This window comes from uncultured Slackia sp., assembly GCF_934630525.1.
Classification (GTDB): Bacteria; Actinomycetota; Coriobacteriia; order Coriobacteriales; family Eggerthellaceae; genus Slackia.
The window spans coordinates 398,306-442,737 of the sequence record NZ_CAKTVX010000001.1 but is presented as its reverse complement, the minus strand read 5'-3'; the positions used below and the strand labels follow the sequence as shown (position 1 = coordinate 442,737).

At 60.7% G+C, this 44,432-nt stretch carries 40 protein-coding genes and 1 tRNA gene (1 of these 41 cut by a window edge); 38 read left to right on the top strand and 3 right to left on the bottom strand.

Going from position 1 to position 44,432, the window contains the following annotated elements:
• Positions 1 to 122 precede the first annotated feature (122 nt).
• From Q0D41_RS02020 to Q0D41_RS01900, 25 genes are all read left to right on the top strand, one after another.
• Positions 123 to 464, top strand: a complete 342-nt coding sequence (locus Q0D41_RS02020; protein WP_294374420.1) for a hypothetical protein — start codon at positions 123 to 125, stop codon at positions 462 to 464.
• Positions 457 to 942 (top strand): P27 family phage terminase small subunit, encoded by a 486-nt coding sequence (locus tag Q0D41_RS02015; protein WP_294374415.1) that lies wholly within the window; start codon positions 457 to 459, stop codon positions 940 to 942. The genes Q0D41_RS02020 and Q0D41_RS02015 overlap by 8 nt, the downstream gene beginning before the upstream one ends.
• Positions 929 to 2,404 carry a terminase large subunit domain-containing protein gene (locus tag Q0D41_RS02010; RefSeq protein ID WP_294374410.1) on the top strand — a complete coding sequence of 492 codons (1,476 nt, stop codon included), beginning with the start codon at positions 929 to 931 and terminating at the stop codon, positions 2,402 to 2,404. Before Q0D41_RS02015 ends, Q0D41_RS02010 begins: the two co-directional genes overlap by 14 nt.
• Before the next feature lie 43 nt (positions 2,405 to 2,447).
• Positions 2,448 to 3,830 (top strand): phage portal protein, encoded by a 1,383-nt coding sequence (locus tag Q0D41_RS02005; RefSeq protein WP_294374407.1) that lies wholly within the window; start codon positions 2,448 to 2,450, stop codon positions 3,828 to 3,830.
• Complete coding sequence (locus tag Q0D41_RS02000; protein WP_294374404.1) at positions 3,823 to 4,467, top strand: HK97 family phage prohead protease; 645 nt, start codon at positions 3,823 to 3,825, stop codon at positions 4,465 to 4,467. The genes Q0D41_RS02005 and Q0D41_RS02000 overlap by 8 nt, the downstream gene beginning before the upstream one ends.
• Positions 4,467 to 5,618, top strand: a complete 1,152-nt coding sequence (locus Q0D41_RS01995; RefSeq protein WP_294374402.1) for a phage major capsid protein — start codon at positions 4,467 to 4,469, stop codon at positions 5,616 to 5,618. The genes Q0D41_RS02000 and Q0D41_RS01995 overlap by 1 nt, the downstream gene beginning before the upstream one ends.
• Positions 5,618 to 5,797, top strand: coding sequence for a hypothetical protein (locus Q0D41_RS01990; protein WP_294374399.1), 180 nt, complete (start codon positions 5,618 to 5,620; stop codon positions 5,795 to 5,797). Before Q0D41_RS01995 ends, Q0D41_RS01990 begins: the two co-directional genes overlap by 1 nt.
• A 38-nt stretch (positions 5,798 to 5,835) precedes the next feature.
• Positions 5,836 to 6,633, top strand: coding sequence for a hypothetical protein (locus Q0D41_RS01985; protein WP_294374396.1), 798 nt, complete (start codon positions 5,836 to 5,838; stop codon positions 6,631 to 6,633).
• The gene (locus Q0D41_RS01980) at positions 6,630 to 7,046 is read left to right on the top strand and encodes a hypothetical protein (protein WP_294374393.1); all 417 of its coding nucleotides are present in this window, start codon (positions 6,630 to 6,632) and stop codon (positions 7,044 to 7,046) included. Before Q0D41_RS01985 ends, Q0D41_RS01980 begins: the two co-directional genes overlap by 4 nt.
• Positions 7,040 to 7,228 carry a hypothetical protein gene (locus Q0D41_RS01975; RefSeq protein ID WP_294374391.1) on the top strand — a complete coding sequence of 63 codons (189 nt, stop codon included), beginning with the start codon at positions 7,040 to 7,042 and terminating at the stop codon, positions 7,226 to 7,228. Before Q0D41_RS01980 ends, Q0D41_RS01975 begins: the two co-directional genes overlap by 7 nt.
• The gene (locus Q0D41_RS01970; RefSeq protein ID WP_294374388.1) at positions 7,215 to 8,213 is read left to right on the top strand and encodes a phage tail tube protein; all 999 of its coding nucleotides are present in this window, start codon (positions 7,215 to 7,217) and stop codon (positions 8,211 to 8,213) included. The genes Q0D41_RS01975 and Q0D41_RS01970 overlap by 14 nt, the downstream gene beginning before the upstream one ends.
• A 25-nt stretch (positions 8,214 to 8,238) precedes the next feature.
• Entirely contained in the window at positions 8,239 to 8,523 is a 285-nt protein-coding gene (locus Q0D41_RS01965; RefSeq protein ID WP_294374385.1) for a hypothetical protein, read from the top strand.
• A gap of 229 nt (positions 8,524 to 8,752) precedes the next feature.
• Positions 8,753 to 9,208 carry a hypothetical protein gene (locus tag Q0D41_RS01960; RefSeq protein WP_294374381.1) on the top strand — a complete coding sequence of 152 codons (456 nt, stop codon included), beginning with the start codon at positions 8,753 to 8,755 and terminating at the stop codon, positions 9,206 to 9,208.
• Positions 9,208 to 12,486 carry a phage tail tape measure protein gene (locus tag Q0D41_RS01955; RefSeq protein WP_294374377.1) on the top strand — a complete coding sequence of 1,093 codons (3,279 nt, stop codon included), beginning with the start codon at positions 9,208 to 9,210 and terminating at the stop codon, positions 12,484 to 12,486. Before Q0D41_RS01960 ends, Q0D41_RS01955 begins: the two co-directional genes overlap by 1 nt.
• Positions 12,479 to 13,318: a hypothetical protein gene (locus Q0D41_RS01950; RefSeq protein WP_294374373.1), complete on the top strand. Its 840-nt coding sequence runs from the start codon at positions 12,479 to 12,481 to the stop codon at positions 13,316 to 13,318. The genes Q0D41_RS01955 and Q0D41_RS01950 overlap by 8 nt, the downstream gene beginning before the upstream one ends.
• Entirely contained in the window at positions 13,309 to 14,859 is a 1,551-nt protein-coding gene (locus tag Q0D41_RS01945; RefSeq protein WP_294374371.1) for a collagen-like protein, read from the top strand. Before Q0D41_RS01950 ends, Q0D41_RS01945 begins: the two co-directional genes overlap by 10 nt.
• Positions 14,860 to 14,870: 11 nt before the next feature.
• On the top strand, positions 14,871 to 15,098 hold the full coding sequence (locus tag Q0D41_RS01940) for a hypothetical protein (RefSeq protein WP_294374368.1): 228 nt from the start codon (positions 14,871 to 14,873) through the stop codon (positions 15,096 to 15,098).
• 3 nt (positions 15,099 to 15,101) lie between these two features.
• Entirely contained in the window at positions 15,102 to 17,054 is a 1,953-nt protein-coding gene (locus Q0D41_RS01935) for a collagen-like protein (RefSeq protein WP_294374365.1), read from the top strand.
• 8 nt (positions 17,055 to 17,062) lie between these two features.
• Positions 17,063 to 17,287: a hypothetical protein gene (locus tag Q0D41_RS01930; protein ID WP_294374362.1), complete on the top strand. Its 225-nt coding sequence runs from the start codon at positions 17,063 to 17,065 to the stop codon at positions 17,285 to 17,287.
• On the top strand, positions 17,287 to 18,078 hold the full coding sequence (locus Q0D41_RS01925) for a hypothetical protein (protein WP_294374359.1): 792 nt from the start codon (positions 17,287 to 17,289) through the stop codon (positions 18,076 to 18,078). The genes Q0D41_RS01930 and Q0D41_RS01925 overlap by 1 nt, the downstream gene beginning before the upstream one ends.
• Positions 18,079 to 18,234: 156 nt before the next feature.
• Entirely contained in the window at positions 18,235 to 18,555 is a 321-nt protein-coding gene (locus Q0D41_RS01920) for a hypothetical protein (protein WP_294374116.1), read from the top strand.
• Between the two features lie 8 nt (positions 18,556 to 18,563).
• A complete protein-coding gene (locus tag Q0D41_RS01915) occupies positions 18,564 to 18,818 on the top strand; it encodes a phage holin (RefSeq protein ID WP_294374357.1) in 255 nt (84 codons plus the stop codon).
• 70 nt (positions 18,819 to 18,888) lie between these two features.
• On the top strand, positions 18,889 to 19,821 hold the full coding sequence (locus Q0D41_RS01910) for an N-acetylmuramoyl-L-alanine amidase (protein WP_294374121.1): 933 nt from the start codon (positions 18,889 to 18,891) through the stop codon (positions 19,819 to 19,821).
• A 233-nt stretch (positions 19,822 to 20,054) separates the two neighbouring features.
• Positions 20,055 to 20,129, top strand: a tRNA-Thr gene (locus Q0D41_RS01905).
• Positions 20,130 to 20,343: 214 nt separating this feature from the next.
• Positions 20,344 to 21,123 carry an HAD hydrolase family protein gene (locus Q0D41_RS01900; RefSeq protein ID WP_294374355.1) on the top strand — a complete coding sequence of 260 codons (780 nt, stop codon included), beginning with the start codon at positions 20,344 to 20,346 and terminating at the stop codon, positions 21,121 to 21,123.
• A 48-nt stretch (positions 21,124 to 21,171) separates the two neighbouring features.
• Here Q0D41_RS01900 and Q0D41_RS01895 read toward each other — a convergent pair whose 3' ends face one another.
• Positions 21,172 to 21,531 (bottom strand): hypothetical protein, encoded by a 360-nt coding sequence (locus Q0D41_RS01895; RefSeq protein WP_294374352.1) that lies wholly within the window; start codon positions 21,529 to 21,531, stop codon positions 21,172 to 21,174.
• A 285-nt stretch (positions 21,532 to 21,816) separates the two neighbouring features.
• On the opposite strand from Q0D41_RS01895, the gene Q0D41_RS01890 reads away from it, so the two are divergent.
• Entirely contained in the window at positions 21,817 to 22,752 is a 936-nt protein-coding gene (locus Q0D41_RS01890) for a glycosyltransferase family 2 protein (protein WP_294374350.1), read from the top strand.
• A 75-nt stretch (positions 22,753 to 22,827) separates the two neighbouring features.
• Here Q0D41_RS01890 and glf read toward each other — a convergent pair whose 3' ends face one another.
• Entirely contained in the window at positions 22,828 to 23,946 is a 1,119-nt protein-coding gene (gene glf, locus Q0D41_RS01885; RefSeq protein ID WP_294374347.1) for a UDP-galactopyranose mutase, read from the bottom strand.
• Positions 23,947 to 24,177: 231 nt separating this feature from the next.
• On the opposite strand from glf, the gene uvrC reads away from it, so the two are divergent.
• The 4 genes from uvrC (at position 24,178) to whiA (ending at position 29,720) form a co-directional block, all read left to right on the top strand.
• A complete protein-coding gene (gene uvrC, locus Q0D41_RS01880) occupies positions 24,178 to 26,280 on the top strand; it encodes an excinuclease ABC subunit UvrC (protein ID WP_294374344.1) in 2,103 nt (700 codons plus the stop codon).
• A gap of 38 nt (positions 26,281 to 26,318) precedes the next feature.
• Complete coding sequence (gene rapZ / locus Q0D41_RS01875) at positions 26,319 to 27,242, top strand: RNase adapter RapZ (protein ID WP_294374469.1); 924 nt, start codon at positions 26,319 to 26,321, stop codon at positions 27,240 to 27,242.
• Positions 27,242 to 28,408: a gluconeogenesis factor YvcK family protein gene (gene yvcK, locus Q0D41_RS01870; RefSeq protein WP_294374341.1), complete on the top strand. Its 1,167-nt coding sequence runs from the start codon at positions 27,242 to 27,244 to the stop codon at positions 28,406 to 28,408. The genes rapZ and yvcK overlap by 1 nt, the downstream gene beginning before the upstream one ends.
• 388 nt (positions 28,409 to 28,796) lie before the next feature.
• Positions 28,797 to 29,720: a DNA-binding protein WhiA gene (gene whiA / locus Q0D41_RS01865; protein WP_114615543.1), complete on the top strand. Its 924-nt coding sequence runs from the start codon at positions 28,797 to 28,799 to the stop codon at positions 29,718 to 29,720.
• A gap of 407 nt (positions 29,721 to 30,127) precedes the next feature.
• On the opposite strand, the gene Q0D41_RS01860 is transcribed toward whiA, so the two are convergent.
• The gene (locus tag Q0D41_RS01860; protein ID WP_294374337.1) at positions 30,128 to 31,309 is read right to left on the bottom strand and encodes a M20 family metallopeptidase; all 1,182 of its coding nucleotides are present in this window, start codon (positions 31,307 to 31,309) and stop codon (positions 30,128 to 30,130) included.
• A gap of 223 nt (positions 31,310 to 31,532) precedes the next feature.
• Here Q0D41_RS01860 and Q0D41_RS01855 point away from each other — a divergent pair, with 223 nt between their 5' ends.
• The 8 genes from Q0D41_RS01855 to pgsA form a co-directional block, all read left to right on the top strand.
• Positions 31,533 to 32,966 carry an MFS transporter gene (locus tag Q0D41_RS01855; protein WP_294374334.1) on the top strand — a complete coding sequence of 478 codons (1,434 nt, stop codon included), beginning with the start codon at positions 31,533 to 31,535 and terminating at the stop codon, positions 32,964 to 32,966.
• Positions 32,967 to 33,228: 262 nt separating this feature from the next.
• On the top strand, positions 33,229 to 34,638 hold the full coding sequence (locus Q0D41_RS01850; protein ID WP_294374332.1) for a sodium-dependent transporter: 1,410 nt from the start codon (positions 33,229 to 33,231) through the stop codon (positions 34,636 to 34,638).
• Between the two features lie 780 nt (positions 34,639 to 35,418).
• Positions 35,419 to 37,482 carry a ribonuclease J gene (locus Q0D41_RS01845; protein ID WP_294374330.1) on the top strand — a complete coding sequence of 688 codons (2,064 nt, stop codon included), beginning with the start codon at positions 35,419 to 35,421 and terminating at the stop codon, positions 37,480 to 37,482.
• Positions 37,483 to 37,636: 154 nt separating this feature from the next.
• Positions 37,637 to 40,687, top strand: a complete 3,051-nt coding sequence (locus Q0D41_RS01840; protein WP_294374327.1) for a DNA translocase FtsK — start codon at positions 37,637 to 37,639, stop codon at positions 40,685 to 40,687.
• An 8-nt stretch (positions 40,688 to 40,695) separates the two neighbouring features.
• Positions 40,696 to 42,267 (top strand): RodZ family helix-turn-helix domain-containing protein, encoded by a 1,572-nt coding sequence (locus Q0D41_RS01835; RefSeq protein WP_294374325.1) that lies wholly within the window; start codon positions 40,696 to 40,698, stop codon positions 42,265 to 42,267.
• Between the two features lie 33 nt (positions 42,268 to 42,300).
• Complete coding sequence (locus Q0D41_RS01830; RefSeq protein ID WP_123219125.1) at positions 42,301 to 42,798, top strand: YajQ family cyclic di-GMP-binding protein; 498 nt, start codon at positions 42,301 to 42,303, stop codon at positions 42,796 to 42,798.
• Positions 42,799 to 42,815: 17 nt separating this feature from the next.
• A complete protein-coding gene (gene rimO, locus Q0D41_RS01825; protein WP_294374321.1) occupies positions 42,816 to 44,156 on the top strand; it encodes a 30S ribosomal protein S12 methylthiotransferase RimO in 1,341 nt (446 codons plus the stop codon).
• A protein-coding gene (gene pgsA / locus Q0D41_RS01820) for a CDP-diacylglycerol--glycerol-3-phosphate 3-phosphatidyltransferase (protein WP_294374318.1) crosses the window boundary here: on the top strand, positions 44,146 to 44,432 show its 5' portion. The gene runs 928 nt beyond the window's last position; the window shows 287 of its 1,215 coding nt (coding positions 1–287); it begins with the start codon at positions 44,146 to 44,148; its stop codon lies off the right edge, out of view. The genes rimO and pgsA overlap by 11 nt, the downstream gene beginning before the upstream one ends.

The following is a 44,432-nucleotide window of genomic DNA, read 5'->3' as shown; positions in this document are numbered from 1 at the left end:
CGCGCAGCGGCTGAACGCGCAGCGGCTGAACGCGCAGCGGCTGAACGCGCAGCGGCTGAACGATGGCATCTTTCCCGAAGGGAAATCGCCATCGTTCAGCGCTTGGACAGGGAGGTTTCCGAATGATGCCAGCGAGATACTGCCGCCGATGCGGCAAGGAGCTTCCGCCGAACGCCTCGCCGAGGATGGCCTACTGCAGCGACACGTGCCGCAAGATGGCCAGCAAGAGGCGCAGGCGCGACGAGCGGGCGGCCGCAATACATTCGCAATACAAGGGAATCCAGGCGCCGAGGCCGAAACCGCTCGGGGATGAAGAGGCGGGGCTTCTCATCGCAGAGCTCGAGAGCTGCGCGCTCGGGCTGCAGGCCGCAGCCGAGGCCGCGAGCCCGAAGGCCGCGCCGGTGCTCACGCGCGTGGCCGCCGGCGTGCTTTCCGTGCTCGAATCGGAGGGGCTGCATGGCTAAGGGCAGGGGGAAGAACGCGCCGGACCGCGCCGACGAGCTCGCCGAGCGCGAGGCTGCGCTCATGGCGACCATGCTGCAGGCCATGACCGAGGGCATGCCTCCCGCAGGAGCCGCGCTCATGCGCCAGCTTTCCGAATCGGGAACCGCGCTCAAGGTGCTCAAGCCAGAAGATATGCCGCTGCTCGCCCAGTACGCCGACTTCTGGCAGGTCTACACCGACGCGCGCGAGGGCTACATGTCGCAGCCCGAGGGCATGCGCACGCGCGAGGAGACGGCCACGGGCTTCAAGGCCAATTCCGACATCAAGGTGATGCGCGAGGCGAGCGACCAGATGATGAAGATAGCGAAACAGACGGGGCTCACGCCGGTTGCCCGCGCGCAGCTGCGCCTGGCCGACAGCGCGTCGGCCTCGCTCATGGCCACGGCGTTCCCCGAGCGCATGGCGCGGATGTTCGAGCTAGAGCATGGCAAGGGCTAGGCGCCGCGTCACGCCGAAGGGACGCAAGAAGGCCGAAATCTACGACTACTTCGCGCGCACCCACGTCAGGCACACCGACCGAGAGTGGTACGACAAGCCGTTCCTCTTGGACAAATGGCAGTGGGAGGACATCTGGAAGCCCGTCTTCGGCACGCTCAAGCCCGACGGCACGAGGCGGTACCGCCAAGCGCTCATCGGCGTGAAGCGCTACACGGGCAAGTCCGAGATTTCCGCGCGAATCATGCTCACCGTGATGATGATGGAGCCGATGCCCGAGGGCGAGTACGGCATCATCGCGTCCTCGAAGCCGCAGGCGCAAATCGTCTTCGACAAGATTTGCGCCATGGTCAGGCTCGACCCCGAGCTCTCGGCGGTGTTCGAGGTGCTGAAGAAGGAAATCAGGCACCGCGAGACCGGCGCGACGCTCTCGACGTACCCCGCCGACGAGGCCGCCATCCAGGGCCACCACTTCGTGTGCTGCATCGGAGACGAGGCGCACGTGTGGAAGTCGACGGCCATCTTCTCGGCGATCGTGTCGGGCATGAAAGACCGCAACAGCCTCTTCATCATCATCACGACGGCGGGCAGCAAGAGGCGCGGCGTGCTTTGGGACTACATCATCCCGACGATGCTGGCCAATCCCGACGCCTACGTGATTTGGAAGGGCGCGCAGACCCTCGATGAGCAGCTCGCGGGCGCGAAGTTCAACCCAGCCGACCGCAGGCTGTGGCGCAAGTGCGTCTTCGCCTCGTGGCACACGATGCAGCAGATGGAAGAGCTGTACCGCACGCTGCCGCTCGCGGAATTCGTGCGGTACGAGCTGAACGTCTTCCCGCCCGACGACCTTGGCGCGGACATGGCCTTCAAGCCGTCGCGCCTGAAGAAGTGCGCAGACGCGGGCGAATTCCCGTGGGACGCGCCGCTGTCGATGGGCATCGACGGCGCGAACAGCGGCGACAGCTTCGCGCTCGCCATCGCCGCGAACGACCCCGAGAACAGCTCGGTCGTGCACGCGTACCCCATCATCTTCGACGAGGCCGGCGAGGACGGCTTCTACGACATCGAGCAGATAGAGCAGCTCGTGCGCGAGTACTACGACGAGCGCGACATGCGACGCATCGCCATCGACCCCGCGCGCCTGCTCCTCATGGCGCAGCACCTGCAAAAGAAATGGGGCGTTCCCGTGGAGTCCTTCGCGCAGTCGGGCTCGAACATGGGCGCCGCGTCGGCCTACCTCCTGACGCTCGTCGACGAGGGGCGCCTGAAGATTCACGGCCCCGATTCGGCGAAGCTCATCGAGCACATGGCCAACGCAACGCGCGACGACGCGGGAGCATGGGGCTGGCGACTGGGCAAGACCGCATCGCGCGCCAAAATCGACGGCTGCATCGCGCTCGCCATCGCCGCGCTCGTGCTCGACGCGAACGACGACGGCGCGGCCTGGGGCCTCATGACCGTGTAGGTGACGCTTGGCGGAACATGCCTCCCCGAGAGAAAGGGGACGCATGGGACGAATCATGCGATTTCTGGGCCTCGAGAAGCGAGACGCCCAGGCTGCGGCGGTCGACCTCTCGGACCCCGCCGTAATCGGCTGGCTCGGCGGCGTGCTCGACGGAGGCGTGAGCGAAGAGACGGCCACCACGTGCGTGGCCGTGCTCGCGTGCATCCGCGTGCGCGCCGAGACCCTGGCCAGCCTGCCGTGCCACGCCTACAGGCCAAACGAGAGCGGCGGCATCGACCGCATCGAGGACGGCACCGCCGACCTCTTGGAGCGCAGGCCCAACGACTTCATGACCCCGTACCAGTTCTGGGCCTGGAAGCAGCAATCCGAGGACATCCACGGCAACGCCTACGCGCTCAAGATTCGCAACGGGCGCGGGCAGGTCACGCAGCTGTGGCCGCTCAACGCGGCAGCCATGACGGTGAAGCACGTCGGCGGAAAGATGGCCTACCAGTACGCCGGGGACGAGGACATCCCAGCGCAGCTCATCCACCCGAGCGACCTGCTCCACTTCAAGGGCTCCATCCTCAAAGACCCGTTCGAGGGCGAGAGCCTCGTGCGCCTGACGAAGGGCACGCTCAAGCTCGGCAAGGAGGCCGAGCAGTTCTTCGACATGCTGCTCAACAACGGCAACCATTTCCCGACCTACATCACGGCCGAGCCTGGCACGAACCCCCGCGCGGTAGAGGACTTCAAGGCCCAATTGAAGGGCAAGGCCGGCCTTTGGCACGCGGGCGAGACGCTCGTTTTCGGCCCCGGGCTTCGGCCTGAGCAGAACAAGATGACGCTGCAGGACATGGACTTCTCGCCGCAGCTGAGGTGGAACCTCGAGCAGGTGTCGCGAATCTGGCGCGTGCCGCTGCCGATCATCAACGACCTGACGCACGGCACGTACACCAATTCCGAGCAGGCGAGCATCTGGCTCGCGCAATACACCATGACGCCCGTTTGCAAAGCGACCGAGCAAGTGCTCTCGCTAGGCCTCTTCCCGCGCGGCAGCTACGCCGAATTCAACATGGACGGCTTGCAGCGAGGCGACTACAACTCGCGCACGGCGGGCTACCTGCGCATGACGAGCGGCGGAATCATGACGAGAAACGAGGTGCGCCGCAAGGAGAATCTCAATCCGCTGCCGGGCTTGGACGAGCCGCTCATCTCGCTCGCGAACGGCACGGTTTCCGAGGACGGCTCCGTGGTGAACCCCAACGTGGTCGAACCCGTGGCCAAAGACGCGCGCTCGCGAATCGCGGCGCGATTCGCAAAGGACGGGCCGACCGAACGCAGCTGGGAATTCGCCAGAACCGTGGCGGCTCCCGTGGTGGAGTCGCTCGCGCTGGCGGGAATCGTAGGGACCGTGGACGAATTCGTGGAGGCATGCATTGAGTAACCAGGACAAACAGAAAATCGAAATCCGCTCTTTCTCGCTCGACGGGACCAAGGCGGAAGAGGGCAAGATCTCGGGCCGCGCAATCGCCTTCGGCGAGGCCTCGCGCGACCTCGGCGGCTGGGTCGAGGTGATAGACCGCGACGCCGTGACTTTGGACGATGACCTCTACATCGACTTCGACCACGACAGCGCGCGCATCCTCGGCAGGCAGTCGAACGGCACCCTGTCCGTCGACGTGCGCGATGACGGTGTGAGCTTCGAGGCCGTGCCGCCCGAGACCTCGTGGGCGGCCGACGTGATGGCGATGATGCGCGGCGGTTACGTGTCGGGCTGCAGCTTCGCCATGCGCGTGTTCGACGACGAGTGGAGCACCAAGGACGGCGTGGCCGTGCGCCATGTCAAGGACTGCCACGTATACAGCCTCACGGTGACGGGCATCCCCGCATACCCGACGACCACGGCGGAGGCGCGCGACGCGATGGCCGCGCTCGCGGGTGACCATCCCGAGAACATTGGCGAAGCGGCGGAAGCGGCCGAGCAGCAGGGCTGCGGCGGCGAAGACTCGGGGTCTGGTGCGGAAGCCCGCTATATGGCGTCCCGATTGGGCGCAATCCGAATCGTAGAGAGCGAGAACTAATGACTGTTTTGCAGAAGCTTGAAGAGCGCAGCGCGCAGCTGCAGAAAGACCTCGAGGCGCTCACCGTCAACGGCGAGCTCGGCTCCGAGAACGTCGAGAAATTCAATCGCATCGAGGCCGAATTGCACGGCGTCGAGGGCGCAATCCGCGACGCGAAGGACGCGGAGCTCGACGAGCTGCGCAGCGCCATCGCCGCGATGAAGAAACAGGGCAAGGGCGGCGCCGAGTCCGACGGCGATGAGGTCGCCTTCCGCGACTTCCTCAAGGGCGGCGTCGAGCGAGTCGAGAAGCGAGAGTCCCTCATCGCGGGCACCGACGTGAACGGCGGCTTCCTCGTGCCAGAGAACCTGCACGCGAAGCTCGTCGAGCCGGTGCGCGCGGTGAACCCCATCCTGCGCATGGCCACCACCTTCAACATGATCGGCTCGAACTCTATCGAGCTGCCCGTCAAGGCGACCAACGGCGCGGTCGCCAACGCGACCGAGACCGGCGAGCGCACCGAGCAGAACGCGCCGACCATCGACAACTCGACGCTGACCGCGCACGACTACTACTCCGACCAGCGAGCCACGCAGCTCTACCTCGACGAGGTGGCCGGCGCTGAGTCCATGCTCATGAATTGGATCTACGAGGACATCTACGAGCAGGCCGAGAAGGATGCCGTGGCGGGCGACGGCAAGAGCAAGATCAAGGGTCTCTTCACCGAGTCCTACAAGAGCGCGAAGGTCAAGACCGCAGGCGCCGTGACCGCGGCCGACATCATGGCCATGTACTTCAAGCTCGCGCCCTCGTATCGCGCGAACGCCGCCTTCCTGGTGAACAGCGACACGCTGTGCCAGCTTATGCAGCTGACGCACCCCGCGGCCGCCGGCACCATCCCGTTCGTGACCATGGTCGGCGACAAGCCGTACATCCTCGGCCGCCCCGTCGAGGAGTGCGAGAATGCGCCCGCCATCGGCACGAAGACCACGCCCATCGCCTTCGGCGACATCGCCAAGGCATACGCGGTGGGCATCCACAAGAACACGACCATCCTGCGCGACCCGTACACGGCCACGCCGAAGATTCGCTTCTACGCCTGCGGCCGCATCGGCGGCAAGGCTTGGGACACCAATGCCGCCGTGCTCCTGTCCACCGAGGCGAGCGCCTAATGAAGGCCAAGCTCCTGCGCAAGCTCGACTTCCAGGCATGCACCGCCGATGGCGTGGTGCGCATCTCCGGCGAGGAGGGCGAGACCGTCGAGCTGGGCGAGTTCGCCGAAGCCCTCGTCGCGCAGGGCTGCGCGGCGAAGCCAGCGGTCAAGAAGCCGCCGGCGAAGAAGCCCGAGTAACACTTTGGGGCCGCGAGGAGTCGCGGCCCCTTTTTCGATTGAAAGGAGAACGGATGTTCTTCTACCGAAGCGACGGCGCGAGCTTCGCGCTGTCGGTCAAGACGGACGCCGCCGAGGCCAGCGTGCGCCTGCTCGACGCATCCCTGCGCGCCTGCGGCGAGTTCGCCGCCACGGTCGAGGCGGGCGAGGCCGTGGCCGCGGTGAAGCCGCCGCGCCTGGGCGAGTACACCGCCGAGTGGAGCGATGGGCAAATCCAGCTGCTCGAATTCCGCAGCGAGCCGTACTTCACCGCCGAAGATTTGCGCGCGTACGACCCGCAGCTGTCCGACGGCATCACCGACGCGGACATCGCGAAGGTGCGAGAGCACGTCGAGGACGTATTCGACCGCGCGAGCGGCACGGCATTCGCGCCGCGAGGCGCGTACGAGCGGCACGCGGGCAACGGCACCAACTCGATTCGCCCCGACCACCTCGCTCCGTGCCGAGTCACCAAGTGCCTGGTCGACGGCATGGAATTCGAGGGAGCCGTGGCCTACGGATGGAACGTGTCGTTCCCCGCAATCATCTCGCGCGGCTCTGTCGTGGAGCTGTGGCTCGAGTACGGCTACCGCATCCCGCCGGCCGCGCTGCTGCACAACGCGCTGCTATACGCCGACACCATCGTCGGCCAGCCAGCGACCAACCCGCGCGCCACGGGCCAGTCGGGAGAATTCGGCTACATGCAATTCAGCGTAGCGGGCAAGGACGGCGCGACGGGCATCCCCGAGGTCGACGCATTCCTGTCGAGCGACGAGGCGGCGGGAGGCCACGGCCTCAAGAGGATGGTGGTCGCATGAGCTGGCTGATGGACGCCGTCGACGCGATATCGCCGATGCTCGCGGAGGCCACGGGCCTCAAGCCCGCCGACGGTCTGCCAGACACCATCAAGGCGGGCTGCTGCGGCGTGCTGCTCAACGAGGTGCCCATCGCCTTCGACTTCGAGGAGTCGGGCGGCGAGAGCGACCGCGCGGCCACGCTGACGCTCTACGCCTGCTTCGGCGAGACGGGCAGCCGCTCGGGGGACATGGGCACGGCGGAGCGCGCGCTTCTGGCGATGGACGCATTCAAGGCCGCCATCGAGGCAGACATGAGCCTTGGCGGCGCGGTGCGCTACGCCCGCCTGGCCTCGGCCACGCTCTATTCGGGGCGCGCCGACGACAACAAGCACGAGAGCACCATCGAGATGAAAGTGGAGGTCGACCAATGGTAGAGACGCAAGACCTCACGGCGAAGCGCGCCGTGTCGGTGTCCTCCGGGCGCGTCGAGTACGCCTGGGCGAAGGGCGAGCGCCTGGGTGACGTTCCGAAGAACATAGCCCTGCTGGTCGGCGAGGACTTCGGCCCCGCCGAGAAGAAACGCGAGAAGAAGGAGCCTGCGGATGTCGCTCAATAAGCTGATCTCCAACCTGGCAATCGCGGAGCAGACCGCGCAGGGGACGCCTGCCACCGCTCCGACCTACATCGTCCCGCTCGTCGGCTCCGGCGCGGTCGCGGGCGTGAGCCCGACTGTGACCATCGACGAGGAGACGGGGCAGACCTACGCCATCAACGCCTACGTGGAAGAGGTGGCCACGGGATTCGACGCGCCGACGCGCGCGTACCCGCCAGTGCTCGGCCTGCTGCTCAAGGGCCTGCTCGGCACCGTCAAGACCACGGCGGCGGGCAGCTCTGGCAACCTCTACAAGCACGTCTTCACCGTGTCCCCGACGGACATGGCCACGCCCTGGTGCACCATCTGGGGCAATATGGAGTCCGACGAGGTGAAGACCACCGACGCGAAGGTCGGCGCCATCAAGATTTCCTTCGAGGGCAACAAGCCCCTGGAAATCGCCACCACATACGCCGCGCTTGGCGCGTCCTTCGGCGCCGACGCCGCGCGACCCAAGGGCGGCACCGAGATGGCGGGCATGAAGTACCTCACGCCCAACGGATGCGAGGTGTCCCTCGACGTGGCGGGCGCGTCCTTGGAAGCCCGCAAGATCACGAAGTTCGAGCTCGAGATGAGTCGCAACGTCAATCCCGAGTATTTCAGCGGCTCGCCGCTTCCGGGCGATTTGTCGATGGGCAAATTCGAGGGCAAGACCACCATCACCGTGAAGCCGTCCAACCTCGACGACTTCCGCAAGTCCATCACGGGCAAGGCCGACGGCACCACCGTCCTGGGCGATGTGGTCGAGGGCGCCTTCAAGATCAAGGTGAAGCAGGGCGACGCGAGCCTCGAAATCGAGGCGTCGCGCGTGCCATTCGCCGTCAACTGGCCCGAATCCGACGCGGGCGGCGGAGCCGTTGAGCTCGAGCTCGCGGCCGACAACCTGCTCGGCACCTACGAGGCAGGCCCCATCACCATCACGCTGACCAACGACGTGGCCAGCTACTAAGCGAACAAAAGCAGGAGGAGAAGAAATGGCAACTCGCACCAAGGTGAAGCTGACGGAATTCGAGACGGGCGAAGAGCGCACCGTGTACCTGACCAAGGGACACCTGCTCTTCGTCAACTACGCGCTCGCTCCGACCGCCGACGCATTCACCAAGTCGCTCGTGATGGCCTTCATCGCGGCGCAGCCGTCGGCAAAGACCTTCAAAGGCCCCGCCCTCGTCAAGGCGGCTTCCGACTTCTTCGAGAAGTGGGACTACGAGGAGGTCGCGGAAGGCGAAGAGGCGGAAGAGGCCCTAAGCCCTTTGGCCTAACGGCCCAGGCCCTGGTGCGCGTCTCGCTCGCGAGCGGGCAGCCCGTGTGGCACCTCATGCGAATGCTCGGCCTCGACGGGCTGGACATGGGCGCGGAGGTGTACTCGGCGCTCGAGGACGCGGTCATCGCACGCCAGGCTGGGCAAACCCCTGGCGGGCGCAGCGACAGCGAGTCGAGGGCCGTGCAGATGGCAAGGCGGCTCGCTGGAGCCGCCCGTTAGGAGGGCCAGTGATCAGATTTAAAATCGGAATGGATAGGGGCGTCGCGTCGGTCAAGGGACTGGCGGACGCCCCTATCGATATCAAGCGCAAGGTATCGAAGGAGCTCGTCGCGGTTGGCCGCGACATCGCGTCGAGCGCGCGGGCGATGGCAACGCCGCACCCGCACGGCCTCTACCGGGGCGGCGCGAGGCCTAGCTACTCGACGCGCAAGAAGACCCTGCTGTCTGTCGGCGTTTACGCGACCGACAAAGGCGCCGCCATCACCGAATTCGCCGCAAAGGGCGAGACGGCGAGCGGCAAGGCGCTCGTCGAGGGCCTGAACAAATACTACGAGAAGAAGGGCGGGCCCGGCGGAGGCCGCGTCATATGGGCGGCGTACGACGCCAAGGAGGACGCGTACCGCAAGGCCGTCGAGGACATCGTGACCAATGCCGCGGCGGAGCTGCAGAGGAAGGTGGATTGATGGCCAGGCGTGGCACTGTGAAGCTCACCATCACGAGCGCATTCGACGACAAGGGCACGAAGGCCGCGACTAAGGCGCTGGAAGGCTTCCAGGCGAAGGCGGAGAAGATGCAGGCGTCTTCCGCGGCCGCCGACGCGCTCGCGAAGGCCTCCATCCAAGCCGACAGGCTTTCGGGAAATCTGGAGAAAGCGGGCGGCAAGCTTACCGACCTCGGAGACAGCTATACCAAAAGCGTGACGGCCCCCATCGCCGCGACCGCCGCGGCATCGATGGCCGCCGCCGTGAAAATCGACAGCGCGCTCACGGGCGTGAAGAAGACCGTGGACATGACCGCCGAGGAGTACGAGGCGCTCAAGGATGCCGCCCTCGACTACAGCAAGACCAACGCCGTCAAGGCAGAGGACATCCTCGCCGCGGAAGAGCTCGGCGGCCAGCTGGGCATCGCCAAGGACAACCTGCAGGAATTCGCGGAAATCACCACGGGCCTCGACATCGCGACGAACATGGACGTGGAGCAGGCGTCGACCAACCTGGCGCGCTTCGCGAACATCACGCGCATGTCGGCTGAGGACTACCGCGCATACGGCAACGTCATCGTAGGCCTGGGCAACAACCTGGCCACCACCGAATCGGAAATTTCCGACATGTCGATGCGCATCGCGTCGGCGGGCACGCAGGCGGGCATGACGCAGCCGCAAATCATGGGCATCGCCGGCGCGCTCTCGTCCTTGGGTATGGAGGCCGAGGCGGGCGGCTCCGCCGTGTCCACGGTCATCACCAACATCGACAAGGCGGTTGCCACGGGCGGCGAGTCGCTGGCGGCGTTCGCGGATGTCGCGGGCATGAGCGCCGAGCAATTCGCGGAGGCGTGGAAGAGCGACGCGGCGGGCGCCTTCGAGGCGTTCCTCGGCGGCTTGAGCCAAGCCGAGAACATGAACGTGACGCTCGATGAATTGGGCGTGACCGAGCTTCGCCAGTCCGACGCGCTGCGCCGCCTCGCCGGCAACACCGACCTCCTGGGCAACGCCGTGCAGCTCGCGAACGAGCAGTGGAAGGACGGCAGCGCGCTGTCCGATGAGGTGGCCAACAAGAACGACTCCATGGCCGCGAAATGGCAGATGCTGCAGAACCGCGTCACGGCCGTGGCCGAGGAGGTCGGCGGACCCCTGGTCGATGCCGCGCTCGATGCCGTTGACGCCGCATCGCCGGTGATTCAGTCCATCGAGGACGGCGCGAAGGCGTTCAGCGACCTGAGCAAGGAAGAGCAGGCGAGCATCATCAAGGCCGTGGCCATGGTCGCAGCCCTCGGCCCCGTGCTCTCCATCGGCGGCAGGCTCGTGTCCTCCACGGGCAAGGTCGTGGGCGGCTTCGCGAAATGCGCGGCGAAGATGGCCGAGTGGACGGTCAAGGCCAAGGCGGCGGCCGGCGGGGCCAAGGGGCTCGGCGCGGCGATGGCAGTGGCCAAGACGGGCGCGGGCAACCTCGCCACGAAGCTCGCATCGCTCGGGCCTGGCGCGGCTGCGGGCGCGGCCATCGCGGGCATCGCCCTCTTCGCGTCCACCGTGGTCGAGGCGCGCGCGAGGCAGAAGGAATTCAGCACGGCCACCGACGGCCTGCGCGACGCGCTCGCGAGGGTGCCGAACGCCGCAACGTCGGCGGGTGATTCCGTGGCGGGAATCTCCGGCGGCTGCGCCACGGCCGCAGCCTCGCTCGACGCGGTGATAAAGAAGCAGGCCGAATGGGTTCAGACGCTCAATGACCGAGCCGACGAGACGGCGGCTGGTGTGCAGGTGCTCGAGGGCTACGGCGACGCCATAGAACGGCTCGCCGGCCGCTCTGGCCTGAGCGCGTCGGAATTGGCAGACCTGCAGCTCGCGGTCGACGGCGTGAACGAGAAATGCGGCACGAGCTACACCGTGGCGCAGGACGCGGGCGGCGCGTACCAGGTCATGGCCGACGGCGCGACCGTGGCCAAGGAGGAGATACTGAAGCTCGTCGAGGCGCAGGAGTACCAGCTGCAGCTCGACGCGAGCAAGTCGGGCTACGAGGAGGGCCTGCAGCGGCAGACGGAGGCGGCCGACGCTTTGGCCGCCGCGCAGAAGAACCTTCAGGAGACCACCGAGCGCAACGCCGACGCGAGCAAGTACGGAGCCGATGCCGTGCAGGCCGCGGCGGTCGAGCAGGCTGTGGCGGAGGCGGAAGTGCGCAAGGCGCAGGAGGCCTACGACGCGGCGACCACGGCGGTCGACGGCTACGGCGAGAAGATGACCATCGCGAAGATGGCCATGGAGGGGATGGACGGCGGCTACGCCGCGCTCATCAGCTCCAACCAGCTTTTGCAGTCCACGCTCGCGGGCAACGGCACCTCGCTCGAGGCATTCCGCGCGGCGCTCGCCGACACGGGCGTGAGCGCGGAGACCTTCGCGAGCCTGAACGACGAGCAGCTCACGCAGCTCGCGAGCAGCTACGACGGCACCACGCAAAGCATCATCGACACCTTGAGCGGCTTCGGCATCACCGTGATGGGCAGCGGCCAGACCGCCGGCGCGAACTTCGCCGCCGGCCTCTCGTCCGAGACCCAGGCCGCGGTCAACGCCGCGCTGGCGGTCACGGGCATGTCGCAAAGCGAATTCGACGCGGCGGCTTCTGCGGCAGGCGTGTCGGGCGACGCGGCCACGGCGGCATTCGCCAATGCCATATCCGCCAAGGGGCCTGTCGCGAAATGGGCGGCGCAGGACGTGAGGGGCAAGGCTGAGAGCGGCCTCGACGGGGCCGACAGCTACGGCAAGGGCCAGGACTTCTCGCAGGGCTTCGCCAACGGCATCGGCTCGCTCGTCGGCAGGGTCGCGGAGGCGGCGCGCAGCATGGCGCGCAGCGCCCTCGACGCGGTTGCCGCCGAACAGGCCTCGGCATCGCCATCGAAGAAGACTCGCGCGCTCGGCGATTATTTCGCCCAGGGCTACGCGCTCAACATCGAGGCGGGAGCCGCCGATGCGGCCGCGGCCGCGAGGACCATGGCGGCTTCGGCGCTCGACGCCGCCGAGGGGCCTGCGCCGGAATTCACGGTGAAGCCTGCATACGACGGCGGGATGCAGACGGCAGCGGCGCGCCAGGCCGACACGCGCGAGGCTCAGGCGCAGGCGGTGCGCGACGCGCAGCTCGCCGAGGTGCGTGACCTCTTGGCTACCATGCTTGCCACGATGGAGGACATGCTCGACGGCGGACTTTCGCTCAAGTCGCGCGGGCGCGAGATTGCGAGGTTGGTTGCCGATGCTTGATGAGCTGACATACATCAGCGCGACTGGCGAGGTCGCGACCTTCGGTAGCGGCGCGTACGCCAACGAGAGCGACCTCCGCGACATCGAGTGGAGCTACAGCGCGAGCGGCAAGCGGTGGAAGCTGCGCCGCTCGCGCAGCCAGCGCACCGTGCCGCTGCGCCTCTGCGTGCCGGACGAGGGGGGTTACGAGGAGCGCGACCGAATCGTGTCGCTCATGGAGCGCGACTGCATGGCACAGACTCCCGGCCGCTTCGTGACCGCCAACGGCTACGAGCTCGAATGCTTCGTGGTCGGCCACGCATTCACCAAGTACCTCCTGCGCCCGGGCTACCTGCGCGACGACGCCACAGTCCAGCCCACCGACGGGGCCTGGGTGCGCGGCGATTCCCACAGCTACGCACCGAAGCTCGACGACCCCAACCAAGGCGAATTCCTCGACCTCCCGTACGACCTCCCGTACGACCTCTCATCGCCGCCGAAGGCGACGGAGATAACCGTGGAGGCCACGGGTGCCGACGCGCCTTTCCTGCTTCGCATCTTCGGCCCAGCCGTGAATCCCTATATAAAAATCGCAGGCAACACCTACGGCGCGAAGGCCACGCTCGCGGAAGGAGACCGCCTCGAAATCGACGGGCGCGCCAAAACCGTGACGCTCATCACGGCCGCGGGCGATGCCATCGACGTCTTCGACCAGCGCACGCGAGGCTCGAAGGGCAGCGGCTCGTATGTCTTCGAGCGCGTGCCGCGCGGCGTGAGCAGCCTGGAATGGGACGGCTCATTCGGCTTCGACCTCATTACGTACGACGAGAGGAGCACGCCGCCGTGGAATTGATATACACCGACGCGCAGTGGCACGACCTCGCCGTGGTCGCGGGCTGCGAATTGGATTGCGAATTCGGCCCGGGCTCGCGAAATTCCTGGCAGCTCGAATGCCCCGCCGACGATGCGCCGGCCATGTCAGACGGTTCGCTGCTCTACTGCGACGGCGGCGAGGTTGGCGGCGTGGTCGACGGCATCGCGCCAGACACGGGCGAGGGAACCGTGACATTCAGCGGCCGCACGTGGCACGGCGTGCTCGACGGCAACCTCATCGCGCCGGCAGAGGGCCAGGACTACAAGACCGTGGAGGGCGAGGCGAATGCCGCCATCGGCGCGCTCATCGCCGAGATGGGGCTTTCCGACCTCTTCGCCGCCGCTTCGGCGGATTCGGGCGTGCGCGCGTCGTACCAATTCGGCAGGCCAGCCGCCACGGGCTACCAAGGCCTCGTCGACATGCTCGCGGGCAGCGGCGCGAAGCTGCGGACGCGCTTCGATTCCGCGTCGCGCAAGTGCGTGCTGTCGGCCGCCCCCAAGGGAGACTACTCCACCGAAGAGCTCGACGGAGACCGAATCTCGGTAAAAATCGAGCGCGATTGGAGGCCGGTAAACCACCTCGCGTGCTTCGGCAGCGGCGAGCTCAAAGACCGCATTCGCCTCGACCTCTACGCCGACGATTCGGGCAACGTGTCCAAGACCCAAAGCATCTTCGGCGCGAAGCATCGCGGCGCCGTGTACGACTACAGCAGCGCGGACGCAGAGACGCTTGAGAAGGACGGCAAGAAGAAGCTCGAGGAGCTGCAAGCCGCCGATGAGATTCAAGTGACCCTGCCAGACGATTCCGAGTACGAGATAGGCGACGTGGTGGGAGGCCGCGAACCTGTAACAGGCATCTACACCACGGCCACGCTCACGCGCAAGACCGTGATCATGGACGGCGATGGCGAGACCGACGTGCGCTATGAGGCGGGAGGCACCGCCTCGGGCGTGTCGCTCTCGAACACGTCGGGCGGCGGCGGAGGCCACGCCTACCTGGCGGGCAAGGGCCTGACGCTGAGCAACTACACCTTCAGCGCCGAAGTCGATTCCGAGGCCTTGGCGGCTGTCGACGCGAAGGCCAAAAAGGCCGCTACCGACGCCTCGGAATCGCTCCAGACGTGGGCGCAGGCAAGCATCGCCATGGGCGAGGTGGCCACGCTCGCGGAAGGCGCCAAGGCCACCGCGTCGCTTTCGGGCGAGGGCCTCAAGAAGACGCTCTCGCTGGGCATCCCCAAGGGGGAGAAGGGCGAGCGCGGGGAACGCGGCGAGCAGGGGCCTGCCGGAGTGCAGGGGCCGCAAGGCGCCCAGGGGCCGAAGGGCGACGCAGGGCCGAAGGGCGAGCGCGGCGAGCAGGGCCCGCCCGGTACCGCATCGGCGGTGACCGTGAGGGAGATGTTCGAGGCGTCGCACCCGGTAGGGACGTACATGGAGACGAGCGGCTATGACCCGTCGGACTACGGCGGCGAATGGAGCATGGTGCCCAGCGTAGGGCCTTACACATGGCTCAGGACGAAGTAAAGGAGACAAGCATGGCGAAGACTGACGGAATCACGCATTACGTGTGCGACCGATGCGGGGCCGACGCGTACCTGGCCGCGAATTCGGCGGCATCGGCGGACTGGCGCGAGGTCGAGCGATTCGACCAGTACGGCAGCAAGGCGAGCCGACTGCTCTGCAAGGCCTGCACGGACGCGTACAAGCAGCTCGCGGCCAAGCAGGACGCGGCTTTCCAGGAATTCATGGCGAAGAAGGACTAGCCGATGGGCCAGACAATCAAGCTCGACACGCGAAAGCGCGAGGACAAGTACGGCGAGGCGCGAATCGCCCCGCTGCGCCGAGGCGAGCGCAACAATGTGCTCCTGACCGTGAAGGTATGCGCGAACGGCGCTCCCTACGACTTGGTGGGCAAAACTGCGAGCCTGGTCGCCACGACCGCGGCTGGCAAGCTGGTCGGCCCGTATCCGATGGAGGTCGTCAAAGCAGGCATCGCGCGAATCATGCTGCCTGTGGCTCTGTATTCCGCAGTAGGCACGTTTACGGGGTACATCGAAATCCGCAAAGGCGACGAGCTGGTCGATACCACCGATTCATTTGCGGGTAGCGTCCTCGACTGCATCGACGCCGACGGCGAGCAGGCAGAGGAGTACAAGCCGCTCATCGCCGAGGTGAGGGAAGCGACTGCGAAGGCGCTCGCGTCCAGAATCATCCACGCCGAGGCTGAGGCGCTCGACCCCGGCAGCGATGCGACCGCGAGCTTGGTGCCGGAGGACGGTGCGCAATGCCTGCGCCTCGGCATCCCGAGAGGCGACATCGGTGCCAAGGGTGACCGTGGCGAGAAGGGCGAGCAGGGGCCGCAGGGCATCCAGGGGCCACAGGGCGTGAAGGGCGACACTGGTCCTCAAGGCGCTCAGGGCCCGCAGGGAGTCAAAGGCGAGAAGGGTGACCCGTTCACTTACGACGACTTCACCGAGAGCCAAATCGCGGAACTCCAGCGACCGGCGACCAAGGCCGCAACGGTCGCTAACAAAGCCGCGGAAGACGCTCGGACAGCCATGGCTGAGGTGAAGGCCACGGAAGCGAAGCTGTATCCCGCCGCCGAGAACATCCTCGTGGGCGGCGAATCGGGCACCGTGGCGCACGTGGAAGACGCTTTCAACGGCGCAGCGCTTCGCGGGATCGTGGTAGAGGGTGCGGCCAAGCAGGACGGAATCCCAAGCCCCGAAGAGCCGAAGGCAATCACCGTGATTGAGCATCCTACGGTGAAGGTGGTGGGGCGAAATTTCCTGAGCGGCTCAAGGTTGGCCGAGATTCTGCCTAGGTACTACGTTGCTGACGACGGTAAGGTTAAGGCGCTCGAATCTTGCTCCATTGCTTGGGCCGCTGTTCCGTCATACGGCACGCTACCCGCTGGAACCTACTGGGTAAGCGGTGACGTTTCTTTTGAAATTAGAAGAGCGAGCGACAACTCGGAACTAAGATACGGCAACGGCGCGTTCAAACTCGGCAGCGACACCGAGGTGAAGATAAAGGTTCTGGCTGGGCGGCCTGAATACCCTGTTACCGCAGAAATCCAGCTTGAGCGGGGAACAGCCCCGACAGCCAGCGTCACCTATGCAGGGCAATCCCTCGCCTTCACCCTCCCCGCAGAGCATCCATATTTGGCGAAGCTCCACGACGGCACGGCGGATGAAATCGTGGTGGACGCAGAGGGGAATGTGGAGCTGGTTGCTCGGGTTGCGAAGGTTGTCCTCGATGGCTCCCAGATATTCGCTGACTGCAAGTTTGGCGACTCCAAAACTTACTACGAGACGATTCGGCCAATCGGGAGCGGAGTGGTAAATGTCGAGCAGTGGGGCGGCATGTTCGATAGGTTCGAGACGGCTAACCCATATAGCTACGGTTCAAAGGTTTGCGCTTACTCTTTCGCCAACACCAACGGCACCATATTCCGTATAAGGCCGAGCGAGACGTTCGCGAATGTGAGCGCGTTCGCCGACTGGCTGAAGAAAAACCCCGTGACCTGCTATTACTGCGACACAGAGCCGAAGGCATACAGACTGGGCAAAATCGACATGCCAAAAGCCCAAGACAGCATCGTAAACGTGTGGACTGATGCGGAAGTCACGCCGAACACTGGCATCGAGTACGTGCGGGACGTGAACATCGTCGTGGCGCACCTCGAATCCGCAATCGCATCCATCACCGAAGGTTAGGAGAAGACATGGCAATCCGAAGCAAGGCCCGCCACGACCTCACGCTGCGCAGCATCAAGCGCGAAATCCAGGCTGGCCGTGACGTGGCGTACTGGCTCGACAAGGCCTACGCGCACCTGGACAGCGGCCTTTTCGACGAGGCCGACATCGCAGAGGTGGAAGAGCTCGCGGCGGCGTACTACGATGCGCTCGACCGCGCTGAGGAGCCGACCGAGCAGGAAGGGGAGCAGTAATGTCATTCGAAATCGTTGACGGCATGACCGGAAGCAAACACATCTCCAGCGACGACCTGTCGGCGCTCAACACGGCCACCATCGGCGAGGAGAACTGCGTGCTGTGGTACGGAGACAACTTCGACCTGACGATGTCTTCGGCGAACCACGTGACGCTCGGAACTGGCGTGGGCATGGTCGGCGGCAAGCGATTCTGGAACCAGGCGCCGACGACGCTGACGATTGAGAGCGGCGGGCAGGGCGTGTTCCGAAACGACATCATCGTGGCGCGCTACTCGCGCACGGCTGAGGGCATCGAGAGCATCGAGCCCGTCGTCATCAAGGGCACGCCGACAACCGTCCCGCCGTCCGACCCAGAGGTACCGGCGAGCGATTTGAAGCTTTGGCGCATCACGCTCAACGGAGTCAACATCACGAGCACGAGGTCGCTCTTCAGCGCCGTGACCCCGCTCGCGACGCTCGGGAGCTGGGTGTCGGAAGCTACCGCCGACTCGAATTGGTACGCCGCGTACAAGACCGACGAAATCGACATCCGCGCCCGCCGAATCGGCAGCACGGTCTTCCTGAACGGCAAGATTCGCGCGTACGAGATAAACACCTCGTGGAAGAGCATCACCACGATTCCGTGGTGGGGAAGGCCCGACATCCAGACGTACTTCTCTGGAGCGCCGACCGAGGGCAACAACGTCGTGCAGATGAACATCGAGCCCGACGGCGTCTTGTACGCGAAGACGATGGGCGGCACGGTCAAGGGCGTCACGTTCAGCGCGTGCTTCCCGAAGAACGTGTAAGGGCTGGCGAGGACAACCGAATCATGAGACCCCAGGCGGGCAACGGCGACGCGCCGACCCGCCTGGGGTTTTCTTTTGCGCGGCGAAAACTGCGTCGCGTGACCACTCGCGCAGAATCGAGGCAGGGACGGCTGGCAGAAGGGAGACGGATTGGACATGGCGGCAATCGCCGCGAGCGTTATCAGCGGCCTTTCGCTGGCCGCTATCACTGGCCTTGCGGGCTTCATGTCGAGGCAGATGGAGGAGATTCGGGACGAGTGGGGCGCGATGAGGACCGCCCAGCGAAACGCGCTCAAGGCCTCCATCGTGCAGTCGTACGAGGCGGCGCAGCGCGACGGCTACATAAGCGCGTGCGAGCTGGAGACGATGAACAGGCGAGCCGAGAGCTACTACGCGCTCGGCGGGAACAACTACGTGCACGCGCTGATGAGGCACGCGAACGAGGACTTCGAAGTACGAGGGGAAATACCGAGATAGGAGGACGAATGAATATCAATTGGATTCTGCGGCTGAAGAACAAGGCCACGCTCACCGCGCTCATCGCGGCGGCGCTGGCTTTCGGCTACCAGGTCGCGGGCATCTTCGGCGTGGTGCCGCCGGTGTCGCAGGACGCGGTGGCGCAGGCCGCGATGCTGGCGGTGAATCTGCTGGTCGCGCTCGGCGTGGTGGTAGATCCGACCACGCAAGGAGTCGGGGACAGCGAGCGAGCCATGGGCTACACGGAGCCGAAGGGGGAGTAATGGACGAGGAAGAAATCAACGGCATGGGCAAGGGCGACCCGAGCGACGGCCCAATCGAAGGGGTGGGCCGATGAGCCTGACCTGGTACGGCACGCCGAATTTCAGCTACGGCAACAACGGCCGCTTCTACATCTTCGTGCACATCTGCGAAGGATGGTGGGACGGCAGCATCGCGACGCTCCAGAATCCTGCCCGCCAGGCTTCAGCGCACTACGTAATCAGCGGCAGCGACGTGGCCCAGCTGGTGAGCGAGAACGACACGGCCTGGCACTGCGGCAATTACTGGTACAACCGCCGAAGCCTCGGCATCGAGCTTTGCGGCACCACGGCGAACCCGCCGAGCACCGAGACGCTGGACACCTGCGCGAAGCTGCTCGCGGACATGTCGAAGCGCCACCTCGGGGGCGAGAAGCTCGTGCACGGCGAGAACATCATCTACCACCGCGAGGTATACGCGACCTCGTGCCCGTCCACGACCAACGTCGACTACGCGGTCGCGCAGGCGAACAAGCTCCTGGGCTACGGCGGCGAGGACTACCCGTCTGGCTGGCAGCAGGACGCCGAATGCCGCTACTGGTACGCCAACGGCGACGGCACCTGGCCGACGGGCTGGGCGAAGATAGGCGACGCCTGGTACTGGTTCGACAAGAGCGGCTACATGCGAGCTGGCTGGCTTTCCGACGGCGGCAAGTGGTACTTCCTCAACGACCAGCACGACGGCGCCTTCGGCGCGATGGTCACGGGCTGGCGCGAAATCTCGGGCAAGTGGTACTACTTCACTCCATCGGGCGCGATGGCGACGGGCTGGCAGCTCGTCGACGGCGCGTACTACTACATGGACGAGAGCGGCGAGATGGTCAAGGGCTGGCAGCTCGTCGACGGCAAGTGGTACTGGCTCAAGGATGACGGCTCCATGAGCAACGACGAGGTTTTGCGAATCGACGGCAAGTTCTACGGCTTCGACGAGACGGGCAAGATGCTCGCGCACTCGCTGGAGGCCTAGGGGCTCCGACAAGCTGCGACAGAGCTATGACAAAGGGACGCTTTCGGGCGTCCCTATTTTTGCGTTTATTCCAGTGGGGTGGGGCGCGCCTGGAAACGGGCGGCGGAATATCCCAGGCATATCCTAAGTGGCCGTAAATGGTCGAAAACCTCGTAATCCTCGGAATCAAAACCGCAGGTGGCGTAACGGTTGACGCTCCTCGGAGCCATCTGCTAGAATAACCAAGCTCATTTGCCAGTGTGGCGCAACGGTAGCGCAACTGATTTGTAATCAGTCGGTTGCAGGTTCGATTCCTGTCACTGGCTCCATGATCGAACTAAGGCCGACATACCGTCGGCCTTTTTTATGGATGCCGCGCGGCGTTCTGAATGACGCTTTGATTTTCGATTGGCGATCGCGCTCGAGTTGCGATTCCGTTCTCATTCGAGTCGCTGCGCTTGGCCAGGATGCTGCTCGTTTGTTTTGAGCGCGGTTGTGGTTCGTGTTTGCTTCATGCAATTGAACCGATAGGGATGAAGGCATATGCGCAAACGTTATTTCTTTTTCGATATCGATGGCACGTTGGCTGCGGGGCCGATTATGGGGCGGTATATCCCCGAATCGACGAAGCGGGCGCTTGAAATCTTGGAATCTGAAGGCCATTTCCTCGCGATATGCACGGGACGCCTGCATGCAATGGGTGAGGGTTTCATGCATGAACTCGGCTTTCGGAATATGGTGGCCGACGGCGGCAATAGCCTTACGCTCAATGGCGAGTTTTTGGGAATCAAGCCGCTCGATACGCAAGCATGTATCGACGTGATTGAGGAATGCGAGCGTCTCGGCGTTGTTTGGGCAATCTCTTTCGACGATTCCCGCCGCCGCTGGACTCGCTATGCCAACTACGACGCGCTTGTGCACGATTCGTATATGAAAACGGTTGTTGACCCTGGGCTCGATTATCGTTCGATCGAGTGCTTCTACAAGGTCTATGTGATTTGCTCGCCTGAAGAAGAGGCGCGCATCGCTTCTCTGTCGAAGGTGCCCACGGCGCGTTTCAGCCCGTATGCCGTATTCGTTGAACCCGTTGATAAGGGCGAGGGAATCAAGCGCTGCATGGCGCGTTTGGGGGTGCCGATTGAAGATGTCGTGGTATTCGGTGACGGCAGCAACGACGTGTGCATGTTTTTGCCCGAATGGACGAGCGTTGCCATGGGAAACGCCATCGATGAGCTGAAGCAGCGCGCCGATTACGTGACGACCGATGTCGACGATGACGGCATCTGGAACGCATGCGTCCACCTAGGATTCATCGACGCCTGACAAGCCCGCTTAAAACCTGTTAAATGCTTGTAGCGTTTAACAGGTTTTCTATTTCCTCGGCTGCTTCTTTGCGCGGTCGGTGAGTCGCCAGCGGTAGTTTGGGTTGTGTTTGAGGAAATTCCTGCGGCAAATGAACGTAATGCCGAGCATGATGAGCGTGGTCGCCAAGCATGTAATGAAGAAATCGGCCACAAACGCATTGCTTTCAATCCATGCGTAGAGCGTTGCGAGCGCAAAAAGAATCGACAGGCCGCCGTTTAAGGCGATGAAGATTTTTATGACGGCCTCTTTGGCGCGCGCCGGCGTGTATCGCCACGACATGAATACATAGACGACGACACCGATAATCGCGAGTATCGCGAGAAGAGGCAAGACGCGGTATAGACGCGCTGCGAGCATTGCGGGCATGAAGCCCTCCTATCATTGAAACCGCGCCATGCGCGGAGTGTTCGTGTACGCCTTCATGATATCGCATAGTCCGAATGCTCATGATGGCAATGCAATGCATGGGTTTGAGGATTTCTGCTCTCGAGACCCAATGCTCCGTGTGTGGGCCCGCAAAGACGCATATGACCGTGAGAATTTGCCGATTATTTGCATGGTTTAATAGCAAAATTGCTTTACTTGTAAGACGCTATAATCACAACAACTTTTATTTGACTGAGCAAATGACAGACTTAAATGGAGGCTTGAATGGGCGATAGCATTGCGGTGCTTATACCGTGCTACAACGAAGCCGTAACCATTGCCAAGGTGGTAGATGACTTTAAGCGCGAATTACCCGAAGCGGTAATTTATGTGTACGACAACAATTCGAAAGACGAGACCGCAAAAATCGCAGCTGAGCATGGGGCGATAGTGCGTCACGAAGCGCGCCAGGGCAAGGGCAACGTGGTGCGCTCGATGTTCCGCGACATCGATGCCGATTATTACATCATGGTAGACGGCGACGATACGTATCCCGCCGAGGCGGCGCGTGAACTCTTGGCCCCTCTTCAGGCGGGCGAGGCCGACATGACCGTTGGCGATCGCCTTTCCAACGGAAGCTATGGCGAGGAAAACGACCGGGCGTTTCACGGTTTTGGCAATAATTTGGTCCGTTGGCTCATTAAAGGCATTTACGGCTTTGCGTTCGACGACGTGATGACGGGTTACCGAGCCTTCAATCGTGTTTTCGTAAAAACCATGCCCGTGCTTTCCGAGGGCTTCCAGATAGAGACGGAGCTCTCCATTCATGCTGTCGATAAACGCTGGCGCATTGTAGATGTGCCCATCGAGTATCGAGATCGTCCTGAGGGCAGCGAGTCGAAGCTTTCGACGTTCGGCGACGGTGCGAAGGTTCTTAAGGCCATTGCGAGCCTTTTCAAAGAATACAAGCCCCTCGCTTTCTTTGCATGGATTTCGCTCATCTTGATTGCGCTCGGTTTGATCGTGGGAATTCCCGTCATCACGGCGTTTCTTGCGACCGGAGTGGTGCTCCGCGTTCCTTCTACCATTCTGGCCGTTGGGCTCGTGTTCTGCGGATGCCTCGCTTTTACCGCCGGCCTTATTCTTGATTCTGTTGCAAAGGCAAGCCGTAAGCAGTGGGAGATTGAAGTGTATAGATTCATGGCTGAAGACGCGAAATAGTTCTTCCCGAATTGATTGCCTAAAACGAGAAAAGCCTGCGTATGCAGGCTTTTCTCGTTAATGTCCTCGTGAGGGCTATTTGGCGATTTCCACTCCGAGTTCCTTTTTGACGAGGTCGAAAGCGGCGGCAACGGCCTTATCCATATCGTAATACTTATAGCCTCCCAAGCGGCCGGCAAATACCACGTCGCCCTCTTCGGCTGCAAGCTTCTCGTATTCAGCATACAACGCTTCGTTGCGCGCGTCGTTTACCGGGTAATAGGGCTCGTCTCCAGGCTTCCAATCGGCGGGGTATTCTCGGGTCAGGACCGTTTTGGGTTGCGTACCAAATTCGAAATGTTTGTGCTCGATGATACGAGTGTACGGCACCTCGCGCGCGGTGTAATTCACGACAGCGACGCCTTGGTGATTTTCCTCGTCAAGAATCTCGCTTTCGAATCGGAGGCTTCGGTATTCCAGGGTGCCCAATTTGAAGTCATAAAAAGCATCAATGGGACCACAATAAATCGTTCGATTGGCTATGTTGGGTTGTTCCGAAATAAGGTCTTTGTATTCGACGCCGCAGCGCACCTCTACGCCCTCGAGCATTCGTTCAACCATCTTCGTATAGCCGCCCATGGGAATGCCCTGGAAACGGTCATTGAAGTAATTATTGTCATAGGTAAAGCGGCAAGGCAGGCGTTTGATGATGCTGGCGGGCAAATCTTTGCAATCTCGGCCCCATTGCTTCTCGGTGTAGCCCTTCACGAGCTTTTCGAAGATGTCGCGGCCAACGAGGGAAAGCGCTTGCTCCTCAAGATTCGTGGGTTCGCCGATGTTTTCGGCAGCAACCTGCTCAGCGATTTTCGCCTTTGCTTCAGCGGGAGTGAATACGCCCCAAAGCTTGCTGAACGTATTCATATTGAAGGGCATGTTGTATGTTTCGCCATCAATGTAGGCAACGGGGGAGTTCACGTAGTTGTTGAACTCGCAGAATTGGCCCATATAGTCCCAAACGCCACGTAGGGAAGTGTGAAAGATGTGGGCTCCATATCGATGCACGTTGATGCCTTCGATTTCTTCGGTGAAGACGTTTCCCGCGATATGGTCGCGGCGGTCAATCACCAGGCATTTCTTGCCGATCTTTTGTGCTTCATGCGCGAAGACGGCGCCCGTCAAGCCCGCGCCAACGACGAGATAATCATATTGCGACATGTGGTGTTCTCCTTATGCGATCGGAAACGTTGCGTGCGTTGTCGCGCCTGCATGAACGACATCGCTTCCGTGGCGTGGTTGCGAGTCGCAAATCAAGTGCGGCGATAGAGCCTTTTACGTTTTTGGCGTGTTGCCCAAAAGCTACACAGCCTTCATAGCCGAATCCTTTTTCGATAGCCTAGAATAGTTTAGTGGATTGTCGCTATGAGATATGTTGAGGATATTACGAGAATGAACATAAAGGAGCCCTCAACAACCGAAAACAAAGGCCCTTTGAGCGCTGCCGGCGGCGTGGTGCTCGATGCGCCACCCGAGCACGAATCGTTCGATGAAAAGATCGCTCGCCTGAAAGAGCAGTTGAAAAGCGTGCCTACGCTTCCTGGCGTCTATCTGTGGAAGGACGCGACGGGACAGGTAATCTACGTCGGAAAAGCGAAGCAGCTTCGCGCCCGCATGAAGCAATACGTCATGGGGCAAGACGAGCGTGCGAAAATCCCCATGATGCTTGAGCAGGTTTCGTCGTTTGAGTACGTGGTGGTGAGCAACGAACACGAGTCGCTCGTGCTCGAAAAGAACCTCATCAACCAGTTCTCGCCGTTTTTCAACGCCGACTTCAAAGACGACAAAAGCTATCCATTCATCGCGATTACGAAAAGCGATGTTTTTCCCGCTATCAAGTTCACGCGCGAAAAGCACGTGGAAGGCACGCGGTATTTCGGGCCCTACACCGACAGCCGCGCGGCGCGCCAATTGGTCGATATCGCGCGCAAAGTCGTGCCGATTTGCTCGTCAAGATGCAACGAATGGCGCCGCCTGAAGCGAAAGCTCGACGCCAGGTCGCTCGAGGCTTTCTTATCGGAGGCGGGAACGCGACCATGCTTCGATGCGAACGTGGGCCTTGGGCCGGGTGCATGCTGCGGCCGTATTACCCCCGAGGAATACCGGCGCAATGTCGAGCGGATCGAGCGTTTTCTTGCGGGCAATCGCCGCGAATTCGTCGACGAGCTCACGGGTGAAATGGGCGATGCCGCCTCTGAGCTCGATTTCGAACGCGCGGGCCGCATCAAAGCGCGAATTGATACGATCAATTCGCTTTCCGATAAGCAGCATGCGGTTTCGTGTCGCAACTTGAACGCTGACGTTGTGGGCATTTCGCGCGAGGAGACCATCGCGGGCGTCCATGTGTTCATGGTGCGAGAAGGCCGCGTTGTGAATGGCAACGAATTCGTGCTCGATCGCGGCCGCGATGTGCCCGACGAGGATTTGCTCCACACCTTTCTGCTTCGCTATTATGACGCCACCACATCCATTCCGCACGAGGTCATTGTTGAGCGCGAATTGGAAGATGCGTCAGCGATGGAAGCATGGCTTACCGGCAAGCTCGACTCCGCCCATGGTGCGAAGGTCCATTTCACCGTGCCTCAACGTGGCGAAAAGCGAGATTTGCTCGACATGGCATGCAAGAATGCGCAGCATACGCTTATGCGCTACAAGGTGCGCACTAACTACGAAGATAAACGCATCAACGACGCCCTGCTGCAGCTTGAAAGCGCGCTCGCGATGGACGTCGCCCCTATGCGCATCGAGTGCTTCGATATCTCAACCATCCATGGCTCGTATACCGTTGCTTCTATGGTGGTATTTACGGGCGGAAGGCCCGATAAAAACCAATATCGTCGCTTTAAAATCAAGACGCCGCTCGATGAAGCTAACGACTTCCTGTCTATGCAGGAGGTCATGCAGCGCCGATATTGCGCAGAGCGCATGGCCGACGAGCGCTTTGGCTCGAAGCCCGATTTGATTATTCTCGATGGCGGTTTGCCGCAGCTCAATGCCGTGCTTGAGATGTTTGACGAAATGGGCATCCACGATATTGCGCTTGCGGGCTTGGCTAAGCGAGACGAGGAGCTTTTTGTCCCATGGCAGGAGAGCGGTCCGGTGGTGCTGCCAAGCGGATCAGCATCGCTGTACCTGGTGAAGCAGGTTCGCGATGAGGCCCATAGATTCGCCATTACGTTCCACCGAGAGCTCCGTGGCAAAGGCATGACGAAGTCGATTCTCGATGATGTCGTTGGTTTGGGCCCCGTTCGTAAGAAGGCGCTGCTTTCGGCGGCGGGCGGCTTCCGTAAGCTGCGCGAGATGAATGTTGACGAAGTTATTGGCCTTGGGGCTGTGCCGGAAGAAGTTGCGCGTGAGGTGGTTGCCGTGCTCGCGCAGTATAATGGAGAGCGTGAAAAGGTCGAAGAATTGGGCGAAGGAATTGCGCCTGCTCAATCTGCCGAAGGTGCGATTGACGAAAACGCTGGTGTGCCCGAATGGGCCCGTGGTGAGTAGTTAGTTGATGGGAGAGCGTATCTATGGTTGAACGCAAGATGGGCGAGAGCCCGAACGACTTGGTCATCATTACGGGCATGAGCGGCGCGGGTCGCACCGAAGCCATGCACGCCTTTGAAGATTTGGGCTATTTCTGCATCGATAACTTGCCCGCGAGTTTGCTGGGGCAGCTGCTCGTTGTGACCGCCGATGACGCAAACGGCCTTTCGCGCAAACTTGCTGTGGTTTGCGATGCTCGAAATAAAGATTATTTCGCCGATCTCGACGATGAGCTCGATGCTCTGAAGCGCAAGGGCATTCCGTTCCGCATTGTGTTCCTCGACGCCGACGACGATAAGCTTGTCGCTCGTTATAAGGCGAGCCGTCGCCGTCATCCGTTGTGCGATGAGGGCATGACGATCGCGCAGGGTATCACTGCCGAGCGCGCGCTGCTTTATCAGCTTCGCGTCATGGCTCAAGACGTGGTGAACACCACTGACATGCTTCCTATGCAGCTGCGCGCGAAAATCCGCGAACTTTTTGGCGACGGAGATGAGCGGGAGGGCCTCGCCGTTACCGTGTACTCCTTCGGCTTCAAGCATGGCGCTGCGCTTGATGCTGATATCGTTATCGACGTGCGCTTCCTTCCGAACCCGTATTACGATCCTGCGCTCAAGTCGCTTACGGGTCTCGATGCTCCTGTTCGCGATTTCGTGATGTATCGCGACGAGACAGTTGAGTTCATGTCGCACTGGAAGAGCCTGCTTGATTGCGTGATGCCTGGGTATGTGAAGGAAGGCAAGCAACAGCTTGCCATTGCGGTCGGTTGCACTGGCGGCCAGCATCGCAGCGTCGCGATTGCCGAGGCTACGGGCGATTACCTGCGCACGCGCGGATATCGCGTGAGTGTGACGCATCGCGATTTGCCTTTGGCGGAATCGGTGCGAAACGAACTTACGGGCGAAACTAAGGTGCATGCGTAATGGGCGCCCCGTTTTCTTTGGACCCGTCGGCGACGGCGGCTTTCGCAAAGCTCGAACAAGATGTAGGCGCCCAGGCGCTTCATGACACGGCAGCGCCGGTAAAGGCTGTAGTCGTCGGTGGCGGCACGGGGGCGCCTGTGTCCATTCGCACATTGCTTTCCCTCGAAGCCGATACGTCGGCCGTTGTCGCCATGGCTGATGACGGCGGGTCGACGGGCATTTTGCGCGAAGAGGCGGGCGTTTTGCCGCCCGGCGATATTCGCAAGTGCCTCGTCGCGATGGCCGCCGACGAGGGTGACCCGCTCACGAGGGCGTTCAAATACCGTTTTTCGTTTGCGCGCAACCATACGCTCGGCAATCTTATGCTTTCGGCTCTCGAAGAGTCGACAGGCTCATTTCCCGAGGCTATCGATATTTGCTCGCGATTGCTGAACGCGAGGGGGCATGTCTATCCTTCGACGCTCGATGAAGTGCGCTTGTGTGCCGCAACGTGGAACGGGTGCAAGCTTGATGGCCAGGCGAAGGCGAGCCACTCCGATTCGACGCTGTATCGCGTATGGCTGGAATCGGCTGCGCCGGTTCGCGCGTACGCGCCCGCGCTTGACGCGATTCGCGAAGCCGATTTCATCGTGCTTGGACCTGGCTCGCTTTTCACGTCGATTCTGCCCAATTTGCTTGTGCCGGGCGTTGTCGATGCAATCCGCGATTCGCATGCCGCGACGTTGTTTGTGTGCTCGCTCGCTGATCAGCAAGGCGAGACGCGCGGCATGACGGCACTCGAGCATTACGAGGCGCTGTGCCGGCACGGCATGGAGGGACTCGTCGATTACATGCTCGTTCATAGCGTCGATTCTCTCCATCCTGGCGATGGCGCTTGTGAACGAGTCGACCTTGATGCTCGCTCTGGCCAAATCGGGGTGCATGGCGAGGAGATTCGTCCCGTGCGCATTTCCTGCGACGACGCCGACCTAATCCAGTCGCGCGGCACGGTCGTTATGGTTCGCGACCTCGTTGACCCCGAACGTCCCACGTGGCACGACCCGATTGCGCTGCGCAATGCGTTCCGCACGGTTTTGCGCCTTTCCCGCACGCAGCCTCGTTTCGCGAGGGATCGCGAGGTGGAGCGACGTGCTGCCGATATGGTGAAGGTGCGTACGACGGAATAGCGATAATGTGCCATGTCGTCGCATTGTGGCGGTGGCATGCTGGCGTGCGCCGCTTCGCCACCATGCTGCTATGCTGCTGCGTTGTGATCCTCCGTTGAATAGATTGTAGGGACCATTTTGGTTGCTTTGCCGCATCGGCCCATGCTCGCGCCTCTCGTGCGTGTGTCGATCATGTGCTGACCTTGAATAGAATGGTATGCGAATTCAGGTCGTCCGGCTGCGCTCCTCGGGTGTGTCGTGTTCCTTCGCAAACCTTGGGTCGCGAAGGGGGTTTGAACCAATGAGCAGGGAAATCGTTCAATTGAGCTTCCTCAACGCCCTATTTTGCAGGTGATTTGCGGTATACTGAGCGTTCGACTTGCTCCCAAAGCCTAGAAAGCCCCTATTCATGTCGTTTACCGCCGATGTCAAAGATGAACTCACGCGCGTGATTCCTACGTGCAGCCATTGCGACAAAGCTACGCTTGCCGCAATCGCTCGCATTGAGGGCACGTTGTTGTTTTCTGGTCCGGGGCGATACAAACTCGAGATAGCCACAGAAATCAGCTCGGTTGCGCGCCTCGTAATTCGTTCTTTGCACACGCTCTATAAGCTGAAAACCGAGCTTACGGTACGACGCAGCGTGCTCCATAAAACCCCGAATTACCTCATTACCGTTCCTTCGCAGCCGAACCTCGAGCCAGCGTTGCACGATTTGGGAATTCTTGCAAAAACTGGTATTGAAATGGGAATTCTTCCTCATTTGGTCGAGAAGACGTGCTGCGCGGCTGCCTATTTGCGTGGAGCGTTTTTGGGCAGCGGCTTCATCGCCGAGCCACGCGGCGATTTTCACTTCGAGATCACCGTGGAAAGCGAAGAATTGGCAAACGGTCTTGTGCAGCTCATGGCAGACCGCGACATCAATGCTCGCGTGCTGCATCGCCGCAACTCATACATCGTCTATCTCAAGAGCGGGGAAGCGATTTCGGAATTCTTGGCATTTGTCGGCGCGCATCAGTGCGCTCTCGCCATGGAAAACGAGCGCGTTCGCAAAAGCGTGCGCAATGAAATCAACCGCAAAGTGAACGCGGAAGTCGCGAATCAGGCGAAAAGCGCCGAAGCCGCCATCGACCAGATTGTGAGCATTCGAAAGCTCGCCGAGAGCGGCAAAATGGCGGAGCTTTCGCCGGGCTTGCAGGAATTTGTGAAATTGCGCCTGCAAAATCCCGATGCAAGCCTTAAAGAACTTGGCCAGCGCGCCAATCCGCCGTTGTCGAAAAGCGCAGTGTACCATCGCGTTCGTCGTTTGGAAGAGATGGCGAAAAGCCTCTAAGAACTATTATGCGCGAGTAATGCCGGCAGTTTTACCCTTTCGGACCGGAAATGGCTCCAATGCGACTCGTGCGGCGGACGCGACCTGTATTGCGAATGCGGCTTGCATTGCGAATCTTACCTGCGTCACGGAATGACTTGCATCGTCGATGCGACTTCGATTTTGTTGAAAAAGGCCCTCGAATGTGGTCTTTTCCGCGTCAAAAATATCGAATGATTAAGAACGGTGCATACCTGTTGTACAAATTCCCAGGTCAGAAGCTTATCGACATAACTGCATAATGCAGAGGTCACTGCGTCATGCCGCATTCGAGGCTCTTTTTGCGCAAATAGAAATGGGCCCACATTGCGTGAGCCCATTCACCCGAAGCGATAGGAAGCGTTCTGAAGCGATATGGTGCGATTCGCCTACTTCGCGTTGTCGTCCAGCCAATTCATCGCGACGCTTGCGTAAAGCGCGCATGACATGGGAAGCGCGTTCTCGTCGAAGCGAACATGCGGGTTGTGCTGCCCGTAGCATTCGTTGATTGGGCCGGCAGCTGCGCCAATCATCATGTAGTTTGCGGTGCAGGCTTGAGAGATGCTGCCGAAGTCTTCAGAGCCCATGCCGTGCGCGCCGCCATAGAGTTGCGCCTGAGGAAGCGTCTGCTTGGTGTATTCGACGCATTGTTCCATGAATTCTTTGTCGTTAAACACCGCGGGGCTCGGGCGGCCGAAGGTCGTCGTAGCCGTGCAGCGGTAGGTTTGCGCGATGCCGCTTGCGATTTCGGTGATGCGCTTTTTCGCGAGCTCTTCAGTCTTCTTATCGAACACGCGAATAGTTCCTTGCATCGTGGCCGACTGCGGAATTGCATTGCCTGCGTCGCCCGCGTTGAATGCGCCGCAGGTAATGACGAGCTCGCTCATAGGAGAAATCTCGCGGGCGAGGATCTCTTGAAGCCCAATATGGATGTGGGCGGCGGCGGTGATGGGGTCGACGCACGAGTCGGGCATGGAGCCATGGCCCGCCACGCCTTCAACGACGATTTTCCAGTTGTACGCCGCGGCCATGGGTCGTTCGCCGTACACGATAACGCCCGTGGGTACCGTCGAGACCACATGCATCGCGAACGCGCGGTCGACGTGCGGGTTTTCGAGCACGCCTTCAGCAATTGCTTCGTCAGAGCCGTTGTAGCCTTCCTCGCCTGGTTGGAAGAACAGCTTCACCGTGCCTTTCAATTCGCTTTCGTGCGTTTTCAGAATATGGGCGGCGCCAAGCAAAGTAGCCGCGTGCATGTCATGGCCGCAGGCATGCATATTGCCGTTGGTCGATGCGAATTCCTCGCCCGATTCTTCAGCCATCGGCAGGCCGTCGATGTCGCTTCGCAGCATAAGGCACGGCTCGCCCTCTCCGATGGTTCCGACAACGCCCGAGCCGTTGATGATCGTGTGGAAGGGAATGTCGAGCTTGGTGAGCTCCGATTGGATATACGCGCTCGTATTGGGCGTTTCGAGTCCGATTTCCGGCATCTGGTGGATGTCGCGGCGCCATGCAACGAGTTGCTCTTTGAGCGCGGTCGCCTCTTCGAAGAAATTGATGGATGTCGGCATTGGTGCCTCGCTTTCCGCCTGGGCCGCAGCCTCGGGCAAGCCGAAGTTCTGAAGAGTTCGGCGAGCGATTCTACGCGCTTTCGTGGCAAATGTCTCAAAAAAATCCAGCTAAAAGGCAAATAAGTTGAAAACTTTAGTTGACTAAAGTGCTCATTCGTCGTACCTTTACGCGTTATATCTGCGGCTTTCCGTGCAAGCGGGGGCCATATTGGAAGGAAGAACAATGGCAGAAGAACAAGTCGCGAATGGTGCGCAGGGCGGCGCGCCGAAGACGGGCGGCACAGAGAAAAAAGGCTTCTTCTACGGCTGGTGGATTGTCATCGGCGGCTTCATGATCATGGCAACATGCTACACGGCTTTCGTGAACTGCATGTCGCTTTTCCAGGCGCAAATCGTGGGCGATTTGGGCATGACGATTGGCGAATACAATACGGGCACTTCGCTCGCATCGCTCATTTCGATTGTGGGCACGCTCATCATTGGCTTCCTGCTCGATAAGATCAATGCCCGCGCTATCGCAGTGGGCATTACGGCCCTCGCGACAGTGATGCTCTTCGGGTATTCGGTCGCAAGCGCTCCGTGGCACATCTATTTGCTCGCCGCGCTTTCTGGCACCATCATCACCGCAGGCGCGCGCTTGTTCGTTTCGGTCATCATCACGAACTGGTTCAACTTGAAGCGCGGTTTTGCCGTGTCGTTGGCGCTGTGCGGTTCCGCGTTCGGCGGCGCAATTCTCTCGCCGATTGTTGGCAACATCATCGCCACCTCTGGCTGGCGCTTCGCTTTCGTGGTGCTTGCGATCATCTGCTTGGTCGGTTCGCTTCCCATCGCTGTGATTTTCTTCCGTTCGCATCCTTCCGACAAGGGCCTGCAGCCTTATGGCGCCGAGCTTTCTGGGGAAGAAATCAAAGCAATCGAGAACAAGGGCAAGAAGAAGGTCGCGCAGGTCGACCCCGAGGTTACGGTTGCCGTTGGCTGGAAGGTTATGAAGAAAAGCGCCGCGTTCTGGCTGCTTGCGTTGGGCTTCATGCTGGTTGGCGCAATCAATGCGATGATCGTTGTGAACACGATTTCGAACATGACCTCCGTCGTCATGAACGGCGAGACTATCGTAACGGGCGGCCATGATATCGCTTGGGCTTCCACGGTGCTTTCCGCCGAGTTGGTGCTGGTCGTGTTCTGCAAGGTTGCGCTCGGCTCGATGTATGACCGCCTTGGCCTCATTCCTTCGACCGTCATCGGCGCGTTCACGTGCTTCGCGGCGAATTTCTTCATGATCTTCAACACGACCGACTGGGGCCCGATTCTTGCCGCGGTGTTCTTTGCGTTCGGCACGTGCGTATGCACCGTTGGCCCTTCGGTTATGATGACGAAAGAATTCGGTCGCCTCGACATCGGCAAAGCCACGAGCATTATGGTCGCCGTGCAGAGCGTTGGCGGCATTATGGGCGCCATCGTTTCCGGCCAGGCTTTCGACGCGGCTTTGAGCTTTACGCCCGCCTGGATTTTCGGCATGGTGATCTCGGTCATCATGGGCGTGTGCATGGTTGCCTCGGTGAAGCTCGCGCGCAAGCTCGTTGCGAAGCAAATTGCCGCTGGTGCGCCTCGCGTCGATGAAGAAGGCAAAATCATCGAAGGGTCTGTGGCCGCCGCTTAAGAGCTGCCAGCTTGATGGGCGACGCGAGTCTCAACATGCCGGCGAAAGGTGGGAGTGCCTCGATATTCTTCAAGGTCATTTCTCTATGAGCCGCTTTGTGCAGTTGAGGCATTGCATCGTTGCGTATTCTGCTGCATTTATCGAAAAGCCGTCCTAAGGGGCGGCTTTTTTAGCGCAGAGAGTTGGTTATTGGATATACTTCTAGAGTTTGCGTTCTGTGACGCAATGCGTTGTTCTACTTATGTATATAGAGAGGTTTTCGATGGCTTCTAACGAGCAAGCCGCACCTGCGCGCGAGCATTTTGCATCGCGTATCGGCTTTCTGCTTATCGCTGCAGGTTGCGCGATTGGCCTGGGCAATGTTTGGCGTTTTCCCTATATCGTCGGCGAGTACGGCGGAGCTGCATTCGTGCTGCTGTACCTCATCTTCCTCGTGATTCTTGGTTTGCCCGTTATGGTTATGGAATTTGCCGTGGGCCGCGCGAGCCAGAAGAGCGGCGCGCTTGCGTATGACGTTTTGGAGCCGAATCGCCGTTTCCACTGGTTTACGTGGTGGGGCCAAATCGGCTGCTACGTGTTGCTCATGTTTTACACGACGGTTGCAGGCTGGATGCTCGCGTACATTCCCAAAATGGCTTCGGGCGAACTTTCCACGACCGACCCCGATGCAATTGCCGCGTCGTTTTCGGGCATGCTGGCCGACCCCGCGCAGCTCATCGGATGGATGGTCGTCGTTGTGCTCATCGGCTTTCTTGTGTGCCGCTTGGGCCTGCAAAAAGGCGTCGAGCGCATTACGAAAGTCATGATGGCCGCGCTCTTTGTCATCATGATTGCGCTGTGCATTCGCACGGTTACTCTGCCGGGAGCGGGCGAGGGCATCGCGTTTTACCTTATTCCCGATTTCGGCAAGCTGTTTGCCGGCAATACGCCTGCTGAGCAGTGGGCGACGTTTGGCCAGGCGGTCTACGCCGCAATGGGACAGGCGTTCTTTTCGCTGTCGCTCGGCATTGCCGCAATGGAAATTTTCGGTAGCTACATTGGCCGCGAGCGCAGCCTGACGGGCGAGGCCATTTCGGTTACGGCGCTCAACACTGTCGTTGCCATTCTTGCCGGCCTCATCATTTTCCCTGCATGTTTCGCGTATGGCGTCACGCCCGATTCGGGCCCCTCGCTCGTGTTCGTTACCCTTCCCGCCGTATTCGCGGAAATGCCTCTGGGCAATGTATGGGGAGCGCTTTTCTTCGTGTTCATGAGTTTTGCGGCTCTTTCCACGGTTATCGCCGTGTTCGAGAATCTCGTAAGCTGGACGATGGACAAATTCGGCATGTGGCGCAGCCGTGCTGTCACCATAACCGCTATTTTGCTCGTGCTGCTGAGCTTGCCGTGCGCGCTTGGTTTCAATGTGCTTTCGGGCATCGCGATTCCCGCGATCGGCGATATTCAGAGCATCGAGGATTTCGTTGTCTCGAATAATATGCTGCCGCTGGGCGCCCTTGTCTTCGTGCTGTTCTGCACGCAGAAATTCGGCTGGGGTTGGGATAATTTCCTTGCCGAAGCCGATCAGGGCAAAGGCGTGAAATTCCCCGCCTGGGCAAAACCGTGGATCAAATACGGCATCCCCGTGCTCATCGTGGCCATTTTCGTCATGGGCTACGCCAGCATCTTCGCTTAAAGACTTCCGCATCTAACGACCCCGCCTCTGCGGGGTCGTTTCGTATTCTTCCTGCACCACAAAGTTTGACCGTGCGACGCTGCATGCGGCCACGGCTCGCTACCGCGTTTGTCCTTCGGCCACTGCGCTATGCGCGCGCCTGGCTTCGTTTAACTATGAAATGAAGTGCGCAAGTGAACACAGGCGGTCGCAATCGGCGCCGCATGGTCAAAAGCTGGCAGAAAGCACGACCACGAGAATAAGCCGATTTGCAATCGAAACCCTCGTTCGGATCTCCCATTGAACGAATCTCGCCCTTTTTGGCGACGGCACTCGGGAAGGCTTGCGCGAGACCCTCTGCGTTTAAATGAGGGTTTCATCAAAAGTTGAACGCAGCGAGGTGAGCGCATAGTGAGCCAAAGGCGAACGGTAGCGAACCGTGGTCTCGCGCAAGCCTTCCCGAGCGCCGTCGCCAAAGCTGCGACTCGTCTCAATTCACCATTTCTTCGCATCGTTCAACCCCCGATTTGGCGGCAGTTATACCTTTGGCGTACAATAACGCATTGTTGATTTACGTCCGTTTTAGTGGACGTCTGGCCAAACTGCCATTTTTCTGCGGCTCGCATTATGCGATAGGCGGTTGGTCTTCGAACGCATACAGCGTTCTCTTGTATGGATGTTGCATTGCGCTGGCGCGCGTAGGTGCTGCCGGGCGATGTGTTCATTGGAATATCGAAACGACGTGCGACTTTTAGGGTCGTCACTATGCGCGTTTCACTATGCTTAAGGAGCGAATGAAACTTGACTAACGAACAGCACTCGCCGGAGCAGTCTTCCGGCACGCTTGGCGGCGCCATTGCTGCTGCCAAGTCGTCTGCGGCAAAAAACGGCGCCGAAGGCACCGACGGCGCGAAAACCCGCAGCCGCTCTCGCGGTTCGCGCGGGGGCCGCGGCCGTGGTCCTAAGAAAGACGCCGCACAAAGCGGCAACCAGCAAGACGCCAAGGCTGCCTCTGCCAACCAGGCCGAGCCGTCATCGAAGGCCTCGAACGGGAATCGCCGTCGTTCCACGACGCGCACTAAACATGTCTCGCTCGAGCATAAGCGCCCGCAGCTTACGCCGGGCTCAGAGCTTGAGCCCGAATCGTTCAACAAACCGCGCACGCGCAAGCCTCGTTCTGGCAACAATTCTCGCCGTGCGGTGAAGAACAACCCCGATGTGACGTTGAAGGTCATTCCGCTTGGCGGCCTCGACGGCATTGGCAAGAACATGACCGTCATCGAGTGCGGCGACGACATGATTCTCGATGACGCTGGCCTCATGTTCCCCGACGATGACCATCCTGGCATCGACCTCATTCTTCCCGACTACACGTATGTGCTCGAGAATGAGCACAAGCTTCGCGGCATCATCATTACCCACGGCCATGAAGACCATACGGGTAGCTTGCCGTACCTCATGAAGGACCTCACCAAGAAGGTTCCGATTTACGGCACGAAGATGACGCTCGGCCTTATCGAGGGCAAATTCAAGGAGCATCGCATCAAGGCGAAGCTGTGCGAAGTCAATCCTGGCGACGAGATGAAGATCGGCAATTTTGTGGTCGACTTCTTCGCGGTGAATCACTCCATCCCTGGCGCGCTCGGCGTGTTCTTCCAGTCCCCGGCCGGCAATGTGCTGCATACGGGCGACTTCAAGCTCGACCAGAGCCCGATTGACGGCGTTCGCACCGACTTCGGAGCACTCGCGCGTTTCTCGAAAATGGGCGTCGACCTCATGATGAGCGATTCGACGAACGCCACGAACCCGAATTTCACGCCTTCTGAGGCTGAAGTTGGCAAGGCGTTGCGTCCCATTATCGAGAACGCCAAGGGCCGCGTCATTATCGCGAGCTTTGCAAGCCATATCCACCGCCTGCAGCAGATCGCCGATGCTGCCGTTGCATCTGGCCGCAAGGTCGTGGTCACAGGCCGTTCGATGATTCAAAATACCGATATCGCGCGTCGTTTGGGCTATCTGAAGATCCAAGACGTCGACCTTATCGACGCCTATGACCTGAAGGGCATTCCGCCCGAGAAGGTCGTCATTATGTGCACGGGCAGCCAGGGCGAGCCGCTTTCGGCGCTTGCTCGTATCGCGAACGGCGAGCATAAGACCATCCAGATTGACGAAGGCGACACGGTCATCATTTCCGCGACGCCTGTTCCTGGCAACGAGAAGGCCGTCACGCGCATCGTGAACCAGCTTTCGAAAATCGGTTGCGATGTATGGGACAAGCATCGCGCTATGGTTCACGTTTCGGGCCATGCGAGCGCCGAAGAGCTCAAGCTCGTGCTTTCCATTGTGCAGCCGAAGTACTTCATGCCGGTGCATGGCGAGTCGATGCATCTTCGCGCTCACGCGAACCTCGCTCAAGCCACGGGCGTTGATCCGAGCCATATCTTTATGTGCGAGAACGGCGACACGCTCGAGATGACGAACGGCATCGTGAAATTCGGAGAGCCTGTCGAAAACGGCATCGTCTATGTTGACGGCCTTTCGGTGGGCGACACCTCGAAAGACGTGCTCGATGAGCGCACGACGCTTTCCAATTGCGGCTTCGCCTGCATTTGCGCCGCCGTTGACCACAAGCGCCACCAGATTTTGGGCAATGTGCGCGTCGAGATGCACGGCATCACGGGCGGCGACGTCGCCGAGCTTCGTCGCGAGGCGACCGACGGCGTCAAATGCACTCTGCGTCGCAGCGTGGAACGTGGCGTGAAGGGCAAAGACCTCGAGAAGGCGTGCCGCGATTCGCTGCATTCGCTTCTGTGGGATCGCACGAAGCAGCGCCCCATGGTCATTGCGACGATTATCGAGGTGTAAACGTTTCGCGGAATGAACATTCCGCTGCGCTATAATTCAGGTTTCGCACGTCAGTGCAAGCCGTATGAACTTTTCGGCCGGGTTGCCTTTCGGACAACTCGGCCGCTGCCGAATTTATATGCATCGTAAACGCAGTATTTGAAGGAGCACGCCATTGGCCCGCGGTTCAAAGACGAACACCGCACAATCGAATAGCGCCAAGGGCGCTTCAGCCCAAAGGAAAAAAGGAAAAAACGACGCCGAAGAGCGCCTCGCGCTTAAAGACGCTCCGTCTCGCAGCAGGGCGCGCGTCCGCGCTGCCGAAGAGGAAGCCTCCTTTGAGGAGTTCGATCGCGAGCCGCGCATTTTCGACGATCGCACCAAGCGCGACATCGCTGGCGTTATTGTCGCCGTGGTCGCCGTGGTGCTCTTCCTGGCCGTTGTCTTGCAGCCGTCCGGCTTTCTGACGAGCGCTCTTTCGAGCGCGTTGCATCTTTCGCTCGGAATTGGCGCGTATGTGCTGCCATTCATTTTGGTTATCGTGGGCGCGAGCCTCATTGTGCGCGTCGATCGCGCCGATTTGCCTCTTCGCTTGGGCGTGGGCCTTGCGATGCTCTTCTTCGCGTTCATGTCGGCCCTCTCGCTTCTTACGCCCGGTGCCTCAACTAACGGCGCGGTGCTTTTCGACGCGAACGTGCTTGCTTCGCGCGGTGGTTACGTTGGCTCTGGCATTGCATGGGCGCTTCTGCAGCTGTTCGGCGAAGCCGTGAGCATCGTGCTCCTCCTTGGTGTCGCGCTTGCCGGAGCTGTCATCATTGGCTTTTCGCTTACGGGCGCATTCGAGTCGCTTCGCGAGAAGGGCTCGCAATTCAATGCTCGCCTGCGTGCCGCACGCGATACGGAAGATGACGAACTTCCTGGCATTCCTTATGAAGCGGTCGATGCGGACGATAATCCCTATGCTGCGCTTGACGAAGATCGTCCTCAGGCTCAGGTCGAGTCTCCCAAACCGGGCGCCCCTCGTCGCGAAGAGCGCGGTTTGCTTGCCGGCTTTGGCATGACGAAAAAGGAGCGTGAAGCTGCCGCTGCGGCGAAGGCTGCGCAAGAGGTCCAACGAGAAGTGCCGCCAGCACGCATTCGTCGTGCCGAGCCCGTGCACGTTCCTCGCGACCTTTCGCGCCCTCGCCGTGCATCCGAGTCGCTCTCGACGCAATTGCTCGAAGGCCGTCGTCCTGGCCAGGTTCCCGCCCCAACGGTCGATACCTATTGGCCAGCTGAATATGCTTTTGGCGCCGCCGAAGATGGTGCAAGCGCCGCTTCGAGCGCCGTGGTGGGGGCTGCTGCCGCCGTCGCGGGCGTGGGCGGAGCGCACGCGGTCGAGAGCGCTCGCAATGCCTTTGGTGACATCGAGGACGAAGCCGTCACCCAGCTTCTTGGCGCGAAGCCGGCGTTTTCCCAAAAGAAAAAGCAGGTCAAAGGCAATGCATCTGATTCTTCTGCTCAAACGCGCTTGCTGAAATCGAAACGTGAACCGCTTCCTTGGGAAGACGATGCTGAAGCGGCCGACAACGCTTCGCAGGCCGATTCGAACGTGAGTGCTGCCGAAAAGCCGATGACGCGTCGCTTGAGCGATGTTTCCGCTGCGTCCGATGTGTCGAAAACACGTGCAGCGGCCTCGGCCAAGGCCAAGAAGATCGATAATTCCGCATTCAATAAAGAAGGGGAGACGCGCGGTGATTTCACCTTACCGGCGTTTGGCCTCATTCACCATACTGAAGTTGCTACCGAAGCCGACGAGGCTGAGCTTCGTACGCTCGCCGCAGAACTGCAAAATACGCTCGAAGATTTCAGCATCATGGCGCAGGTCGTTGGCTGGGTTGCTGGTCCCACGGTCACGCTGTTCAAGGTCGATTTGCCCTCAGGCGTGCGCGTAAGCCGCATTATGAGCCTGACCGACGACATCGCTTTGGCGCTTGCGGCGCCCGGCGTGCGCATTTTCGCGCCCATTCCCGGCACGAACCATGTGGGCATCGAAGTGCCGAATCGCACGCGCCAGAACGTGCTTTTGGGCGACGTGCTTAAAGACGCCCATGGCGCGCCGCTTGAAATGGCTATTGGCAAAGATGTCGAGGGTCATTCGATCGTCGTCGATCTTGCGAAAATGCCGCACCTGCTTATCGGCGGCACCACGGGTTCGGGCAAGTCGGTCGCAATCAATGCGATGATCATGTCCATTCTTATGCGCGCCACGCCCGATGAAGTTCGTTTCATCATGATCGACCCGAAGCGCGTCGAATTCACCCCGTACAACGGCATTCCCCATTTGTACGTGCCCGTCGTTACCGAAAACAAGGAGGCGGCGAGCGCTCTGTCATGGGGCGTCGCTGAAATGGAGCGCCGCCTGAAGGTCATGTCGAAGGCCGGCGTGCGCAATATTTCGCAATACAACAAGAAGGTTGAAAGCGGACAGCTCGATGACGAGGAGAAACCCGAAGACGAGTGGCCGAAAAAGATGCCGTATATCGTCATCATCATCGACGAGCTTGCCGACCTCATGATGAACGTTGGCAAAGAGGTCGAACTTTCCATTAGCCGAATTGCACAGCTCGCCCGTGCGGCTGGCATTCACATGATCGTCGCCACGCAGCGTCCGTCGACCAACGTCGTAACGGGCCTTATCAAGGCGAACATCACGAACCGTATCGCGTTCAACGTCGCTTCGGGCATTGACTCTCGCGTTATTCTCGACACCCCCGGCGCCGAAAACCTCATCGGATTGGGCGACATGCTGTTCAGCAAGCCAGAATGGCCAAAACCCCAGCGTTTGCAGGGCTGCTTCGTTTCCGAAGAGGAAATCGAAGCCGTGGTGAGCCACTTGAAGTCGCAAGGCGAGCCTGAATACCACAGCGAGATTCTTCAAACGAACGTGATCAGCCTGGGCTCGTCGATGCCCGACGGCTCTGGCGGCTCTTCGAGTGCCGACGACCCGCTTTTGTGGGACGCCGCCGACATCGTCGTGGCGAGCGGTCTCGGTTCTACTTCGAACATTCAGCGCAAATTGAGCGTAGGGTATTCCCGCGCAGGGCGCATCATGGATATGCTAGAAGAGAAAGGCGTTGTGGGCCCGCCGAACGGCAGCAAGCCCCGCGACGTGCTTGTCGATGAAATGGAACTTGAATCTTTGAAGGCTTTTGAGGCGCGCGACGCCGCGGAAGATGGATTCTAGGAGTAAGAGTGAACGAATCGAATTTCGGCAATATTCTGCGTGAAGCGCGCGAGCGTTCGGGCGAAGATTTGATGTCCGTCGCCCGCAAGCTGCGCATTCGCCCCGATATTTTGGAGTCTATTGAGGCGGGGGACTTGTCCAACATGCCCCCGCGCGGCTATTCGCGCAATATGATCAACGCATATGCGCGGTATCTGGGCCTCAATCCCACGAATCTCGTCGATGCCTATTTGTCGCAGCAATATCAAGACCAAGTCGAGCGAGCTCGTAAGAATATTCGCCCGACTGGTTTCGACATGCCTTCGGGCAGGCGCCATCATGGTTTGCGTGAAGAAATTCATGCCGACGAGCGTTCGCAGGCGCGCGCCGCAGCGGCGGATCGCGTGTCGCGCGATGACGCGCTTCCCAACGATTATGCGGCGATTGAAGCGGAAAGCTCGCGAAACCGCGCACGTCGCCTGGGACTCGATTCCCAGCGTTCGAACAAGTCTTCTCGTGCGACCGGCTCGCCGTCGCGCCCCTCCCAGTCGCGTTCGTTCGGCGGCTCGTCGTTTGATACGGGCCTGTTCGACGATATCGATCGTGGCGCAGCCGAATCCCGTGAACTGTCCTCGGCCGAACGCGCCATTGCGCAACGTCCGCCCTCGACTTCGCATAGCCGCCGCGCGGGAGCGGTGCATGTTGGTTCATACAATGCGTATGGCCAGGGCCTCTATAACCACACGCGTCAACAGGCGGCGGGCGATAGCCCTGAGCGCACGCGTCGCCTTGACGATGCTCCTGCGCGTCCTTCTTCTCGTCGTTCGAATCCGGCGGCCGCAGGCTCTACGCGCAGGCTGCGCCGTTCCGAGGATGAAGAAAAAGAAACCTACATGCCGCGCCAATCGAGGCGTTCGGCGCTTCCCGAAGAACACTCAATCAGCGTGTATGCCGCCCCACGCAATCTTGGGACAAACAAATCGGGCATAGGCGAAAAGCTTCCGTTCCTCATTGCCGGCATCATCATCTTGCTGCTCGTCGTTGTTATCGCTTTCTTGGCGAATGGCGTTGGCTCGAAAGCAACGTCGAGCGCCCAGCAAAGCACGCCGATGAACATCACGGGGCTTCCTGAATCTTCGCCATCGAGCTCTTCGTCGAATTCGTCTTCCGATTCTGAAAGCTCCGATTCGCAAACGGCTAAGGAGACGACGACCAAAAAGACCGAAACTGCTCCCACAAAGGCTGTTGTTGCGTATTCGGTCGCGAAGGGCGAGACGCCGTATGTCGAAATCTACGAAGGCAATGCTTGCCTGGTCGCCGAAAACCTGTCGGGCGGCGCGTCTGACAGCTACGACGTAACCGACTCGCTCACGATTGTCGCGAGCCCGTACGATGGCCTTACCGTAACGGTCGATGGCCAAGCGGTCGATTTGTCGCAGTATGTCACGAATGGCATTTTGCGCTACGAGGTGAACTTCAGCGACATTCTCGCGGCGTGGAACGAGGCCCATCCTGACGCGGCCTCGTCGGCGAGCAGCGCGTCTTCCTCGACGACTGGCGCATCTAGCAGCGCCTCTACTTCCAACTCCACTGAAGGCTAACACGTACCTCTTGTTTTCTTAGAAAGGGAAACCATGGCAAAAGAATCCAGCTTCGACGTTGTTTCCACCGTCGACATGCAAGAAGTCGATAATGCGTATGGCCAGGCGAAACGAGAAATCGCACAGCGCTACGACCTGAAAGATTCCGGTGCGGAAATCACCCTCGACAAGGGCGGCCGCAAATTGACTGTCGCCGCTCCCGCGGAATTCGTCGCCAAGCAGGTTATCGACGTCATTGGCAGCAAGCTCATCAAGCGCGGCGTCGACCTTTCCGCTGTGAAATGGGGCGACATCGTGCCCGCCGCAGGTCAGAGCGTTCGTCGCACCGCCGAGATCATCGAAGGCATCGACAAGGAAACCGCGAGCAAAATCTCGAAGGACATTCGAGGCACGAAACTCAAGTGCAAGGTCACCATCGAGGGCGATAAGCTGCGCGTTTCCTCGGCTTCGCGTGACACTCTGCAAGAGGTGATTGCCTTTTTGAAGGGCCAAGATTACGGCCAGCCTCTGCAGTATGTGAACTATCGATAACGCAAAAGGGTATATGCATGTCTAACATTGACGTGAATGTTTTGGCTCAGGGCGCGCCGCGCGTGTGTTTCGTGACGCTTGGCTGCGCCAAAAACGAAGTTGACACCGCCGAAATGACGAAACGACTGACCGCGGCCGGCTATGAGGTATGCGATGACGCGTCCACGGCCGATGTCGTGGTCGTGAACACGTGCTCGTTCATTCAGGCCGCAACCGAAGAGAGCCTCGAGGCTATTTTCGAGGTATGCGACCTGCCGAATTTCATCGAAGGGTCCGCGAAGCTCGTCGTGGCAGGCTGCATGCCTGCGCGATACGGCGACGATTTGGCGAGCGAACTTGGCGAGGCGCAGGCGTTCGTGCCGTGCAGCAAGGAAGACGACATCGTCGAGGTGCTTGCGGGCGTGCTGGGCGATGCGGCGCCTCGCGCGTCGACGTCTGCCGATGCCCAATCGCCATGGGCGGCGTCCCCCGCGTCGTATGTAAAAATCTCAGACGGCTGCGATCGCTTCTGCTCGTTCTGCGCTATTCCGTATATTCGTGGGCGCTACCACAGCTTCCCGCTCGAGACCGTTCGCGCTTCGGTCGCCGAACGCGTTGAGGCGGGCGTGCGCGAAATTACGCTCATCGCGCAAGACACGGGCCGCTGGGGCGAAGATTTCGCCGAGCCCTCCAACACCGCCGCGCTTCTTGCAACGCTTGCCGACGAGTTCCCCCAAACGTGGTTCCGCCTTATGTACATTGAGCCTCAGGGCGTAAGCGACGAGTTGCTCGACGTTATCGCATCGAAGCCGAACGTCTGCAAGTATCTCGACATGCCGCTTCAGCACGCGAGCAAGCCGGTGCTTCGTGCGATGAACCGTCGTGGCGACGAGAACTCTCATCGTGAGCTCGTTGCGCGCATTCGCGAGCGTGTTCCGGGCATTACGTTGCGCACCACGCTCATCGCTGGCTTCCCGGGCGAGACCGATGTTGATTTCGACGTGCTTCAGAACTTCCTCGAAGAGGTCGAGTTCGATTACGTCGGCGTTTTTCCGTATTCGCAAGAAGAGGGCACCCGAGCCGCCGAAATGGATGGCCAAATCGATGAGGCCATCAAAATCGAGCGCGCTCAAAGCCTGCGCGACATTTCGGACGCGATTGGCGAAGCCCACGTCTCGGCGCGCATTGGCCAGGAAATGGACGTGCTCGTGCTTGGACGCGAGGAAGACGGCCAGCTCTACGGTCGTGCGATGTGCCAGGCGCCCGAGGTTGATGGCGTGGTGTATTTGGAGGAAGGCGAAGTCGGCGACATTGTGCGCGTTCGTATAACCGATACGCTTGTGTACGAGATGGAAGGCGATGTCGTTCATGGCTCCTGATTCGAAAGAATCCTACGCTTCTGGCAAGCCGACGCCGGCGGGTCAGGGCACGGTCGATAAGATTCTTACCCCTGCGAATGTCGTCACCATGATTCGCATTTGCCTGGTACCTGTCTTTGTCGTGGCGCTTATTAGCCCATGGCCCGACGCTTTTGGGCTTGCGTTCCTCAACCCCTGGAAGGCGTGGATCGCCGCGATCATCTTCGTCGTGATCTCGTGCACCGACTGGCTCGATGGCTACCTCGCTCGTTCTCGCGGCGAGGTTACCGACTTCGG

Coding starts and splice junctions, on each gene's coding strand:
- Q0D41_RS02020 (WP_294374420.1), top strand. CDS start 123: ATGATGCCAGCGAGATACTGCCGCCGATGCGGCAAGGAGCTTCCGCCG.
- Q0D41_RS02015 (WP_294374415.1), top strand. CDS start 457: ATGGCTAAGGGCAGGGGGAAGAACGCGCCGGACCGCGCCGACGAGCTC.
- Q0D41_RS02010 (WP_294374410.1), top strand. CDS start 929: ATGGCAAGGGCTAGGCGCCGCGTCACGCCGAAGGGACGCAAGAAGGCC.
- Q0D41_RS02005 (WP_294374407.1), top strand. CDS start 2,448: ATGGGACGAATCATGCGATTTCTGGGCCTCGAGAAGCGAGACGCCCAG.
- Q0D41_RS01995 (WP_294374402.1), top strand. CDS start 4,467: ATGACTGTTTTGCAGAAGCTTGAAGAGCGCAGCGCGCAGCTGCAGAAA.
- Q0D41_RS01990 (WP_294374399.1), top strand. CDS start 5,618: ATGAAGGCCAAGCTCCTGCGCAAGCTCGACTTCCAGGCATGCACCGCC.
- Q0D41_RS01980 (WP_294374393.1), top strand. CDS start 6,630: ATGAGCTGGCTGATGGACGCCGTCGACGCGATATCGCCGATGCTCGCG.
- Q0D41_RS01975 (WP_294374391.1), top strand. CDS start 7,040: ATGGTAGAGACGCAAGACCTCACGGCGAAGCGCGCCGTGTCGGTGTCC.
- Q0D41_RS01970 (WP_294374388.1), top strand. CDS start 7,215: ATGTCGCTCAATAAGCTGATCTCCAACCTGGCAATCGCGGAGCAGACC.
- Q0D41_RS01965 (WP_294374385.1), top strand. CDS start 8,239: ATGGCAACTCGCACCAAGGTGAAGCTGACGGAATTCGAGACGGGCGAA.
- Q0D41_RS01955 (WP_294374377.1), top strand. CDS start 9,208: ATGGCCAGGCGTGGCACTGTGAAGCTCACCATCACGAGCGCATTCGAC.
- Q0D41_RS01950 (WP_294374373.1), top strand. CDS start 12,479: ATGCTTGATGAGCTGACATACATCAGCGCGACTGGCGAGGTCGCGACC.
- Q0D41_RS01940 (WP_294374368.1), top strand. CDS start 14,871: ATGGCGAAGACTGACGGAATCACGCATTACGTGTGCGACCGATGCGGG.
- Q0D41_RS01935 (WP_294374365.1), top strand. CDS start 15,102: ATGGGCCAGACAATCAAGCTCGACACGCGAAAGCGCGAGGACAAGTAC.
- Q0D41_RS01930 (WP_294374362.1), top strand. CDS start 17,063: ATGGCAATCCGAAGCAAGGCCCGCCACGACCTCACGCTGCGCAGCATC.
- Q0D41_RS01925 (WP_294374359.1), top strand. CDS start 17,287: ATGTCATTCGAAATCGTTGACGGCATGACCGGAAGCAAACACATCTCC.
- Q0D41_RS01920 (WP_294374116.1), top strand. CDS start 18,235: ATGGCGGCAATCGCCGCGAGCGTTATCAGCGGCCTTTCGCTGGCCGCT.
- Q0D41_RS01915 (WP_294374357.1), top strand. CDS start 18,564: ATGAATATCAATTGGATTCTGCGGCTGAAGAACAAGGCCACGCTCACC.
- Q0D41_RS01910 (WP_294374121.1), top strand. CDS start 18,889: ATGAGCCTGACCTGGTACGGCACGCCGAATTTCAGCTACGGCAACAAC.
- Q0D41_RS01900 (WP_294374355.1), top strand. CDS start 20,344: ATGCGCAAACGTTATTTCTTTTTCGATATCGATGGCACGTTGGCTGCG.
- Q0D41_RS01895 (WP_294374352.1), bottom strand. CDS start 21,531: ATGCCCGCAATGCTCGCAGCGCGTCTATACCGCGTCTTGCCTCTTCTC.
- Q0D41_RS01890 (WP_294374350.1), top strand. CDS start 21,817: ATGGGCGATAGCATTGCGGTGCTTATACCGTGCTACAACGAAGCCGTA.
- glf (WP_294374347.1), bottom strand. CDS start 23,946: ATGTCGCAATATGATTATCTCGTCGTTGGCGCGGGCTTGACGGGCGCC.
- uvrC (WP_294374344.1), top strand. CDS start 24,178: ATGAACATAAAGGAGCCCTCAACAACCGAAAACAAAGGCCCTTTGAGC.
- rapZ (WP_294374469.1), top strand. CDS start 26,319: ATGGGCGAGAGCCCGAACGACTTGGTCATCATTACGGGCATGAGCGGC.
- yvcK (WP_294374341.1), top strand. CDS start 27,242: ATGGGCGCCCCGTTTTCTTTGGACCCGTCGGCGACGGCGGCTTTCGCA.
- whiA (WP_114615543.1), top strand. CDS start 28,797: ATGTCGTTTACCGCCGATGTCAAAGATGAACTCACGCGCGTGATTCCT.
- Q0D41_RS01860 (WP_294374337.1), bottom strand. CDS start 31,309: ATGCCGACATCCATCAATTTCTTCGAAGAGGCGACCGCGCTCAAAGAG.
- Q0D41_RS01855 (WP_294374334.1), top strand. CDS start 31,533: ATGGCAGAAGAACAAGTCGCGAATGGTGCGCAGGGCGGCGCGCCGAAG.
- Q0D41_RS01850 (WP_294374332.1), top strand. CDS start 33,229: ATGGCTTCTAACGAGCAAGCCGCACCTGCGCGCGAGCATTTTGCATCG.
- Q0D41_RS01830 (WP_123219125.1), top strand. CDS start 42,301: ATGGCAAAAGAATCCAGCTTCGACGTTGTTTCCACCGTCGACATGCAA.
- rimO (WP_294374321.1), top strand. CDS start 42,816: ATGTCTAACATTGACGTGAATGTTTTGGCTCAGGGCGCGCCGCGCGTG.